This is a genomic window from Microvirga brassicacearum, assembly GCF_008757455.1.
GTDB classification, from domain to species: domain Bacteria; phylum Pseudomonadota; class Alphaproteobacteria; order Rhizobiales; family Beijerinckiaceae; genus Microvirga; species Microvirga brassicacearum.
Genome location: NZ_VCMV01000024.1, coordinates 40,782 through 96,467, shown reverse-complemented (window position 1 = coordinate 96,467; position 55,686 = coordinate 40,782). Strand labels below are relative to the sequence as shown.

General features: G+C 62.9%; 57 protein-coding genes and 1 tRNA gene (1 of these 58 cut by a window edge). 25 read left to right on the top strand and 33 right to left on the bottom strand.

Annotated features, from left to right (window positions below; genetic code table 11):
• Positions 1-52, bottom strand: partial view of a DUF917 domain-containing protein gene (locus FEZ63_RS15410; RefSeq protein ID WP_150946181.1) — the beginning only. Its footprint begins 1,028 nt before the window's first position; the window shows 52 of its 1,080 coding nt (coding positions 1-52); the start codon lies at positions 50-52; its stop codon lies beyond the left edge, outside the window.
• 294 nt (positions 53-346) lie between these two features.
• Here FEZ63_RS15410 and FEZ63_RS25685 point away from each other — a divergent pair, with 294 nt between their 5' ends.
• From FEZ63_RS25685 to FEZ63_RS15375, 7 genes are all read left to right on the top strand, one after another.
• Complete coding sequence (locus FEZ63_RS25685) at positions 347-1,288, top strand: AroM family protein (protein WP_150946026.1); 942 nt, start codon at positions 347-349, stop codon at positions 1,286-1,288.
• A gap of 102 nt (positions 1,289-1,390) precedes the next feature.
• Positions 1,391-2,065, top strand: a complete 675-nt coding sequence (locus FEZ63_RS15400) for an AroM family protein (protein WP_150946023.1) — start codon at positions 1,391-1,393, stop codon at positions 2,063-2,065.
• Positions 2,066-2,104: 39 nt separating this feature from the next.
• A complete protein-coding gene (locus FEZ63_RS15395) occupies positions 2,105-3,694 on the top strand; it encodes an ABC transporter substrate-binding protein (RefSeq protein ID WP_150946021.1) in 1,590 nt (529 codons plus the stop codon).
• Between the two features lie 118 nt (positions 3,695-3,812).
• Entirely contained in the window at positions 3,813-4,823 is a 1,011-nt protein-coding gene (locus FEZ63_RS15390) for an ABC transporter permease (protein ID WP_150946019.1), read from the top strand.
• Entirely contained in the window at positions 4,820-5,740 is a 921-nt protein-coding gene (locus FEZ63_RS15385; protein ID WP_150946017.1) for an ABC transporter permease, read from the top strand. The genes FEZ63_RS15390 and FEZ63_RS15385 overlap by 4 nt, the downstream gene beginning before the upstream one ends.
• On the top strand, positions 5,737-6,720 hold the full coding sequence (locus FEZ63_RS15380; RefSeq protein ID WP_150946015.1) for an ABC transporter ATP-binding protein: 984 nt from the start codon (positions 5,737-5,739) through the stop codon (positions 6,718-6,720). Before FEZ63_RS15385 ends, FEZ63_RS15380 begins: the two co-directional genes overlap by 4 nt.
• Complete coding sequence (locus tag FEZ63_RS15375) at positions 6,689-7,513, top strand: ATP-binding cassette domain-containing protein (protein ID WP_150946013.1); 825 nt, start codon at positions 6,689-6,691, stop codon at positions 7,511-7,513. The genes FEZ63_RS15380 and FEZ63_RS15375 overlap by 32 nt, the downstream gene beginning before the upstream one ends.
• Before the next feature lie 41 nt (positions 7,514-7,554).
• Here FEZ63_RS15375 and FEZ63_RS25950 read toward each other — a convergent pair whose 3' ends face one another.
• Entirely contained in the window at positions 7,555-7,680 is a 126-nt protein-coding gene (locus FEZ63_RS25950) for a hypothetical protein (protein WP_275552352.1), read from the bottom strand.
• A gap of 180 nt (positions 7,681-7,860) precedes the next feature.
• On the opposite strand from FEZ63_RS25950, the gene FEZ63_RS15370 reads away from it, so the two are divergent.
• A complete protein-coding gene (locus tag FEZ63_RS15370) occupies positions 7,861-9,873 on the top strand; it encodes a M10 family metallopeptidase C-terminal domain-containing protein (RefSeq protein WP_150946012.1) in 2,013 nt (670 codons plus the stop codon).
• A gap of 273 nt (positions 9,874-10,146) precedes the next feature.
• On the opposite strand, the gene FEZ63_RS15360 is transcribed toward FEZ63_RS15370, so the two are convergent.
• Positions 10,147-10,626 (bottom strand): DUF2938 domain-containing protein, encoded by a 480-nt coding sequence (locus tag FEZ63_RS15360; protein WP_150946008.1) that lies wholly within the window; start codon positions 10,624-10,626, stop codon positions 10,147-10,149.
• Between the two features lie 308 nt (positions 10,627-10,934).
• Between FEZ63_RS15360 and FEZ63_RS15355 the strand changes: the two genes are divergently transcribed.
• Positions 10,935-11,642, top strand: a complete 708-nt coding sequence (locus FEZ63_RS15355; RefSeq protein ID WP_150946006.1) for a carbonic anhydrase — start codon at positions 10,935-10,937, stop codon at positions 11,640-11,642.
• A gap of 141 nt (positions 11,643-11,783) precedes the next feature.
• Here the strand turns inward: FEZ63_RS15355 and FEZ63_RS15350 are convergent, their stop codons facing one another.
• The 6 genes from FEZ63_RS15350 to FEZ63_RS15325 all read right to left on the bottom strand — a co-directional run bounded on the left by FEZ63_RS15350 (position 11,784) and on the right by FEZ63_RS15325 (position 17,483).
• The gene (locus FEZ63_RS15350) at positions 11,784-12,170 is read right to left on the bottom strand and encodes a hypothetical protein (protein ID WP_150946004.1); all 387 of its coding nucleotides are present in this window, start codon (positions 12,168-12,170) and stop codon (positions 11,784-11,786) included.
• 170 nt (positions 12,171-12,340) lie between these two features.
• A complete protein-coding gene (locus tag FEZ63_RS15345) occupies positions 12,341-13,183 on the bottom strand; it encodes a metal ABC transporter permease (RefSeq protein WP_150946001.1) in 843 nt (280 codons plus the stop codon).
• Positions 13,180-14,040, bottom strand: a complete 861-nt coding sequence (locus tag FEZ63_RS15340) for a metal ABC transporter permease (protein WP_162419755.1) — start codon at positions 14,038-14,040, stop codon at positions 13,180-13,182. The genes FEZ63_RS15345 and FEZ63_RS15340 overlap by 4 nt, the downstream gene beginning before the upstream one ends.
• Complete coding sequence (locus tag FEZ63_RS15335) at positions 14,037-14,978, bottom strand: manganese/iron ABC transporter ATP-binding protein (RefSeq protein ID WP_150945999.1); 942 nt, start codon at positions 14,976-14,978, stop codon at positions 14,037-14,039. The genes FEZ63_RS15340 and FEZ63_RS15335 overlap by 4 nt, the downstream gene beginning before the upstream one ends.
• A complete protein-coding gene (locus tag FEZ63_RS15330) occupies positions 14,975-15,907 on the bottom strand; it encodes a metal ABC transporter substrate-binding protein (RefSeq protein ID WP_150945997.1) in 933 nt (310 codons plus the stop codon). Before FEZ63_RS15330 ends, FEZ63_RS15335 begins: the two co-directional genes overlap by 4 nt.
• Before the next feature lie 151 nt (positions 15,908-16,058).
• Positions 16,059-17,483, bottom strand: coding sequence for an aminotransferase-like domain-containing protein (locus FEZ63_RS15325; protein ID WP_150945995.1), 1,425 nt, complete (start codon positions 17,481-17,483; stop codon positions 16,059-16,061).
• A gap of 122 nt (positions 17,484-17,605) precedes the next feature.
• Here FEZ63_RS15325 and FEZ63_RS15320 point away from each other — a divergent pair, with 122 nt between their 5' ends.
• Complete coding sequence (locus tag FEZ63_RS15320) at positions 17,606-18,466, top strand: DMT family transporter (RefSeq protein WP_150945994.1); 861 nt, start codon at positions 17,606-17,608, stop codon at positions 18,464-18,466.
• Between the two features lie 229 nt (positions 18,467-18,695).
• Here the strand turns inward: FEZ63_RS15320 and FEZ63_RS15315 are convergent, their stop codons facing one another.
• From FEZ63_RS15315 to FEZ63_RS15305, 3 genes are all read right to left on the bottom strand, one after another.
• Positions 18,696-19,709, bottom strand: coding sequence for a magnesium and cobalt transport protein CorA (locus tag FEZ63_RS15315; protein WP_150945992.1), 1,014 nt, complete (start codon positions 19,707-19,709; stop codon positions 18,696-18,698).
• A gap of 125 nt (positions 19,710-19,834) precedes the next feature.
• On the bottom strand, positions 19,835-20,719 hold the full coding sequence (locus tag FEZ63_RS15310) for an alpha/beta hydrolase (protein ID WP_150945990.1): 885 nt from the start codon (positions 20,717-20,719) through the stop codon (positions 19,835-19,837).
• 50 nt (positions 20,720-20,769) lie between these two features.
• Positions 20,770-20,859 (bottom strand) — tRNA-Ser (locus tag FEZ63_RS15305).
• A gap of 720 nt (positions 20,860-21,579) precedes the next feature.
• On the opposite strand from FEZ63_RS15305, the gene FEZ63_RS15300 reads away from it, so the two are divergent.
• From FEZ63_RS15300 to FEZ63_RS15275, 6 genes are all read left to right on the top strand, one after another.
• A complete protein-coding gene (locus FEZ63_RS15300; RefSeq protein ID WP_150945988.1) occupies positions 21,580-22,602 on the top strand; it encodes a septal ring lytic transglycosylase RlpA family protein in 1,023 nt (340 codons plus the stop codon).
• Between the two features lie 169 nt (positions 22,603-22,771).
• Complete coding sequence (locus FEZ63_RS15295; protein ID WP_150945986.1) at positions 22,772-23,992, top strand: D-alanyl-D-alanine carboxypeptidase family protein; 1,221 nt, start codon at positions 22,772-22,774, stop codon at positions 23,990-23,992.
• Positions 23,992-24,666 (top strand): dTMP kinase, encoded by a 675-nt coding sequence (tmk, locus tag FEZ63_RS15290; protein WP_150945984.1) that lies wholly within the window; start codon positions 23,992-23,994, stop codon positions 24,664-24,666. The genes FEZ63_RS15295 and tmk overlap by 1 nt, the downstream gene beginning before the upstream one ends.
• A complete protein-coding gene (locus FEZ63_RS15285; RefSeq protein WP_150945982.1) occupies positions 24,656-25,717 on the top strand; it encodes a DNA polymerase III subunit delta' in 1,062 nt (353 codons plus the stop codon). The genes tmk and FEZ63_RS15285 overlap by 11 nt, the downstream gene beginning before the upstream one ends.
• A 43-nt stretch (positions 25,718-25,760) precedes the next feature.
• Positions 25,761-27,308, top strand: coding sequence for a methionine--tRNA ligase (gene metG, locus FEZ63_RS15280; protein ID WP_150945981.1), 1,548 nt, complete (start codon positions 25,761-25,763; stop codon positions 27,306-27,308).
• 45 nt (positions 27,309-27,353) lie between these two features.
• A complete protein-coding gene (locus tag FEZ63_RS15275; RefSeq protein WP_150945979.1) occupies positions 27,354-28,670 on the top strand; it encodes a family 1 glycosylhydrolase in 1,317 nt (438 codons plus the stop codon).
• 30 nt (positions 28,671-28,700) lie between these two features.
• Here the strand turns inward: FEZ63_RS15275 and FEZ63_RS15270 are convergent, their stop codons facing one another.
• Positions 28,701-29,174, bottom strand: coding sequence for an AAC(3)-I family aminoglycoside N-acetyltransferase (locus tag FEZ63_RS15270; RefSeq protein WP_150945976.1), 474 nt, complete (start codon positions 29,172-29,174; stop codon positions 28,701-28,703).
• 218 nt (positions 29,175-29,392) lie between these two features.
• Between FEZ63_RS15270 and FEZ63_RS15265 the strand changes: the two genes are divergently transcribed.
• A complete protein-coding gene (locus FEZ63_RS15265; RefSeq protein ID WP_150945974.1) occupies positions 29,393-30,202 on the top strand; it encodes a TatD family hydrolase in 810 nt (269 codons plus the stop codon).
• Positions 30,199-30,996: an MBL fold metallo-hydrolase gene (locus FEZ63_RS15260; protein WP_150945972.1), complete on the top strand. Its 798-nt coding sequence runs from the start codon at positions 30,199-30,201 to the stop codon at positions 30,994-30,996. Before FEZ63_RS15265 ends, FEZ63_RS15260 begins: the two co-directional genes overlap by 4 nt.
• Positions 30,997-31,000: 4 nt before the next feature.
• On the opposite strand, the gene FEZ63_RS15255 is transcribed toward FEZ63_RS15260, so the two are convergent.
• The 3 genes from FEZ63_RS15255 to FEZ63_RS15245 all read right to left on the bottom strand — a co-directional run bounded on the left by FEZ63_RS15255 (position 31,001) and on the right by FEZ63_RS15245 (position 32,750).
• Positions 31,001-31,333: a four-helix bundle copper-binding protein gene (locus tag FEZ63_RS15255; RefSeq protein WP_150945970.1), complete on the bottom strand. Its 333-nt coding sequence runs from the start codon at positions 31,331-31,333 to the stop codon at positions 31,001-31,003.
• Between the two features lie 333 nt (positions 31,334-31,666).
• Positions 31,667-32,179, bottom strand: coding sequence for an Hsp20/alpha crystallin family protein (locus FEZ63_RS15250; RefSeq protein ID WP_150945968.1), 513 nt, complete (start codon positions 32,177-32,179; stop codon positions 31,667-31,669).
• Between the two features lie 82 nt (positions 32,180-32,261).
• Complete coding sequence (locus FEZ63_RS15245) at positions 32,262-32,750, bottom strand: Hsp20 family protein (protein ID WP_150945966.1); 489 nt, start codon at positions 32,748-32,750, stop codon at positions 32,262-32,264.
• A 272-nt stretch (positions 32,751-33,022) separates the two neighbouring features.
• Between FEZ63_RS15245 and mazG the strand changes: the two genes are divergently transcribed.
• On the top strand, positions 33,023-33,850 hold the full coding sequence (gene mazG, locus FEZ63_RS15240) for a nucleoside triphosphate pyrophosphohydrolase (RefSeq protein WP_150945964.1): 828 nt from the start codon (positions 33,023-33,025) through the stop codon (positions 33,848-33,850).
• Between the two features lie 11 nt (positions 33,851-33,861).
• On the opposite strand, the gene hflX is transcribed toward mazG, so the two are convergent.
• From hflX to dusB, 7 genes are all read right to left on the bottom strand, one after another.
• The gene (gene hflX, locus FEZ63_RS15235) at positions 33,862-35,262 is read right to left on the bottom strand and encodes a GTPase HflX (protein ID WP_150945962.1); all 1,401 of its coding nucleotides are present in this window, start codon (positions 35,260-35,262) and stop codon (positions 33,862-33,864) included.
• A gap of 1 nt (position 35,263) precedes the next feature.
• The gene (gene hfq / locus FEZ63_RS15230; RefSeq protein ID WP_150945960.1) at positions 35,264-35,518 is read right to left on the bottom strand and encodes an RNA chaperone Hfq; all 255 of its coding nucleotides are present in this window, start codon (positions 35,516-35,518) and stop codon (positions 35,264-35,266) included.
• A gap of 173 nt (positions 35,519-35,691) precedes the next feature.
• Positions 35,692-37,062 carry a nitrogen assimilation response regulator NtrX gene (gene ntrX / locus FEZ63_RS15225; RefSeq protein ID WP_150945958.1) on the bottom strand — a complete coding sequence of 457 codons (1,371 nt, stop codon included), beginning with the start codon at positions 37,060-37,062 and terminating at the stop codon, positions 35,692-35,694.
• The gene (locus tag FEZ63_RS15220; RefSeq protein ID WP_244622818.1) at positions 37,059-39,308 is read right to left on the bottom strand and encodes a sensor histidine kinase NtrY-like; all 2,250 of its coding nucleotides are present in this window, start codon (positions 39,306-39,308) and stop codon (positions 37,059-37,061) included. Before FEZ63_RS15220 ends, ntrX begins: the two co-directional genes overlap by 4 nt.
• A 130-nt stretch (positions 39,309-39,438) precedes the next feature.
• Positions 39,439-40,893, bottom strand: a complete 1,455-nt coding sequence (ntrC, locus tag FEZ63_RS15215) for a nitrogen regulation protein NR(I) (protein WP_150945954.1) — start codon at positions 40,891-40,893, stop codon at positions 39,439-39,441.
• A gap of 10 nt (positions 40,894-40,903) precedes the next feature.
• Positions 40,904-42,004, bottom strand: coding sequence for a two-component system sensor histidine kinase NtrB (locus FEZ63_RS15210; protein WP_150945952.1), 1,101 nt, complete (start codon positions 42,002-42,004; stop codon positions 40,904-40,906).
• Positions 42,001-43,020 carry a tRNA dihydrouridine synthase DusB gene (gene dusB, locus FEZ63_RS15205; protein WP_150945950.1) on the bottom strand — a complete coding sequence of 340 codons (1,020 nt, stop codon included), beginning with the start codon at positions 43,018-43,020 and terminating at the stop codon, positions 42,001-42,003. Before dusB ends, FEZ63_RS15210 begins: the two co-directional genes overlap by 4 nt.
• 137 nt (positions 43,021-43,157) lie before the next feature.
• On the opposite strand from dusB, the gene FEZ63_RS15200 reads away from it, so the two are divergent.
• Positions 43,158-44,354: a bifunctional 2-C-methyl-D-erythritol 4-phosphate cytidylyltransferase/2-C-methyl-D-erythritol 2,4-cyclodiphosphate synthase gene (locus tag FEZ63_RS15200; protein ID WP_150945949.1), complete on the top strand. Its 1,197-nt coding sequence runs from the start codon at positions 43,158-43,160 to the stop codon at positions 44,352-44,354.
• Positions 44,351-44,842: a CinA family protein gene (locus tag FEZ63_RS15195; protein WP_150945947.1), complete on the top strand. Its 492-nt coding sequence runs from the start codon at positions 44,351-44,353 to the stop codon at positions 44,840-44,842. Before FEZ63_RS15200 ends, FEZ63_RS15195 begins: the two co-directional genes overlap by 4 nt.
• A 7-nt stretch (positions 44,843-44,849) precedes the next feature.
• Here the strand turns inward: FEZ63_RS15195 and FEZ63_RS15190 are convergent, their stop codons facing one another.
• The 7 genes from FEZ63_RS15190 to FEZ63_RS15160 all read right to left on the bottom strand — a co-directional run bounded on the left by FEZ63_RS15190 (position 44,850) and on the right by FEZ63_RS15160 (position 49,758).
• Complete coding sequence (locus FEZ63_RS15190) at positions 44,850-45,335, bottom strand: type II toxin-antitoxin system RatA family toxin (RefSeq protein WP_150945945.1); 486 nt, start codon at positions 45,333-45,335, stop codon at positions 44,850-44,852.
• A gap of 2 nt (positions 45,336-45,337) precedes the next feature.
• Positions 45,338-45,850 (bottom strand): AAA family ATPase, encoded by a 513-nt coding sequence (locus FEZ63_RS15185; RefSeq protein ID WP_150945943.1) that lies wholly within the window; start codon positions 45,848-45,850, stop codon positions 45,338-45,340.
• A gap of 15 nt (positions 45,851-45,865) precedes the next feature.
• Entirely contained in the window at positions 45,866-46,825 is a 960-nt protein-coding gene (gene lipA / locus FEZ63_RS15180) for a lipoyl synthase (RefSeq protein ID WP_150945941.1), read from the bottom strand.
• A 115-nt stretch (positions 46,826-46,940) separates the two neighbouring features.
• On the bottom strand, positions 46,941-47,903 hold the full coding sequence (argC, locus tag FEZ63_RS15175; RefSeq protein ID WP_150945939.1) for an N-acetyl-gamma-glutamyl-phosphate reductase: 963 nt from the start codon (positions 47,901-47,903) through the stop codon (positions 46,941-46,943).
• Positions 47,904-48,193: 290 nt separating this feature from the next.
• Positions 48,194-48,670: a 30S ribosomal protein S9 gene (gene rpsI / locus FEZ63_RS15170; RefSeq protein ID WP_150945937.1), complete on the bottom strand. Its 477-nt coding sequence runs from the start codon at positions 48,668-48,670 to the stop codon at positions 48,194-48,196.
• Positions 48,670-49,134: a 50S ribosomal protein L13 gene (gene rplM, locus FEZ63_RS15165; protein WP_150945935.1), complete on the bottom strand. Its 465-nt coding sequence runs from the start codon at positions 49,132-49,134 to the stop codon at positions 48,670-48,672. Before rplM ends, rpsI begins: the two co-directional genes overlap by 1 nt.
• A 174-nt stretch (positions 49,135-49,308) precedes the next feature.
• Complete coding sequence (locus FEZ63_RS15160; protein ID WP_150945933.1) at positions 49,309-49,758, bottom strand: PaaI family thioesterase; 450 nt, start codon at positions 49,756-49,758, stop codon at positions 49,309-49,311.
• A gap of 51 nt (positions 49,759-49,809) precedes the next feature.
• Between FEZ63_RS15160 and FEZ63_RS15155 the strand changes: the two genes are divergently transcribed.
• Positions 49,810-50,334: a CoA-binding protein gene (locus tag FEZ63_RS15155; protein ID WP_150945931.1), complete on the top strand. Its 525-nt coding sequence runs from the start codon at positions 49,810-49,812 to the stop codon at positions 50,332-50,334.
• A 187-nt stretch (positions 50,335-50,521) separates the two neighbouring features.
• Positions 50,522-51,805, top strand: a complete 1,284-nt coding sequence (locus FEZ63_RS15150; RefSeq protein WP_150945929.1) for an O-acetylhomoserine aminocarboxypropyltransferase — start codon at positions 50,522-50,524, stop codon at positions 51,803-51,805.
• 329 nt (positions 51,806-52,134) lie between these two features.
• Here the strand turns inward: FEZ63_RS15150 and FEZ63_RS15145 are convergent, their stop codons facing one another.
• Positions 52,135-52,806 carry a ParA family protein gene (locus FEZ63_RS15145; protein WP_150945927.1) on the bottom strand — a complete coding sequence of 224 codons (672 nt, stop codon included), beginning with the start codon at positions 52,804-52,806 and terminating at the stop codon, positions 52,135-52,137.
• A gap of 330 nt (positions 52,807-53,136) precedes the next feature.
• Here FEZ63_RS15145 and FEZ63_RS15140 point away from each other — a divergent pair, with 330 nt between their 5' ends.
• On the top strand, positions 53,137-53,553 hold the full coding sequence (locus tag FEZ63_RS15140) for a DUF1236 domain-containing protein (protein ID WP_150945925.1): 417 nt from the start codon (positions 53,137-53,139) through the stop codon (positions 53,551-53,553).
• Positions 53,554-53,622: 69 nt separating this feature from the next.
• Here the strand turns inward: FEZ63_RS15140 and FEZ63_RS15135 are convergent, their stop codons facing one another.
• The gene (locus FEZ63_RS15135; RefSeq protein ID WP_150945923.1) at positions 53,623-54,681 is read right to left on the bottom strand and encodes a COX15/CtaA family protein; all 1,059 of its coding nucleotides are present in this window, start codon (positions 54,679-54,681) and stop codon (positions 53,623-53,625) included.
• Between the two features lie 135 nt (positions 54,682-54,816).
• Here FEZ63_RS15135 and FEZ63_RS15130 point away from each other — a divergent pair, with 135 nt between their 5' ends.
• Complete coding sequence (locus FEZ63_RS15130; RefSeq protein ID WP_338042220.1) at positions 54,817-55,020, top strand: DUF2842 domain-containing protein; 204 nt, start codon at positions 54,817-54,819, stop codon at positions 55,018-55,020.
• Positions 55,021-55,062: 42 nt separating this feature from the next.
• On the opposite strand, the gene FEZ63_RS15125 is transcribed toward FEZ63_RS15130, so the two are convergent.
• Positions 55,063-55,428, bottom strand: coding sequence for a hypothetical protein (locus FEZ63_RS15125; protein ID WP_150945919.1), 366 nt, complete (start codon positions 55,426-55,428; stop codon positions 55,063-55,065).
• Between the last annotated feature and the right edge of the window lie 258 nt (positions 55,429-55,686).

Below are 55,686 nucleotides of genomic sequence, written 5' to 3'. Positions count from 1 at the left end.
AGGCTCCAATGGCAAGCGGGTCGATCTCGTCCGCCCCGAATTCACGGATCATCATATCACCTCCGGTAAGGGTTCGAACGGTAGCGCTTCGTTCGCCGTGTCGAAATAAGGGTCTGCCCCTAGAGCATTATGCCGAGAAACGCATGGCCGCTTGGGCTAGGATTTCGTGCTTCAACGCACCGAATTCGGTCAGTTTATCCCTGTGTAATTCCTCCGGAGGCGCCGTTTTCGAGCGACGGGGCGCTCCCCCCGTTTCGCGCCAATCGGGGAGGCGGCTTGTCCGCGCCCGCGCGCTCGCGCTACACATGCGCGAAGCGACGGAGCCCAAGACATTGAACGATGAGCGATGACGACAAGCATGGCCGCGCGGCCTGATCTCTTACGTGTCGCCTTCGTCGGCGTGGGGCAGACGCCGCGTCTGGATGTCGTGCCGGAAATTCTCGCGCAACTCGATCTCCCGATCGCCGCAACAGAGTTCGGTGCGCTCGATGGGCTGACGGACGCGGAGATCGCGGAGCTCGCGCCGCGTGTCGATGAGCATGCGCTGGTGACCCGCCTCGCCGACGGCACGGACGTGGTCATCTCGAAGCCGCGCGTCGGGGAACGTCTCGCGCGCATTCTCGCCGGCTTCGCCCCAAGCGATTTCGACCTGGTGGTCATCCTGTCGACAGGCCTGTTCCGGGAGTTCGAAAGCCGCTGTCTCACGGTGAACGCGCAGCGGGCGATGGAGTCCGGCGTGCTGGCGCTTGCCGCGCATGGCGGCGTGATCGGCCTCGTTCAGCCGCTCGCGCAGCAGGTCGCCGAGGTCAATGTGACAGCGCTTTCTCCCTATCGGATCGTGCTCAGCCACGCAGCGCCGGGTGACCGGGATGCACTTGCGCACGCGCTCATCGACCTCGCCGAGAGCGAGATTATCGTCCTGAATTCGGTGGGCTTCAATGAGGCGGACCGCGCGATGGTGGCGCGGGCGAGCGGCAAGCCGGTGGTGCTCGCGCGCCGAATCGTGGCCGGCGCCATGCGATTGCTCCTCGATGGGCGACGCGACCTGCACCGCTCCTACGAAACGGCGCCAATTCTCGCGGAGCGTCTGCAACGCCTGACGCCGAGAGAGCGGCAGGTGTTGTCGCTGGCGGCCGAAGGATTGTCCAACAAAGCCATCGGGCGTCAGCTCGGGATCAGTCCCAAGACTGTCGAAATCCATCGCTCCAAGGTCATGAGCAAGATGGAGGTCGCCTCGACCGGCGCTCTCATCCGGCTCGTCGTGTCGGCCGAGCACCCGGAATTGTGAGGCAATTGCTTAGTTGCTGGGCATGCCTGCCATAAGGGCAATCCCCTATAGCTCGATGGCGAATTCAACGTTTAGCCTGCGAACTTCAATACGCAGGGTCCCATGATGACGAAAAAGCTTCGCTTGGCCTTCGTGACGATCGGCCAGAGCCCGCGGGACGATATCGTCCCGGAGATGCTGGCCGATATTGGCGGTGACGTCGACGCGCATGAGTTCGGCGCTCTCGACGGCCGCTCCGACCAGGAGATCGCGGACCTCGCCCCGCGGGCGGGCGAAACGGCCTTTGCCACCCGTCTCAAAAACGGCAGTGAAGTCGCGATATCAAAAGAACGCGTGGAGGTGTGGCTCGAGGAGCTTCTCGAGCGCATCGACCTGCAGAAGTTCGATGCGGTGGTGTTGCTGTGCACCGGCACGCACGTGAAGCCGCTTCGCCACACCCTGATGATCGAAGCCCAGCGCATCGTCGATTCCATGGTCGAGTCGATGGCGGCGTCCGCGCAGCGCCTCGGTGTCATGCTGCCGCTCGAACGGCAGATCGCGGAATTTCCGCAACGCCACGTTTTCAATTCGGTTTCGACGCCCAAGCTTGTGGCGGCATCGCCTTATGCGGGCGACGATGTCGCGGCCAAAGCCGCGGAATTGGCGGATTGCGATCTCGTGATCATGCATTGTATGGGCTATTCGGAGGCGATGCGCGCTGAGGCCCGCACGGCGATTTCCGCCCCCGTCCTTCTTTCGCGCCGCATCGTGTCCGGCGCGATCCGGCAGATTATCTAGAAGACGCTATAATCAAAAATGGGAACAGGAGCTTCGGCAATGCGCAATTGGCTATTCGGCGTCGCAGCAGCGAGCCTTATCTTCGGGTTAGCTCAGGCCGACAAGGCGGCGGCCTTTGAACGGGTGGGAGACAGGAAAGTCGTCGTATTCGGGGGCCGGCAGCAGATCCCGGTCCTTGACCCTCACGTCCGCTACGATTGGTCGACACGGATGATGCAGCAGGCCGTCTATGACGCGCTTGTGAAGTACGAGGGCAACCCTGCGCAGATCAAGCCGTGGCTGGCGGAGCGTTGGGAGATGAGCGAGGACGGCAAGACCTGGACGTTCCACCTCGTCGACAACGCCAAGTTTCACAACGGCGATCCGGTCGATGCCGAAGCCATCCGTTATTCCTTCGAGCGCGGCCTGAAACTCAACAAGGGCGTTGCCTGGATGCTCAAGGATTTCCTTGATCCCGGCAGCATCGAAGTCGTCGATTCCAAGACCGTTCGCTTCAACCTCAAGACGCCGTATTCGGCATTCCTGTCGTTCCTGCCGTGGTGGTATGTCGTCAATCCCAAGGAAGTGAAGGCCAACGAGGTCGAGGGCGATTATGGTCAGAAATGGCTGACCGATCATGCCGCAGGTTCCGGCCCGTTCAAGCTCAAGCGCTGGGAACCGAACGTCCTCTATGAAGTCGAAGCGGTCGGCGATTACTGGAAAGGCTGGCCCCAGGGTGAAAAGAACCGGCCGGGCGGTGTCATCTACCGCATCATCCGCGAGCCTGCGGTCCAAAAGGCAGCCTTGATGCGGGGCGAGGCGGACATTGTCGAAGGCTTGACGCCCGACGATTACGTGCAGATCGCCAAGCAGAAGGGCATCGCGATCCAGGATCACCCTGGCATGACGACCTTCAGCATCAAGTTCAACACGCAACAGGGCCCGACCGCCGACAAGAATTTGCGCAAGGCCATTGCGTACGCGCTGGATTACAACGGCCTGCTGCAGATCTACAACGGCGCCGCCAAGCTGCAGACGAGCCCGTTCCCCGACGCGATCCGCGGCTACGTCAACATTCCGGGTATTCCGCGGCAGGATCTCGCCAAGGCCAAGGAATATCTGGCCAAGTCGCAATACCCGAACGGTGGCCTGACGCTCGAATATTACCATGTGGCGGGTCTCGAGGAGGCGCGCCGGATCGGTCTGCTTCTGCTCGACAACCTCGCGCCGCTCAACATCAAGGTCGACCTGCGTCCCGAGCAATGGCCCAACATGGTCGCCAAAGGTTCGAAGGTCGAGACTTCGCCGGCCATGACATCGGTCTACATCACGCCGATCTCAACCGATCCGGACGCGGTCGCCTACCAGTATCACCCGAACTCCTACGGCCAGTACTTCGCCATGTCGTTTTATAAGAACGACGCCGTGACGGCGAAGATCGACGAGGCTCGCCGCAGCAGCAACTGGGACGCGCGCGCAAAACTATATGCCGAGATCCAGTCGCAGATCGTCGAGGATCAGCCGGAGGTGATCGGCATGATGCAGGACCGTCGCTGGGCGATGCGCGATTATCTCAAGGGCTTTTCCTTCAGCCCGGTTCGGTTCACCGGAGAAGTCGACCTCTATCCGCTGTGGATCGACGCGAAGTAGTCCTCGTGCTGCGAGTCCCGGTTTCGATGCCGGGATTCGCAGATTTAAGCCGCCGGGGTGAGCGGATGCGCTTGCCCGGCGGCCTTATTCGATTTGATGAACGAAAGGAGGTAACGCCATGATTTCGTTTACCTTCCGCAAGGTCGCCGTGCTGATCGGCACGATGATCGGTCTTGCAGCCCTCACGTTCCTGATCACCAACGTTGCGCCGGGTGACCCGGCGCGATTGGTGGCCGGTCCTGATGCGACGAACGACATGGTGGAGACGATCCGTGTCGAATACGGGCTCGACCGCCCGCTGATCGAGCAATTCGCCATTTACATGGGCGACCTTTTCACCGGCAACCTTGGCCGCTCGATCGTTTCGACCCGCCCGGTTCTCGACGAGTTGGCGCGCTATGTTCCGGCGACGTTGGAACTCGTGCTGGTCGCCATGGCGCTCGGCATTCTTGTCGGCGTGCCGTTCGGGATGTTGTCGGCCGTCTACCGGGACCGTTGGCTCGACCAGATCACGCGTATTCTTTCGATCTCCGGCGTCGCCTTGCCGGCCTTCTGGTTCGGCATCCTGCTGCAGCTCTTCTTCGCCGTCCGTCTCGAATGGCTGCCGGTTTCGGGGCAATTGTCCCTCACGGCGCTGGCGCCTGAGCCCATTACTCACCTGCTGCTCGTCGACACCCTGCTGCGGGGCGATTTCGAGACCTTCCGCGAGGCGCTCTCCCACATCATCCTTCCCGCTGTCGTCCTGTCGTTCCCCTGTCTCGCGTCGATCCTGCGTGTCAACCGCGCCGAGATGATCGAGGTGCTGCAATCCGACCACGTGGTCGCGGCACGCGCCCACGGCATCAGCTCGACGCGGATCGTGACGATCTACGCGCTGAAGAATGCTCTCCTGCCGACGCTCGCGATCATCGGATTGCGGTTCGGCTGGATGCTGGGGTCCACGGTTCTGGTGGAGACCGTGTTCGATTGGCCCGGTATCGGCCTCTATGCCGTCTCCTCGGCGCTCGCGTCCGATTTCAAACCGGTCATCGGCGTCACCCTCGTGATCGGCTTCATGTTCATGGTCACCAACACCTTCGTTGACCTCGCCTATGCGTGGATCGACCCACGATTGAGGAGCGCCCAATGAGCTCCATCGACATGCCTGCCGTCGCGCCGGAAATCCCCGGCTTTCGCGAACGCCACGCCAGCACGATCCGGCAATGGCGTCTCTACGCCCATCTGTTCGCCGGAAGCTTCTCGTCCATGTTGGGATTGGGACTGGTGGTGCTGTTCTTGGTCCTGGCGATCTTCGGGCCCGTGCTCGCACCCTATCCCGAGGATACGTTGGGGGCGGTGAAGCTCGGCCAGCGCCTGCTCGGGCCGAGTTTCGCGCATCCTTTCGGCACCGACGAGATGGGCGCCGACATTCTCTCGCGCGTCATCGTGGGCGCGCGGACCTCCCTCTGGATCGGCCTCGTCATCACGGGGATCGGTGCCGCGGTCGGTGTGCCGCTCGGCATCATCGCGGGTTACAAGGACGGCATCGTCCGCGCCGTCATCATGCGGATCACGGACCTGTTTCTCTCGGTGCCGGGTCTGGCGCTGGCATTGTCGATCGTTGCAGCACTCGGCCCCGGCATCATGAATTGCGTCATCGCGCTTTCGATCGTGTGGTGGCCCGGCTATGTGCGTCTCGTCCAGGCCAAGACGCTCTCCGTGAAGGAAGAGCTTTACGTCGAATCCGCCCGCGCGCTGGGGGCCCGCACACCATGGATCCTCTGGCATCACATCCTGCCCAATTGCATGACGCCGATCGTCGTGAAGGCCAGCATGGATATGGGAATGGCGATCCTCTCCGCTGCCAGCCTGGGCTTTATCGGCCTCGGCGCCAAGCCGCCGCACCCGGAATGGGGGGCGATGATTTCCGTGGCGCGGACCTACATGCCGGATTGGTGGTGGTATTCGGCCTTTCCGGGGCTCGCGATCTTCCTCACGGTGCTGGGCTTCAACCTGCTCGGCGATGGCCTTCGCGATATCCTTGATCCCCGGAGCCGTGGCCGATGACCGCTCTTTTGACGATCCAGGACTACCGGCTGGACATCCCGACCTTCGACGGCGCGCTGAAGGTGCTCGACGGGATCGATCTCGCGCTCGACCAGGGCGAGACGCTCGGCATCGTCGGCGAAAGCGGTTGCGGCAAGACCGTGCTGGCACGGTCGATCCTCGGCATCGGGCCGGCGAAGGGCAAGCGCGTTTCCGGCAGCATGACGTTCGATTCCGTCGAACTCGACCATCTGGATGAGGCCGGGTGGCGGCGGATCCGCGGTGTGAAGATCTCGATGATCTTCCAGGACCCGATGACCTACCTCAACCCGCTCTTCACGATCGGCCGGCAATTGTCCGACGTGGTGGTGGCGCACAAGCGCGCCAAGGGCGAGCGCCTTCCGTCGCGCGCGGAACAGCGCAAACGTTGCCACGCCCTGCTCGATCAGGTTCAGATCCGCGACTTCGAGCGCGTCGTCGATAGCTATCCGCATCAGTTGTCCGGCGGAATGCGGCAGCGGGTGTTGATCGCGATGGCGCTGGCGGGCGAGCCTCAACTGCTCATCGCCGACGAGCCGACGACGGCGCTCGACGTGACGATTCAGGCGCAAATTCTCGATCTGCTGCGCGATTTGGTCGACCGGCTCGGCCTGACCGTGGTGATGATCAGCCACGACGTCGGGGCGATTGCCGCCATCGCCCGCCGCGTGGCGGTGATGTATGCGGGTGTGGTCGTCGAGCAGGGGATGACGAACGACATTCTCACGCAGCCGCGTCACCCCTATACACAAGGGCTGCTGGCGGCGCTGCCGGATATCGAGGGAGGGCACCAGGTTCTGGAATCGATCCCGGGGACGATTCCCAATCTCATCCACCCGCCATCCGGATGCCGCTTTCATCCGCGCTGTCCGCGTGCCACCGAAATCTGCACCGCTCAAAAACCCGTCGCGCGGAACATTGGAGCCGACCATGTTGTCGCCTGTCACCACGCTCTCGATTGACGCGGCCCGGCCGCCGCTTTTGTCCGTCACGGGCCTGACGAAGGATTTCAGCTCCGGCGGCAGATTGTTTCGTGCGGTCGACGACATCTCGCTTCAAATCCCGCAAGGCGGCGTGCTTGGCATCGTGGGGGAATCCGGCTCGGGCAAATCGACCGTGGCGCGCCTCGTGATGCGCTTGATCGAGCCGACCGCCGGCACGATCCTGTTGGATGGGGAGGACCTCTCGGCCAAATCCGGCGAGTCCTTGCGCCTCATCCGTCGCCACATGCAGATCGTGTTCCAGAACCCGCATTCCGCCCTAAACCCGCGCCATACCATTCACGATGCGATCGCCGAGCCGTTCCTCGTCCAGACGACGATACGCGGATTGGAACTGGAGCGGCGGGTCGAGGCGCTTCTCGACATCGTGAGTCTGCCGAAGGCCTTCAAATATCGTTACCCGCACGAACTGTCCGGAGGTCAGAAGCAACGCATCTGCATCGCCCGCGCAGTCGCCCTGGAGCCGCGCCTGCTGGTGCTGGACGAGCCGACATCCGCCCTCGATGTCTCGGTGCAGGCGCAGATCATTACCTTCCTGCAGGAATTGCGAGACCGGCTGAACCTGACCTACCTGTTCATCTCGCACAATCTTGCGGTGGTGCGGTATCTTTGCGATCGCGTCATCGTCATGAACCAGGGCAAGATGGTCGAGGAGGGAGTGACCGACGCGATCTTCGCCAACCCGTCGAACTCCTATACGCGCCAGCTCATCGACAGCATTCCGCGTCTGCCGCAGAGAAATTTGGTTTATTGAAGCGGCGCGTCGTCCGCGACGCGGACCGCAACAACGTCACATCAAAACCTGACGCGCACCGGGCAAATTCTCTGATCGCCGCTTTCGGGAATGCCGGCAATGGTTCGCAAGCGCGGGATCGCCCTGAAAATCAGCCGGTTCGTCGGCGCGTCGAGCGATTTGTTCACGCCTGCCTTCCCATCGCCAAGCCGGTCATATTGTCGCAAATGAGCCTGCGGTCACGAGAGGCGGCCGCCCAGAAAAGCTTTGTTTTGCGCTATCTGGCAATTATCGACCATTGACCTCATCGTTCTAGAGTACTCATAAAGAGGTATAGTTCTGCGTCAGCTCTAGAATCGGATGGATTCATGCCTGCTGTTGTGACTTACGCCCCGACTGGTAATGCTTATGTCGATGGAGTCCTGAGTGACTTAAAATGGGCGGCAAATAATCTTAGCTATAGTTTCCCATCCAGTGCCTCCTTTTACGGCAGCTCATACGCAAACGGTGAGCCTCTCGACAATTTCGCCGCGCTAAGCGCCACGCAACAGGCGGCGGCGCGCGCCGTCCTGCAACAATTCTCGGCTGTCGCCAATCTCAGCTTCACGGAGGTCGCCGAGACGGCGACCACGCATGGAACCTTGCGCTTAGCCGTGTCCGACATGCCCACGACCGCCTGGGCGTATTTCCCGTCCAACGATGCCGCCGGCGGCGACGTCTGGTTCAGCCAATCATCGGGATATTACGTCAGCCCGCAGAAGGGCAATTATGCCCACATGACATTCGTGCACGAGATCGGCCACGCACTCGGCCTCGAGCATGCGCACGAGCATTTCGTCATGCCGAAGGACCGCGACTCGATGGAGTACACCGCGATGAGCTATCGCTCATATATCGGTGCCTCCCTCACTGCCGGCTACACGAACGAGAACTGGGGCTACGCACAGTCCCCCATGATGTACGACATTGCCGCCCTGCAACACATGTACGGCGCCAATTTCGCCACCCAGAGCGGCAATACGACCTATTCCTGGAGTCCTACCACGGGCGAGATGTCCATCAATGGCGTCGGTCAGGGCGCGCCAGGTGCGAACCGGATCTTCCAGACGGTCTGGGATGGCGGCGGCGCCGATACCTATGACTTCGGCAATTACGCATCCAACCTGAAAATCAACCTCCAACCGGGCGAGTGGACGACGACATCGGACGCTCAACGGGCAAAGCTCCATTACGACGGCTCCAAAACCGCGATCGGTAATATCGCCAACGCCCTGATGCACAACAACGACGCCCGTTCGCTCGTTGAGAATGCCATCGGCGGGTTTGGCAACGACGTGCTGATCGGCAATCAGACGGCCAATTCGTTGAAGGGCGGAGCCGGTGCGGATTCCCTGACCGGTGGCGCGGGGAACGATGTTCTGGACGGCGGGATCGGGAGCGATATTGCCCTCTTCAGCGGACAGCGCTCGCAATATGCGATTGTGCAACTGTCGGATGGTTCGACCCAAATCACCGATCTACGATCAGGTGCCCCCGATGGCAGCGACATCCTGCGGGGCACCGAATGGTTCCAGTTCGTCGATCGATCCTGTTCGTTGGGCGAGCTTTTGACCGGCACTCCAACCACGATGGACAGTCTCATCACGCCCGACCTGCCGGGGATACGTTTGTCGGGTGGCGGCCGAGGCGACAGGCTGTATGGCGGCGACGGTAACGACAAGCTCTACGGCTTCGGCGGCGGTGACGTGCTGCATGGCGGCGCCGGCAGGGATCGCCTCAGTGGCGGCTCCGGCATCGACAGCGCCAGCTACGCATTTTCGGTGACGGGCGTGGTGGCCGATTTGCTGTCCGCCAGAGGCTCGCTGGGAGACGCGTTCGGCGACACCTATCTCAGCGTCGAAGGCCTTGTGGGCGGCGCGCTGAGCGACACGTTGCGCGGCAACAACGCTGCCAACACCCTCCGGGGTGCGGAAGGAAACGACAGACTCTCCGGCCGCAGTGGCAATGATGTGCTCGACGGCGGCCTCGGCAGCGACGTCCTGCATGGGGGAGGCGGACGGGATGTTCTTGCGGGCAGGGCAGGGCAGGATTCATTCGTCTTTCGGTCCGTGGCGGAATCGCGCGGCTCCGGCCGTGACACGATAACGGATTTCGTCCGCGGCGAGGATCGCATTGATTTGCACAGCATCGACGCGAATACGAAGGCAGGCGGCAACCAGGCGTTCAGCTTCATCGGCAAGGCGGCGTTCAGCGGCAAGGCCGGCCAACTGAGTTTTTCGGGGGGAGCGTTGTCGGCGGACGTTAACGGCGACAGGATCGCGGATTTTCACCTCAAGGTGTTGGGCCAGTCAGCACTCGCCAAGGGCGACTTCTTCCTCTGAACCGGGATGTGGAGGACGTCAGGATGAGCGACTGGGTTTCGTTCGACCGATGGTCGGAATGCCCGCGCCTCGAGCGGCCCGGGTTCGTTTTCGAGGTCTCGAATGAGGCGGGGCAGAGCCTGTTCACGGGTTGTACCGTTCCGCTTCAGCTGCCGCTCGATTGGACGTCGCCCCCCGTGCGGTTCCGCCTGGTTGCTGCTCCGGCGCCGCGACATTCAGCTCCCATGCCAACCCCATCGGATCGGCGCTGAGACACATAGCGAAAGCGGAGGCCTACGAGACCAGAAGCGCGCTTCCATACAATCCCAGGCCAAAGACGACGTGGCCGGCGATGTTCATCGCCCTGATCCGGTTGGCACGGGGACGCTTCGAGGCTGCGATGCCCGCACCCATGCCGGGCTGGAGCAGAAACCATCCGGCGCCGACGGTGACGATCCCGACGATCATGGCAGGCGCGAGGGTCGGGTGTGTTGCCCAACCGCTCGGTGCGACGGCCAGCAGGATCGCGGCGAAGACGATTCCAACGACGTAGTGGCCGATCCATCCCACCGCCAGTTCATAAGGAAATGCCGCGGCGCTCGAGATATCTTCGTGAAAGACCTTTCCGCGTGCGAGATGGCAGAACCAGCGCCCGACCGGTTGCCAGTTTGCGGGTGGGGTCGAGAAAATCCGGCTCATCAGGAGAACCCATAGATCAAGAATGGCGGTCGCCCCAATGCCGATCAGGACGGAACGGTATAAAAAATCAGCCACGGGCGTGGTCCTCGGGTGTACTGGATGACGTCGGACAACCTGGATAGCCAGGAACCTGCGACTAACCAAGAGCCTCAGCTGCATGAAGATCATGTTTGCGGGGATCCAGGGGGGACGAGGCGTCGCTCAGGGCGCCGTCGGCGGACTTGCTTGTCTTTGCGATCGTTTTTGGGGAATATTTCACCAGGGAAGGGGCTAATGTTCCTGCTGGGTGGTGATTCTCACGCCGCGCCTGCCGGCTTGTGCCGGGAGCTCCTTCTCGACGTCTGGTTAAGCAGCATTCTAGTGAAACCTGAGAGGACAACCTGATGTGTGACGATCATCGCTTGCACTTGTCGCGACGTGCCGTTCTCGCTGGCGGCGCGACGGCCTTTTTTGCCGGACCGCTCGCTTCTCCCGCCCTCGCGCAGGGAGCAACCGCCCCGAATGCCATCAAGCCGGACGACGCCCTGAAGCGCCTGATGGAAGGCAATGCGCGCTACGCGGCCAACACGTCGAGCAACAAGGATTTTTCCGCCGGCCGCGTTGCCCGCGTGTCGGCGCAATATCCGTTCGCGGCAATCCTCAGCTGCGCCGATTCCCGTGTTGCGCCCGAACTTGCCTTCGACGAAGGACCCGGAGAATTGTTCGTGGTGCGGGTCGCCGGAAATTTCGTCAACGACGATGGCCTCGCGAGCTTGGAATATGGCGTAAAATTCCTCGGCATTCCGCTGATCATGGTGCTCGGCCACACCAATTGCGGCGCGGTCGATGCAACCATCAAGGTGTTGAAAGACAACGCCAAACTGCCGGGTCACCTGCCGGGTCTCATCGACGCGATCAAGCCCGCAGTCGCCGCCGCGAAGAAGGCAAAACCGGAGAACCTGCTCGAGGAAGCGATCATCGAGAACGTACGTCACAACGTGACGCGGCTCACGAACGCCAAACCGATTGTGTCCCAAATGGTATCCGACGGAAAGGTGCGCGTGGTCGGCGGAGTGTATGATCTCGCCAGTGGTCGCGTGCGCGTGGTTTAGGAACGGGTCGATCTCTGCCCGATAATGATTCTTCTTCCGCACTCCAGTGCCTGCTTTACGCCCGGAAGGGACGATTGCGCCGATCAACGACGCCTGGGGCACCGGGGTGCGGTGGACGTTCGCTGGGTCCGAAACCCTCGCCTACCTCTTGCGAGCCAACGTCGCGCAGACTGTTCGCGGCGAGGAGCCAGCCTCCGAATAGCAATAATCAAGGGTGTTGTTGTCTATGAGATCAAACGAATAGAAGCCCTCTTCATCCGACGCCATCATGAGCCGTCCGTTCGGCGTGAAGGCTCCCCAGAGGTTCTCTTTGACATCCCCGGCTGGGTTTGTTCGATCGAGATACCCGGTGAACGTCCGACCCTTCTGCTCCGTCACGACCAGCGTCGCGTCGCCGGCGCGCCATCCATCGACCTTCGAAATGCGCTCGCGCGGACCTGTCCACGTGCCTACGAGTGAGAATGCTTCCTCGGCACGAGCCGAACTGGCCACAACAAGCGCGGCGACGGCGATGGCGTACATTTTCATGAGGGACCTACACCTACATGGTTGGCCTCGAGCGAAGCTAACACCGGACCCTAAGGGCCTCAAGCTCGAGCTTCAGCGAACAGATCCGCTGCCAACCGTTGCCCATTTGGGCGGGGAGCTCATTTCCGTAGTGAGCAGGTCAGCTTGAACGTCGGCGTTTTACCCGCGGCTCACGAGTTAGCCGCGACCGGATGCGGCCTCCATCGCGACCACAGCAACGCGAGCACGAAGACGAATGCCTGGACCACGACGATGGTGGGACCGGTCGCGGCATCGATATGGAAGCTGACGATCGTGCCGACCACGCTGGAACCGATCGCCGCGCCCGCCGCCAGGATGAGCATGAGATCGAAGCGTTTGGTGAGCAGGAACCCGATGGCGCCTGGAGCCAGCAGCATGGCGATGACAAGAATGATGCCGACCGCCTTGAGCGAGGCGACGATGGTCAGGGCCAAAAGCGTCAGCAGCCCAAAGTGCAGCCAACCCACAGGGAGCCCGATGGCGCGCGCATGAGCGGGATCGAAGCAGTAAAGCAGGAGGTCCCGCCGCTTGGCGATAACGATCAGGATCGCCGGAACGGCGATGAGCGCGGCTTCGAGCACGTCACGCCATTGCACGCCCAGCATGTTGCCGAACAGCACATGATTGAGATGCTGGTCCGTCTCGATCTTGACGAACATCACCAACCCGAGCGCGAACATGCCGGAGAAGACGATGCCCATGACGGCATCCTCCTTCACGCGGCTGTTCTGCTTGAGGTAACCCGTCGCGAGTGCGCAGCCGAGACCCGCCGCGAAGGCCCCGATGGCGAGCGGTATCTGGACCACATAGGCGAGGACGATGCCCGGCAGCACCGCATGCGAGACCGCGTCGCCCATCAGCGACCAGCCCTTGAGGACGAGGTAGCACGAGAGCAGCGCGCAGGCGGCGCCGACCAGAACGGCTACGACGAGTCCCCGCTGCATGAAGCCGTGGGCGAGCGGATCCGTGACAAAGGAAAAAATCGTCGTCATGGCGTCGCTTCAGCGGTCTTGCGTCCAGCACGGCGCGCGGCCAACCGCCCATGCTTCGGCGCGAACACGAAGGCCGCGAGAAACACGAGCGTCTGGAACACGACGATCAGCCCACCGGTCGCGCCGTCCAGGAAGTAGCTGACATAGGCGCCGAGCGCGCTCGTGACGGCGCCGATCGTCATTGCGAGCCAGATCATGACGCCGAACCGGTCGGTCAGCAGATAGGCGGTCGCGCCCGGCGTCACGACCATTGCGACCACCAGCACGGCGCCCACGGTCTGCAGCGCGGCAACCGCACAGGCGCTGAGGAGAACGAAGAACATGATGTACATCCGCCAGGGGTCGAGCCCGACGGTGCGCGCATGGCTTTCGTCGAAGAAGGTCAGCATCAGGTCTTTCCAGCGAAAGCCCAAGATCGCCAGGGAGGCCGCGGCGATGATGACGACCTGCGTGACATCTTCGTCCGAGATCGCCAGGATGTTGCCGAGGATGATCGACTGGACATTGACCGAAGTCGGATTGATCGAGACGATCAGCAGCCCCACCGCGAACAGCGTCGTGAAGACGAGGCCGATGACCGCATCCTCCCGCAACCGCGTGATCCGCCGCAGGCCGGTGATTCCGAGCGCCGCGACAAAACCTGCGGCGAAGGCCCCGATGGCATAGGGAAGCGCCAGCATATAGGCCAAGGCGACCCCGGGGACGACGGAATGCGCCAGCGCATCGCCCATCAACGCCCAACCCTTGAGGATCAGGTAGCAGGAGAGAAACGCACAGACTGCGCCCACGAGAGCGCTCACCCAGATGGCTTTCGTCATGTAGTTGTAGCCGAAGGGTTCGAACAGCAGGTCGATCAATCGGTTTCTCCCCGATCCGGCTTGACGAGCTTCTCGTGATCACGCTCGCCGTAGAGCACCAAAGGCCGCTCGTCATCGGTGAGGACGGTCACGCGGCGCCGGTCGGCGTCCGCATGCAGTTCGGCTCCGCCGAGATGCACATGACGAAGGACCCCGCCGAACGCCTCGGCCAGATTGGCTTCGGTGAAAGTGGTTTCGGTCGGCCCGTAAGCGAGCACCGTCTTGTTGATGATCACCACCTGGTCGCAAAAATCCGGAATGCTGCCGAGATTGTGGGTCGAGACCAGCATCAGCCGGCCGTCGTCGCGCAGTGATCGCAACAGATCCATGATCGCCGATTCCGTTTTGACATCGACGCCCGTGAAGGGCTCGTCGAGCAGGATGATCTCGCTGCCCTGCGCGAGGGCGCGGGCAAGAAAAACGCGCTTCTTCTGACCACCGCTCAATTCGCCGATCTGACTCTTGCGGAACTCGCTCATGCCGACGCGTTCCAAGGCCGCATCCACCGCCATGCGGTCGGCCTTGCCCGGTATCCGAAGAAAATTCATGTGGCCGTAGCGGCCCATCATGACCACGTCTCCAACCAGTACGGGAAAATTCCAGTCGACTTCCTCGCTTTGGGGCACATAGGCGACAAGCCCGCGCTTGAGCGCCTTGTCGACGGGACGTCCCGCGATCCGCACCTCTCCCATCAACGGGGTCAGGAAGCCCATCAGCGTCTTGAACAGCGTCGACTTGCCGGAACCGTTGACACCCACGAGTGCACAGATCGTCGACGCGCCGAGCGTGAACGACACGTCGCGGATGGCCGGCACACCATTGGCATAGCTCACGGTGATCCGGTCGACATTGATCGACGGCGAGACCCGCTGTTGCGCCGGCGCCGCAGCTCGTCCAGGGCTCACCGTGCTCGCGAGATCAAGCACCTGGCCGGTCATTTGCCGAAGCCTTTCACGATCGTCTCCACGGTCACTTCGAGAAGCTTGAGATATGTCGGGACCGGTCCGCGCGCGTCGGACAAAGAGTCGACATAGAGAACCCCGCCGTATTGTGCGCCGGTTTCGCTCGCCACCTGGCGAGCGGGCTTATCCGAGATCGTGCTCTCGCTGAAGACCACTGGCACCTTCTGCTTCCGCACCAGATCGATCACCTTCCGCACCTGCTGGGGTGTGCCCTGCTCATCGGCGTTGATCGGCCAGAGATAGGCCTCGCGCAGATTGAAATCGCGCGCCAGATAGCTGAACGCGCCTTCGCTCGTCACGAGCCAGCGTTGCCCTTCAGGAATTGCCGAGAGACGCTCGCGCAAGGGAGCCGCGATAGCTTTGATCTGCTCGGAATAGGCGGCCGCGTTCTTCCCATAAATCTCCGCATTCGCCGGATCGGCCTTCGCCAGGATCTTGCGGATGTTCTCGACATAAATCAGCGCCGCACTGGTCGACATCCAGGCATGCGGATTGGGCTTGTCGAGGTAGGGACCTTCCCTGATCGGCAGCGGCTCTACGCCCTCGGACACGACCGCACTCGGGACGTTCTTGACGTTCTCGAAGAATTTCTCGAACCAGCGCTCGAGGTTCATACCGTTCCACAGCACGAGATCGGCGGACTGCACCTTCACCACGTCGAGTGGCGTCGGCTGATAGTCATGGATCTCGGCGCCGGGCTTCGTCACGGATTCGACGATAGCCGCCGTGCCGGCCACGTTCTGCGCGATGTCCTGAATGATCGTGAAAGTCGTCACCACCCGAAGCGGCTTTTGGGGAGATTGCGCCGTCGCTGCGCCCGCCAGAGAGAGGGCTGCAAGGACAATGGCGAAGGAGCCACCCAGCAACCGGCCGATGAGGTGGGGACAGCTCGCAGAATGCTTCATGACGGCCTTTCGAGCTCGCGAGGTTGGGTTCCCAGCTAATGCGAACGATTTGCAACTGTCAATGCAATTGCGAACGATTTGCAGATTGCAATCGACACGTTTGGAGGAGAGCAACCACAAGGCTCGGTCACCGGAAAAGCGCTGATCGCGGTTACTTGCCGATCGCGAGGACTTTACCGGCATGCTGGGAGTTCATCGCCCGCGTGAGGACCGCCACGATGCGCGGGTCGCCCGACTGCGCCACGTTGAAGCGCAGGAATGCACCGGCCGTCTGCGAGACGCTGAACACGTTGCCCGGAGCCAGAACGATGTTCTCCTCCACGGCCATGCGGGCGAGGGCGGCGGAATCCTGGCCTGCCGGCAGGCGGCACCAGAGATAGAAGCCGCCGCGCGGCATGAGCCAGGGCCGGATGCCAAGGGGCTCCAGACAGGCCGCCATGTCGTGTCTGGCCCGGGCAAGGCGCTGGCGCAATTCCTCCATGTGCTTGCGGTAGCCGCCGCCCGCGAGAACATTGGCAATCAACGTGGTCGCAACCGGGCTCGGTCCGCCGAAGCAGGTGGCGACCTGCAAATCGACGAGACCTTCGATCCAGTCTGCCCGTCCGGCGATGAAGCCGCACCGTATCGAGGCGGACAGCGTCTTCGAAAAGCTGCCGATCCGAATGACGCGGTTGAGCCCATCGAGCGCGGCAAGGCGCGGCGAGGGATCTGGCTCAAAATCGGCAAAGATGTCGTCCTCGACGATCGTCAGATCGTGAGCCGAGGCTGCGCTCAAGAGCCTGTATGCCGTCTGCGGCGAGAGGGTGGCGCCGGTCGGGTTATGGAGCGCGGAGTTGGTGATGTAGAGGCGGGGTCGCTCCGCCGTCAGGGTTGACTCGAAAGCCGCCATATCGGGCCCGGAGGGCGTGTAAGGCACGCCGGTCATCCTGACTTGATGCGCCCGAAGCAGTGCCTGAAAGTTGAAATAGCATGGGTCGTCCACCAACACCGTGTCGCCAGGCCGCAGCAGGAAACGGCAGATCAGGTCGATCGCCTGCGTTCCCGAAGCCGTCAGCATGAGCTGGTCAGGTGAAGCCTCGATCCCCTCCTCGGCAAACCGTCCGAGCAGCAATCGGCGCAAGAGTGGCGAGCCGCGCGTGCTGCCGTAATCGGCGAGCACCGCATCATCGGCCCGTGCGAGTGTCCGCAAGGCGCGGCGAAGGGCGGGATTCGGCATCCAGTCCGCTGGCAGCCAGCCGCAGCCGGGCTTCATCACCGCGGGATCCGCGTCGAGCGACTGCCGCGAAACCCAGAATGGATCGACGGCCCGGTCGCGCGACGGCTCCGTTGCTGCAAGCGCCATCGCCGGCATGCCCGTGCCGGCGACGTAGAAGCCGGAACCGCGCCGGGCGCGGATCAGGCCCTCCGCCGCGAGACGATCATAGGCTTCAACCACGGTGGAGGGTGACACGCCCATGGTCGCGGCGAAGCGCCGGATCGAGGGCAGCCGGTCACCGGAGACGAGGGCACGGCTCGCCACCTTCATGCGAATGGCCGCCATCACCTCGCCCGTGCGAGTGAGTTCCCCGTCCTTCATTCGCGCTCCCGCTGATTGTGTGGCTTCTTATATCCATACAGTTTTATCAAATTGTATTGCATTGTCTCTGTCTCTGCCAGCCTCGAAACCCTAAGGGTCTCGTGTCCTGTCAGCGAGGGAACATGGATCGAACGACAGATGCGTGGGGCAGCGGCCTCTTGGGCGTCATTATCTTCAGCGGCTCGTTGCCGGCCACGCGGGTTGCTGTCGGCGACTTCTCGCCGTTGTTTCTGACCTCGGCCCGCGCAGTGATCGCCGCGCTTCTTGGGGCAGCCTTCCTCGTCCTCCTCCGGCAGGTGCGGCCTGGACGCAGCGATCTTGTCTCGCTTGCCGTGGTCGCGCTCGGCGTCGTGGTCGGCTTCCCGCTGCTGACGGCGCTTGCGCTCCAGCACATTACCTCGGCGCATTCCATTGTCTTCGTCGGCCTCCTGCCGCTTGCGACCGCCATCTTCGGCGTCCTGCGCGGCGGCGAGAGGCCGAAACCGGTCTTCTGGCTGTTCTCGGGCCTCGGTGCTGCAACGGTCGCGGGCTTTGCCCTCGTCAACAGCGGCGCAGGTTCGCTCACGGGCGATCTGCTGATGGTGGCCGCCATCGTTCTCTGCGGCCTCGGTTATGCCGAAGGAGCCACACTGTCCCGACGGCTCGGCGGCTGGCAGGTCATCTCATGGGCTCTGCTTTTGGCGCTGCCGATGATGGCGGCGCTCGCGCTGACTACGATGCCGCGATCCTGGAGCGGGATCGGCAGTCCGGCCTGGTTCGGGCTCGCCTATGTTTCGATCTTCAGCATGTTGATCGGCTTCGTCTTCTGGTATCGCGGCCTCGCACTTGGGGGCATTGCCGGCGTCGGGCAGCTGCAACTGCTCCAGCCCTTCTTCGGCCTGGCGCTGGCGGGTCTCCTGCTTCATGAGCCCGTCGCCTGGACGATGATCGCCGCGACAGGCCTTGTTATTCTCTGCGTTGCCGGCGCCAAGCGGTTCGCCTGAGGTCGAAAAGAGAACACGGATAACCCTTTCGCTTCGTCGGTGCCCGCCTTGGAAAGCTCCCCGGCATTTCCAGCAAAGGAAGGTCCGGACCTTGCACCAATCGGAGGTATAGCTATCGTCAGTTCGCGACGCCTAAGCGGGTTTGATCCACCACGGTCCACGGCCCGCTGATCGCTGACCGGAAAACAAGGACATCTTCGGTAGAACGGTTTGGATTAAGCTTGGCTGTTCAAAGCCATCGGTTTTGACGAAAGCGCCAGTACAGCCAACCGCAAACCGAGATGATGGCTGTCAGCACAAGCGCGTAACCATACCTCCATCGCAGCTCCGGGATGACCTCGAAGTTCATGCCGTAAATTCCCGCCACCGCAGTCGGAACCGCCAGGATTGCGGCCCACGCCGCAAGCTTGCGCGTGATCTCGGTTTGCTGCGCCTGTCCGGTCATCAGGCAGGTCTCGAATGCGAACGCCAGCACCTCGCGCAGAGACTCAATCTCCTCCTGAACCCTTCGGATGTGATCGGAGACATCGCGGAAGTGCGGGTACATGGAGGCATCGATACCGGGCAGTCCCGGTTGCTCAAGGCGCCGGCAGACCTCCACCAGCGGGACCGCTGCGTTGCGCAGGCGCAGGAGGTCACGGCGAAGCTGATAGAGCCGTCGCACATGAGTCTCGGTCGGGGCTTCGGTCAGAATGCTATCCTCGATCGGCTCCACCTCTGACTGGATCGCCTCGATCACCGGCATGTAGTTGTCGACGATGAAATCAAGAATCGCATAGAGGATGAAGTCTTCCCCGTCCGATAGCGCGGCCGGAGCCGCCTCGCAGCGCGCGCGCACCGGCGTGTATGAGGTCGATGCACCGTGGCGGACGGAGACCACATAGCCACGCCCGGCGAACAGATGCGTCTCGCCAAAGGCAATGCGCCTGTCCAGCATCTGGGCGGTTCGAGCAACGACGAACAAGGCATCGCCATATTGTTCGAGTTTGGGGCGCTGATGAGCTTTGAGCGCATCCTCGATGGCAAGGTCATGCAGGCCAAACTCAGCCTGGAGATGCCGCAGGAGATCCAGGCTGGGCTCGTGCACGCCGATCCAGACAACATGACCAGGTTTGCGCGACCAGTCGCCAGCCTCTTCTATGGGGATATCGGCCACGCGTCGGCCTCTCAGGTATACAGCCGACGCGACCACACCGGGAGTTCCGTTGGGCTGCGCCGAACGAAGCTTGAGCGAATTCGTCATGATCCACTAACGCACAGCGGGAACCCCCGTTGCACGGCTGGAGAGCAAACTGTCGGCGTTCCCTGGATAGGCATCGTGTTTTGACCCAGAGCCGACCGCAGTCGCGCCCCTGTCGGCTCGCACCCTCAGAGATACTGACGCATGAAGGCCCCAGCCTTGGCGAGAGCCCGACGGCCGGGCTCCAGATGCGCATTCCACAGCGGCCAAGCGTGAATCATGTACGGCCACACCTCGAGCGTGACGGCCACATCTGCGGCGCCCGCGGCGGTGACGAAACGCGTAGCGTCCTCGAGCAGCGTTTCATCCGACCCGACCTGGATCAGGGTCGGCGGCAGGCCCGCGAGATCGGCGTAGAGGGGGGAAACACGGGGGTCCCGTCGGTCGATGCCGCCGGGCAGGTAGGCATCGGCCAGTTCGTGGAGGTAGCCTCCGTGGATGATGGGATCAACGCTATCCTTCGTGGCGAGCGTGGAACCGGACATGGTCAGGTCCGTCCAAGGCGACAACAACCACGCACAGGCGGGAAGCTCCTCGCGATCCTTTTGCAGCCGGCCGATCAGGGCCAGCGTCAAACCTCCCCCCGCACTGTCGCCGCCGAGCGCGATGTGTCTCGCCTCGACGCCCTGCCGTCGCAAGAAGCGCCATGCCGCCAGGGCGTCGTCCACCGCTGCGGGAAACGGGTTCTCCGGTGCGAGGCGATAAGCAATTGCGAGAGTGCGGATTCCGGCTGCCCGGCCGGCCTCGGTCACCAGGCGGCGATGGCTGAGGATCGAGCCCGAGCAATAGCCGCCACCATGGAAGAACAGGAGAACGCGCGCGGCATCGCTCTCGGGAGCAATCGACCACTCTCCGGGCACGCCATCCACATCCACCTGTTCGAGCCTGATGTCCTCGGCAACAGGCCAAACCGATCCCACCTCGTCGAGCCGCTGGCGTCGTTCCGCCCATCCGACCGGCCGAGGTTTCGAACTCAGCAGCGCCCGAACAGCCTCGATTTCGCTCTGGTCCATGGCCCTGCCTCCGCTGGGGGAAGTGTCGGGGACGCTCACTTCATCAGATATGGCGGAAGGGGTGGGATTCGAACCCACGGTGGGCTTGCACCCACGGCGGTTTTCAAGACCGCTGCCTTAAACCACTCGGCCACCCTTCCTGCAGGTGAGAGGCCCGTCATGATACGGGCCGCCAGTCGCGCGGCTCCTGCTGTCTAAGGCCGCGGCGCGGTATCCGTCAACAGACAGCAGGCCGGGGAGGGGCGGGTGACGATATATGGGTCGGGTCCGGACCCGCAGGAATTGACGAACAGGCCGAATGGACACGCGTGATTAGTCTTCCGTTAACCATGCGCGCCCATGATGAAGACCGGGCAGCAATGATCAGTCGAGCCATTCCGCCCCTGAGTGATGTGACGCAAACGCATCACCGCGGGAAAAAGCAGGGGATTAGAGACCGCGATCTCGCGGATTCGGGCCATAAGGTTAACACCATTCCCGTCTCGGGAGCGAAGGGGTTGTGTCAGCTGCTCGGGTCGTTCGTGAAGAAGTAGAGCTAAGCCGTTACGTTTGATGAGTTTAAGATGCTTCGACAATATGGCGGTTTGTGCCAGTTTCGGCCGGACGATTGCGGGGGAAGCAAGGTCGCCCCGTTGAGCCGGAGGCTGTTTTTACTTGCCATCGACGTTGCGAAAAATCGCGCAACTCACTGAACATTTTCGCTTTATAACGTTTAGAAACAATGTTCTTACTATGCTAGCTTCTCCATTGACAACAGCCGGCATTTCACCTTCTTTTAGCCGCCGGACGGCCACGCCTGGGGCTTTTCGGGAATTGTGAAGCTGGCCGCGCCTCGGGCGGTCGAGGGAATGCAGATCGCGATGCAGTCAGATTGCGCCGAATCGAAAGTTGGACAGAACGGGGCGACAGCCTCGCGCCGGACTTTTCCACTTCTTCGCATTGCGGGCGTCACTGCCATCGCACTCACTGCGGCCAATTGCTCGTCGAATGTTCGCAGCGGCATCGATCCCAAATACGGCGTCGCAGCCAGCCCGCGCGTGGTGCGTGAGGGCGAGCCCGTGCCCAAGGGTGGTGGACGTGAGCATGTGGGCAAGCCCTACACCGTCGCCGGCCGCACTTATGTGCCGCGCGCGAATCCCGACTACAAGAATGAAGGCCTGGCCTCCTGGTACGGCTCGAACTTCCATGGCCGCCGGACAGCCAACGGCGAAGTGTTCGATCGCGGCTCGGTCGCCGCCGCTCACACCACTATGCCGCTCCCGAGCTATGCGCGGGTGACGAATACCCAGAACGGTCACTCGATGATCGTTCGCGTGAACGACCGCGGACCGTTCCACGGCAATCGCATCATCGACGTATCGGAGCGTGCCGCCCTCGCCCTCGGCTTCAAGCATCAGGGCACGGCACGGGTGCGCGTGGAATATGTGGGCCGCGCCTCGACCAATGGCAGCGACGACCGCATTCTGCTCGCGAGCCTGCGCACGGACGGGTCTGCGGCGACGATCAACGGCTCGCGTCCGACGATGCTCGCCGAGGTGACGCCTCGCCCGGCTCCCATGCGTGAGCAGGCGGTTGCACGCGCCTCGCAGCCCCTCGAGCCGGTTCAGACCTATGCGGCGCCTCGCGTGATGATGGCGGCTGCCGAGCCGGTCGGCATTCCGGTCGCAAGCGCTGTTCCGCTGCCGCCCGAACGGCCGTTTGATCTTGGCACGATCCCGAGCGCGACCACCCCAGTCAAGGTGAGCTCGCTTTCACCAGCGCTGGTGCAAGCACGTCCGGCCGCGGCGGGACTCTATTATGCAGCCAACGAAACATCGGCCGCCGGCTTCCAGAAGAACAGCGGCTTTGCTCCGCTGGATCGTTCGCTTTTCGTGACCCGGTAGTTCGGGTGTCGTCGCGGGCTGCGCCCGCGCGGCGTCCACCCGCCAACTGGTGCGACGGAACACCCGGTGTGTCTGTCGCGAGCACTCCGTGCGCCACTTGGAAAGAAGCGTGGCGTTGATTTGCTGCCGCCATGCTACAGATTCCAACTCTCCCAAGGGAAGAGTCGGCATGTCTGAGAAATTGTACCAAAAAACACCACATCGCAGCATAGTGATTGCCAGCGTTGTCAGTGCGTTGGCGTTGTTTTTTGTCACCGGACACGAAGCCGGCGCACAGTCGTTTCAGACCATTGCGCCCACCGCGATTCTGGTGGATTCGGACACCCGCGCCGTCCTGTTCGAAAAGAACGCCGACGAGCTCGTAGCTCCCGCAAGCATGGCCAAAATCATGACCGCGGAGGTCGTCTTCAACGAGTTGAAGAACGGCCGGCTAAGAATGGACAGCGAGTTCACGATCTCCGTCAATGCATGGAAGAAGGGCGGGGCGGGTTCCGGCGGATCGGCGATGTTCGCCAACGTCAATACCGCCATTCGCCTGGAGGACCTGCTCCGCGGCCTGATCGTCCAGTCGGGCAATGATGCGGCCATCGCGCTCGCGGAGGGGATCTCCGGCACCGAGGAAAACTTCGCCCGCCTGATGAACGACCGCGCGCGTCAGATCGGCCTGACGAAGTCGACCTTCCGCAACTCCACCGGCTATAGCGATCCCGAGCAGAAAGTGACGGTTCGCGAACTTGCGGCGCTCTCGCGTTTCGTGATCGAGGCCTACCCCGATCTCTACAAGATGTTTGGCGAGCGCGAGTTTACCTGGAACAAGATCCGTCAGCAGAACCGCAATCCGCTGCTGGCGATGGATATCGGCGCCGACGGTTTGAAGACCGGCAATGTGGATGAATCCGGCTACGGCCTGTCAGGCTCGGCGGTTCAGAACGGGCAGCGCCTGATCGTGGTGGTCAACGGCCTGAAGACCGCCCGCGACCGGGCCGCCGAATCCCGGAAGCTGCTCGAATGGGGTTTCCGCTCCTACGAGCCGCATCTGCTCTTCGAGGCCGGACAGGTGGTCGGGGATGCGCAGGTGTTTGGCGGGGACCGGCGCTCCCTGGCGCTTGTCTCCGAGCGGCCGGTTCGTGTACTCGTGCGTCGCGGGGAGGGCGAGCGGCTCTCGGCCCGCATCGTCTATCAAGGTCCGCTCAAGGCTCCGATCAGGAAAGGCGCTCAGGTTGCCCGTATCGAGGTGACCCGGGGCGATATGAAGGCCCTCGAAATGCCGCTCTATGCCAGCGAGGATGTTGAGGTCGGAACCTTGCCGCAGCGGGCCTTCGACGGCCTGCTCGAGGTCAGCACCGGCTGGGTTCGGCGCGCCATCTCGGATGCGTTCAGCGGTATTTGATGGCGGGCCGATTCATCACATTCGAGGGCGGGGAGGGGGCCGGCAAGTCGACCCAGATCGCAAGGCTGCGAGCGAGGCTCGAGTCCCTGGGCAAGACGGTGGTCGCCACGCGCGAACCCGGCGGGTCTCCTTATGCCGAAGAGATCCGCGCGTTCATTCTGGGCGGAAAGGCAAAACCGCTCGGCGCCTTCGCCGAGGCACTTTTATTCACGGCCGCCCGGATCGACCATATCGACCACATGATCGCGCCCGCGTTGCGCGAAGGGGTCCACGTCCTGTGCGATCGCTTCGCCGATTCGACCCGCGCCTACCAGGGCGCCTCCGGCAATGTCGATGCCAGCCTCATCAACGCGCTTGAGCGTGCGGCGCTGAACGGGCTCAAACCGGACCTCACGCTTATTCTGGACCTGCCGCCCGAGACCGGATTGCTGCGTGCCGGGGCTCGTCGCGAGACCAAAGGCGAGGGTGTCGATCGCTTCGAGGAGGAAGACATCGCGTTTCACAGCAAACTGCGCGAGACGTTTTTGGCGATCGCCAGAGCCGAACCCGAAAGATGCCTGGTGATCGCCGCCGATCGCACGCCCGACGAGGTCGAGGCCGCCATCTGGGACGCGGTGCAGACACGGCTGCCGAAACTGGTCGGCGCTCAAGTGAGGGCGACCGATGGCTCGTGAGACCAGCGAGACGGAGCTTGACGGATTCGAAGGCGCGCCGCACCCGCGCGAGCAATTCGCATTTTTTGGCCATTCCGAAGGGGAAAACGCCTTTCTCGAAGGGCTTCGCCAGGGCAGGCTGCATCACGCATGGTTGATCGGCGGACCGCAGGGGATCGGCAAGGCGACGCTGGCCTACCGCGTCGCCCGCGCGGTGCTCGATCCTGTCAGAAGCCATGATCGCTCCATCAACACGCTCGATTGCGCGCCGGATTCCCGCGTTGCGCGTCAGGTTGCGGTTCTGTCCCATCCCAACCTCGCGGTCCTGCGCCGCGCGCCGGCCACGGACAAGAAGGCCGCCTCCACGACCATTCCGGTCGAGGCGGTTCGCAAGACGCTGAACATGTTCGGCTCCACCGCGGCTGATGGCGGCTATCGGGTCTGCATCGTGGACAGCGCCGAAGACCTGACGGCATCGAGCGCGAACGCGCTGCTCAAGGTCGTCGAGGAGCCGCCGCCGCGGTCGATTTTCCTCATCGTCAGCCACGCCCCGCAGCGGGTGCTCCCAACCATCCGCTCCCGGTGTCGCCGCCTGCTGCTGCGGCCCCTTGCAGAGGCCGATGTGACGGCCGCCATCACATCGCTGGGCGCTCCATGGACCGATGTTCCACAGGACCTGCTCGCCCAGGCGCGGCGATTGGGGGAGGGCTCGGTCCGGCGCACGCTCGAATTGCTCGACGCCGAGAAGGTGGCGCTGGTCGCCCAGATCCATGCGGTTCTCGACAATCTCCCCCGCGCCGATCCGAAGCAGATTCTCGCGCTCAGCGAGGCCCTTGCGAGGCGGGATGCCGACGCGAGCTACGAATTGGCGCTGGAGACGGTCGAACGGTGGGTCTCGATGCGGCTTCATCAGGCGGAGAACGTTGGTGCTGCGCGCCTTGCGCCGCTTGTGGAGGTATGTGAGAAGATCGGCCGGCAGGCACGCGAGATCGACATCTACAATCTCGACCGCCGCCCGCTCGTTCTCGGCATGTTCGATGATCTGGCGGATGCCGTGCGCCGAACGGCGTGAAGGCTTAAAAAGCGTCTCTTCAGGAACTCGACGAAGGTTGCCCATGGCCGCGAAAGAACAATTCTACATCACCACGGCCATTTCCTACCCGAACGGCGCCCCGCATATCGGGCATGCGTATGAAATCATCGCGTCCGATGCCGTAGCGCGCTTCAAGCGCATCGATGGCTACGATGTGTTCTTCATGACCGGCACGGACGAACACGGGCTCAAGATCCAGCAGACGGCCGATCGGAGCGGGACGACCCCGAAAGCGCTCGTCGACGAGATGGCGGCGAAGTTCCAGGCCATGGCCGACCGGATGGGCGCCTCCTACGACCGTTTCATCCGCACCACGGATAAGGACCACTTGGCCTCGACGCAGGAACTTTGGCGCCGGATGGAGGAGAGGGGGGATATCTACCTCTCCAAGTATTCCGGCTGGTACTCGGTGCGCGACGAGGCCTATTACGACGAAAGCGAGCTGACGAAACAGCCGGACGGAAGCTGGCACGCGCCGACCGGAACACCGGTCGAATGGATCGAGGAGGAGAGCTATTTCTTCCGTCTCTCCGCTTATCAGGACCGGCTGCTCGATCTCTACCGGGACAACCCGGGCTTCGTCAGCCCCGAGACACGCCGCAACGAGATCGTCAGCTTCGTCCGCCGCGGCTTGCAGGATTTGTCGATCAGCCGCACCACGTTCAACTGGGGCCTGCCGGTCCCCGGCGACCCGAAGCACGTGATGTATGTTTGGGTCGATGCGCTGACGAACTACATCACCGGCTGCGGCTTCCCGGATGAAAATTCCGACCGGTGGCATTACTGGCCGGCCGACGTCCACATCATCGGCAAAGACATCGTTCGCTTCCACACGGTTTATTGGCCGGCTTTCCTGATGTCGGCGGGCCTGCCTTTGCCGAAGGGGGTTTTCGGGCACGGGTTCCTGTTCAACCGCGGCGAGAAGATGTCGAAATCGGTCGGCAACGTGATCGATCCGTTCTCGCTCGCCGACACCTACGGCGTCGATCAGCTGCGCTATTTCTTCCTGCGCGAAGTCCCCTTCGGCCAGGACGGCAATTATTCGCACGAGGCGATCGTCAACCGCATCAACGCGGATCTTGCCAACGATCTCGGCAACCTGGCGCAGCGTTCACTGTCGATGATCGCGAAGAACTGCGACTCGGCGGTGCCCCTGCCGGGCGAATTTTCTCAGGCCGACAAGGACATGCTGTGGCTCGCCGACGGCTTGCCGGCGAAGGCGAGGGCGGCCATGGCGGATTACGCCCTGCACACCACCTTGGCGGAAATCTGGGCCGTGGTGGCGGAAGCGAACCGCTATTTCGCCTCGCAGGAGCCATGGAAGCTGCGGAAGGACGATCCGGCCAGGATGGCGAGCGTGCTCTACGTCACGGCCGAGGTCCTGCGCGCGGTCGGCATTCTGGCTCAGCCCTTCGTGCCGGAGGCCGCCGCCCGGCTGCTGGATCTGCTCGGCGTCGCGCCGGAGGACCGGGCGCTGGCGCATGTCGGTCCCACGCACAGGCTCGTGGCCGGCCGGGCCCTGCCGCAACCTGCACCCATCTTCCCGCGTTACATCGAGGCGGAGGCCTGACGCTTCCGCTTGGCTGGGCCGTTCCGGCCTCCAGCGGGAGAAGACATGTTTACGACTTTCATGTTTGCGACCGGGATCGAGAACAGCATCCCGACGATCAATAATGGCCGCACCCGCATCGACGAGATGGAGAAATGCGGCCACTACAAGCACTGGCGGACGGATTTCTCGCTGCTGGCCGATCTCGACATCCAGGTCCTGAGATACGGCCCGCCGCTGCACACGACCTTCATCGGTCCCGGGCGCTATGACTGGTCGTTCGCCGACATGACCTTCGGCGAGCTCAAGCGCCTCAACGTCATCCCCATCGTCGATCTTTGCCATTTCGGCGTGCCCGACTGGCTCGGCAATTTCCAGAACCCGGATTTTCCCGAACTCTTCGCATCCTATGCCGAAGCCTTTGCTCGGCGGTTCCCCTGGGTTCAGCTCTACACGCCGATCAACGAGATGTTTGTGTGCGCACTCTTCTCGGCGTCCTATGGCTGGTGGAACGAGCAACTCACCACCGATCATGCGTTCGTCACCGCGTTGAAGCATCTGGTCAAGGCGAATGTGCTGGCGATGGCACGCATCCTGGAGGTGCGGCATGACGCGATCTTCATCCAGAGCGAGTCGTCCGAATACTTCCACGCCGAGAATCCGGCAGCGATCAAGCCCGCGGAGGTCATGAACGCCAAGCGCTTTCTCTCGCTCGATCTCAACTATGGGCGCCGCGTCGATTCCGAGATGTACGAATTCATCATGGATAACGGGATGACGCGGGAGGAATATCACTTCTTCCTCAATCGTTCCTCCCTGCGCCACCACTGCATCATGGGGAACGATTACTACGTCACCAACGAGCACCGTGTTCATGCGAATGGTTCGACGGTGTCTGCCGGGGATGTCTTCGGCTATGATGAGATCACGCGGCAATATTACGACCGCTTCATGCTGCCGGTGATGCACACCGAGACCAACCTCATGGAAGGTCCGAGAGGCGACGAGGCGGTCAACTGGCTGTGGAAGCAATGGGCGAACGTGCTTCGGGTGCGCAATACCGGCGTGCCGATTCTCGGCTTCACCTGGTATTCGCTGACGGATCAGATCGACTGGGACACGGCGCTTCGGGAAGAAAACGATCGGATTTCCCCGGTCGGGCTCTATGACCTCGACCGGAACATCAGAGCCGTGGGAACGTCCTACAAGCAGTTGATTGCGGATTGGTGCGATGTGCTGCCCGCCCAGAGCGTCTGCCTGACGTTGCCGCTGATGCCGCCGCAGGAATACGAGGAGGAGCAGCCGTTACTCAGGCATCGGGATCTCGTCATCCAGCGGCTGTGCAATGCCACCAAGGACGACATTCAACAGGCCTCGCAATAGGCCTTAGCTCCCGACCTTGGGTTGTCTCGCCTAACGACGCAATGGTTCAACCGCGATATCGAAATGCAGCACGTCCTCGCGAGCCCCAAGCTTCTCATAGAGCGCGATGGCCGGGTCGTCGCCGTAATCGGCCTGAACATAGACGACCCAGGCGCCGCGCCGAGCGGCGATTTCGCGCAGATGCTCGATGAGGGTGGTGGCGACGCGCTGTCGGCGATGCTCCTCGCTGACGGCAAGGTCATAGATATACAACTCTCGGCGCGCCCGCTCGAACTTGTCGAGTTCGTAGGCGACGAGTCCGCCCACGACCTGGTCGCCCCTCAGCGCCACGATGGAAATGATGTGGTCTTTCGCGAGCAGGCCCTCCAGGTAGGCGTCGCTCGGCGGCTCCGCTGCGTATGTCTCGCGGTCGGCGAACGCCTCGCCGAACAATGCGTTCAGCTTGCGAAGAAACGCGACGTCGCCGGGCTGGAGTCGGCGGAATGTCGTAGATGAAGCGGACATGGCCTCAGTGTAGCGCAGTCGCGCCGTCGCGTAACGCTGCCAATGCGGAAATCTGCTTTGATTCGAGAGCAGCAACGGTAACAGCCAAGTCGGCCTTGACCTTCGTGGGAGGGCTTTTCGGAAAAGCCGGATTCCACTTTTCCGGGCCATGCTCTAAGAAGGCGGATATCACGCCGGATCGGAACCCGGAATCGGTGGAGGAGGGGGCTCACCCGCACATGTTGGTCGATAGTCACTGCCACCTCGATTTTCCGGATCTTCAAAGCAGGCTGCCCGCGGTCCTCGACGCGGCGTCCGCCGCCGGCATCGGCCGCATGGTGACGATCTCGACCTTCGTGTCGCGCCATGACACCTACCGGGAATTGGCGGAGGCCCACGAGGCGGTGTTCTTCACCATTGGAACGCATCCGCACAACGCGGCGAGCGAGCCCGATGTGCCGGCCGAACGGCTCGTCGAACTGGCCCGCCACCCGCGATGCATCGCCATCGGCGAGGCGGGGCTCGATTATCACTACGACAAGAGCCCGCGCGACGTGCAGCGGCAGGTTTTCCGGACCCATATTGCGGCGGCGCGAAGCGCCCAATTGCCGTTGATCATCCACGCGCGCAACGCCGATGAGGACATGATCGAAATTCTCTCCGACGAAATGGGAAGAGGGCGCTTCGATGCCGTCCTCCATTGCTTCTCGTCAGGCGCGAAACTGGCGGCTGTGGGCGTGGAACTGGGCCTTTACGTCTCCTTCTCCGGCATCCTGACATTCAAGAATTCCGAGGACATTCGCGAGATCGCCGCATCGGTCCCGCGCGACCGGCTGCTCGTGGAAACCGACGCGCCGTATCTCGCGCCGATGCCTTATCGCGGCAAGACGAACGAGCCGGCTTATGTCGCGCAAACGGCGCGCGTTCTGGCGGAGGTGGTGGGCGTCGGCGAGGCGGACATCGCCCGCATCACGACCGACAATTTCTACCGGCTTTTCAGGAAGGCCAAGGCGGCCGATGCAGACCGCGGAACGGCTTTCGCCTCATGACCTATACGGTGACGATTCTCGGCTGCGGTTCATCCGGCGGCGTCCCACGGGTCGCGGCCGGGTGGGGCGCGTGCGACCCGCATAATCCCAAGAACCGCCGCCGGCGCTGCTCCGTGCTGGTCCAGACGACCAATGGTGGCGGCACGACCACGGTTCTGGTGGACACGTCGCCGGATCTGCGCGAGCAGCTTTTGGAAGCGCACGTGAAACGGCTGGATGCGGTGCTTTTTACCCATTCGCACGCCGACCACGTCCATGGAATCGATGATCTCAGGCCACTCGTCATCGCCATGCGTCGCAAGATCCCCATCTACGCCGACCGCATGACGAGCGAGCTTCTGCAGGCGCGGTTCGGCTATTGCTTCGAGGCGCCGGCGGGCAGCGGCTATCCGCCGATCCTGGTGGCCCACCATCTCGACCGGGAAGCGCCCACGGCGATTTCCGGCCCCGGGGGCGCGATCACAGCCACGCCGTTCAGGATGATCCACGGCGATATGGATGCCTACGGCTTCCGCTTCGGCGATATCGCCTACGCTCCGGATGTGAACCACATGCCGGCGGACAGCATGGAGGTCCTGCGGGGCCTCGACGTGCTGATCATCGACGCCCTGCGCTACACACCGCATCCCACGCATTTCTCGGTACGCGAGACCCTGGACCTGATCGCCGAGGTGAAGCCGCGGCGGGCGGTCCTCACCAACCTCCATTCGGACCTCGATTACGAGGAATTACGCCGGCAATTACCGGACCATGTGGAGCCGGCCTTCGACGGGATGACGTTCGGGCACGAGTGATTGATCAGCCTGCCATCTTGCGACATTCCGCGGCGCAATCGCGACAGGCGCTCACGCAGGCATCCATGTCGCCAATGCGTTCACAATCGTTCGCGCATTGCTCGCAGATCTCGGCACATTCCCGGCAGACATGGGTGTGGTGCTCGGAGTTCATCAGCATGAAATGGGCGCTCGTCCGGCAAATCTCCGAGCAGGCGATCATGAGCCTGAAATGCGCCGGCTCCGTGTGTTGGCCGCCGCTCTCCAGGCAATGGTTCATCGCCGTGCCAAAGCAGGCCTGGTAGCATTTCAGGCAGGCCTCAATACAACGCTGCATCTGCGGACTTGGATTTTGCATCTGGGCTCTCCGTTGCATGAACCGACGAGACGCGTGAGACGGCCGGGCCGGCGACGGAGACCCGGCATTCAGCCGTTCCGTCAGTTGCTGAAAACTCGCGGCGAGCCGTTGGGTTCACCAACGGACCGGTTTTGCGATCCGTGGATGGAGGAACGTTCCATAATATATCTTATGCGAATAAACCTGTAAGGGCGGACCACTCCTATTGATGCGTCCCTTCTTGAGACCTTTCGAGCATTTCAATCCACTTGGTCCTGTGGCAAGCGCCAGCAGGTCTCCAACACCGGATGAGCCGGGCCTCAAGGGGCAACCGGCTCATCCGTGCGACACCCATTAGTGCTTGGTCGTCTCCTCACGGTTGATCGGAATGCGGCGCACCTGCTCGGCGGCGCGCGGCGATTTTGGCAGTGCGATGGCGAGGACGCCGTTTCGGAACGAGGCCTGGATCTTGTCCTCCTCGACCTCCCACGGCAGCGGGATGCGACGTTCGAAGCGGCCATAGGAACGTTCGCTGAAGGAACGCGCCTTGTCTTCCACCTCGGATCTTTTTTCACCGCGAATCGTCAGGATGCCGTCGTTCATCAGCACCTCGATGTCCTTCTCGTCCATGCCAGGCAGTTCGGCCGAGACGTGCACGTCATTGTCCGTCTCCGTCACTTCGACACTCGGCCAGCCGCCCATGCGGCTGAGGCCGCCTACCAGCGGTGCGGCCTCGAAGCCGCGGAGCACGTTGTCGAAGAGCCGGTTCATCTCACGATGCAAGGTCATGAACGGGTCGCTCTCCTCGCGATAGCGTCCCGGAACCTGCTCGTTGCGATTCCAAGGGATAAGATCACGCATGTTCATGGTTCTCTCCTTTTCTGTTTCTCGTATTCCTCCCATTCCCACTGGAGCTTGCGGCGGCGATCGACCGACCGCCGCCTTGTTTTTATGCGGCCTTGCTCGGCGCCTCGGGCTGATGCTCGATAATTTGAGGCTGAGCCTCGGGGGCCGTGCCGGTCGATATCGCAATGCGCCGCGGTTTCAGCGCTTCCGGAATTTCCCGCTTGAGATCGATCGTCAGCAGGCCGTTCTCGAGGCTCGCACCCGTGACCTTCACGTGGTCCGCGAGATTGAAGGTCTGTTTGAAAGCGCGGGTCGCAATGCCCCGGTGCAGGACTTGCGTGTCCTCGGGCTCGGCGTGCTTCTGGCCGTTCACCGACAGCGCGCTTTCCTGCTGGACAAGTTCAATCTCATCGGGCGAGAAACCCGCGACCGCCATCGTAATGCGATATGCGTCGTCGCCGAACTTCTCGATGTTGTAAGGCGGCCAGTTCGTCATGGATTCGACGCGGGTCGCCTGATCGAGCATATCGACGAGCCGTTCGAAACCGACGGTCGAGCGATAAAGCGGGGACAGATCAAAAGCTGCTCTCATAGCTACATCCTCCATTGAGCAACGTAACCATAATCGCGCCGGACACCCGCCGGCGCCGGACTTGCCCAAGCCCTAAAAGGCCTTGGCGACTCTGAGTTATGAACGCCGGTCGGGCCTGTCAAGATCCGGAGTTCATTGGGAAAATTGCGTTTTTTGTCGCCTCCGGCCCGCCGTCGCCTGCCCTGCGGTGGGCTTCGCGACCCGCATCCATCAAGCCGCTGGCATTGCGCCTCCCCGACGGGCTATGAAGCCCTACCGATAAGGAGCACAACGTGACGCCTTCATCCGACATCTCCCGGCTTCTCGAGATCATGGCAGCGCTTCGGGCGCCCGGTAGCGGCTGTCCGTGGGATCTGGAACAGACCTTCGCGTCGATCACGCCGTACACGATCGAGGAAGCCTACGAGGTCGCGGACGCCATCCAGCGGGGCGACCTCGCCGATCTGCGGGACGAACTGGGAGACCTGCTGCTTCAGGTCATCTTTCATGCCCAGATGGCCAGCGAACAAGGCGCGTTCGGCTTCGGCGACGTGGTGGAAGCCATCACCACGAAGCTCGTCCGGCGCCACCCTCACGTCTTCGATGCGGCGCGGAACCTGTCGCCGGCCGAGGTCAAGCACCTGTGGGACGAGATCAAGCTGGCAGAGAAGCGCGAGCGACGGGAAGCCCGCGTGAAAATGGGAATGCCGGCGGAACCGGACGAGGGCTTTCTCGGGGGCATTCCGGCAGCCCTGCCCGCCCTGACGCGGGCGCAAAAGCTCACCGCCAAGGCTGCCAAAGTCGGGTTCGATTGGCCGAACGCCGCGCAGGTCGTTGACAAGATCCACGAGGAACTGGACGAGGTCAGCGAGGCGGCGGCGTCCGGCGATCGCGACCGGATCGAGGATGAAATCGGCGACCTCCTGTTTGCCGCCGCCAATCTCGCCCGCCACTACGGCATCGACCCGGAGACCGCGTTGCGACGCACCAATGCGAAGTTCGAACGGCGATTCGGAGCCGTCGAGAAGGCTCTCGCGCTGCAGGGCAGGACCCTCACCGATGCGAGCCTCGAGGCAATGGAAGAGCTCTGGGTTGCGGCCAAGAACGCCGAACGCGCGTGACCCTTCGGTCTCTATAGAGTCTGGGCGCCGGGAAACCGGTTGAGAAAGCGTGGTTCCTTGCCGGTCATCACGCGCACGCGCAGGATCGAATGCCCGTCCTCGGTCGTCTCCCGGTCGAGAATTTCTGTGTTCTCGTGCAGCCATGCGAGCCCCTGCCCATCCTCGGGCAGCACGTCGACCTGGTAACTCACGCGACCCTTGGACAGGTGCTCCTCGATGGTCGAGAGGAGTTCGGGAATGCCCTCCCCGGTCAGCGCCGAGATGAGAACCGGACGGCGTTCCTCATCGGTGCGGCTTGATTTTGCCGCCAGCTTGGTGCGGTCCTCAGGCGATATGAGGTCGGCCTTGTTCCAGACCTCGACGATGCGCTTCGTATCATCCGGATCGATGCCGAGCTCCCGTAGGACCACTGCCACGTCGCCGGCCTGCGCGTCGGATTCCCCGTGCGAGACGTCGCGGACATGCAGCAGCACGTCGGCTTCTACGACGTCCTCCAGCGTTGCGCGGAACGCCGCTACCAGCATGGTCGGGAGATCGGAGATGAACCCCACGGTATCCGACAAGATCGCTTTCTCGCCGTGCGGAAGATCGATCGCGCGCGAGGTGGGATCCAGCGTCGCGAACAGCATGTTCTCGGCCAGAACCTCGGCCTCCGTCATGCGGTTGAACAGTGTCGACTTGCCGGCATTGGTGTAACCGACGAGGGCGATGATCGGGTAAGGCACCCTCCTCCGGCTTTTGCGATGCAGCGAACGGGTTTTCACCACCGTCTCGAGCTCACGCTCGATGCGCGTCATGCGTTCCTGAATCATCCGCCGGTCGGCTTCGATCTGGGTCTCGCCCGGACCGCCGAGGAAGCCGAAGCCGCCTCTCTGGCGCTCCAGGTGCGTCCACGAACGGACAAGGCGGCCCTTCTGGTAGGACAGGTGTGCGAGTTCGACCTGCAGCGTGCCTTCCTTGGTGCGCGCACGCCGGCCGAAAATCTCGAGAATCAGCCCTGTGCGGTCGATGACCTTGGCGCCCCATTCCTTTTCCAGATTGCGCTGCTGGACCGGGCTGAGGGCGCAATCCATCACCACCAGACCGATCTCCTCGGCGCGAACCAGCCCGGCGATCTCTTCGACCTTGCCGCTGCCGATATAGGTCGCCGGCCGCGGTGCGCTCAATGGCGCGATCAGTGTGTGGACGATGTGGAGATCGATGGCTGCGGCAAGGCCTGCCGCCTCGTCGAGACGCGCTTCCGCCGGCCGGGGATTGGCGCCCTCGCCCTCCGGCTGGCGGGGTCCGCCGAGCCGCCATTTGCGAATAAGATAGGGGCCGACAACGAGCGTGTTGGTACCGGCCGCGACCTCTTTCTCAGGCTCGGCCAGTTGCAAGAGGCGCTCTTCTCCTGGCGTGCGCGGTTCCGTCACTTCAGGCCTTTTCGCCCACCTCGTCGACCGGGTCGAACAACTGCACCGGCTGACCGGGCATGATTGTGGAAATGGCGTGCTTGTAGACCAACTGAGAATGGCCGTCCCTGCGAAGCAGGACGCAGAAATTGTCGAACCAGGTCACGACACCCTGTAATTTGACGCCATTCACCAGAAAGATCGTCAGAGGAATTTTTTGTTTCCGGACATAATTGAGAAAAGTGTCCTGGAGATTTTGCGCGCGATCGCCCGCCATGAAAGTTGCCTCGCCAGCCCATCGCCGCCGGTCTTGGCTATGGGGCCGCTTATATGGTTGTCCGCTTTCGTGCGGTCGGTGACCGGCCTTCTTATTACAGGGCGAACCCTGCCGTTAGGCAAGAGGCCTTCGCCCCTAAATTGCCGTCATGGCACATTTTTCGCTGGGTGGATCTAGTTGCCGATGCCCAGCGATTTCAGTTTTCGATGGAGCGCCGAGCGTTCCATACCGACGAATTCCGCCGTGCGCGAGATGTTTCCGCTGAAGCGGGCGATCTGTGCCAGCAGATATTCCCGTTCGAAGATCTCGCGGGCCTCGCGCAGCGGCAGGCTCATCAATTTCTCGCCCCCTGCCCCGCCCGGCGTCGATGGCACCAACGCACCGATCTCGGTCGGCAGCATGTCGGTGGTGATCGGCGCGTCAGGTTCGCCGGAGGTGAGAATCATCAGGCGCTCGACGTTGTTGCGGAGCTGGCGGACGTTGCCCGGCCAGTCATGCGACTGCAGGACCGCCATCGCGTCCTCGCCGATTCGGCGCTTCGGCAGGCCCGTCGTCGCCGAGATCTGGTCCATGAAGAACTCGATCAGTTCCGGAACGTCTTCCCGTCTCTCGGACAAGGACGGCACGCGGATCGGGACGACGCCGAGACGGTGGAAGAGATCCTCGCGAAGGCGCCCGGCAGCGATCTCCGCCGGCAGGTCGCGGCTCGACGAGGAGATGATCCGCACATCCACATGGACGCGCGTCGTGCCCCCGAGCCGCTGGAAATTCTGATCGACCAGCACGCGCAGGATCCGGCCCTGAGTCTCGCGCGGCATGTCGGCGATTTCGTCGAGATAGAGCGTGCCGCCATGGGCTTCCTCGAGCGCGCCGACGCGCCGACCTTTGCCGTCCTCGCCCTCCATGCCGAACAATTCGGCTTCCATGTTGTCCGGCGTGATCGTTGCAGCCGACACCACCACGAAGGGGCCGTTGGCGCGGCCGGACAGGCCGTGAATCGTCCGTGCGGTCAGTTCCTTGCCGGAGCCCGGAGCCCCGGTCACGAGGATGCGCGCATTCGTCGGCGACGCGCGCTCCACGGCCTGACGCAACTGGTTGATGGTCACCGACTTGCCGGCAATGCGGGTTGCCTGGACTGAGCGGGCCCGCAGGTCGCGGACTTCACGTTTCAGCCGCGAGGCTTCCAGCGCACGCTCCGCCACGAGCACGAGGCGGTCGGCCTTGAACGGCTTCTCGATGAAGTCGTAAGCCCCAGACTTGATTGCCGAAACTGCCGTCTCCACATTGCCGTGACCCGAAATCATGACAACCGGCAGATCCGGATGGTCGGCCTTCACCAACTCGAGCACCTGCAACCCATCGAGACGGCTGCCCTGCAGCCAGATGTCGAGAAACACCAGATGCGGCCGGCGCGCTTCGATCGAGGCAAGCGCCTCGTCGGAAGAACCGGCGGTGCGTGTGCGGTGACCTTCGTCTTCCAGAATACCCGCGACCAGATCCCGAATATCGGCTTCGTCGTCGACGACCAGAATATCAGCGCTCATAGGGCAACCCCGCGTGTATCGGTATCAGCAGGGCCGGCCGACGCCTCATCAAATGCAACATGCTTCGTCTTTGGTAGCCACATGCGAACCTGTCCACCCCGTCCGTTGGGGTTATCGACAAGCTCCATGCCCCCGCCATGCTCTTCGAGAATTTTTGCGACGATCGGAAGTCCGAGGCCCGTGCCTCCTTCGCGCGTCGTCATATAGGGCTCCAGCAACCGTTGCCTCCCCTCGATCGGAAATCCTTTGCCATTATCCGTCACGGCAAGAACGAAATAGTCGGGATGGGTCGTGTCGAGAACGACGGAAATCATCCCCTCGCCCCGCTCATCCTCGGGCACCGCCGAGATCGCCTCAGTGGCGTTCTTGACGATGTTCTGCACGGCCTGTGACAACAGCCGGCGATCGAATGGCGCAATCACCGGCCCGTCCGGCAACGTGTCGGCAATCGTGATCTCCGGATGTGCGATTCGCATCAGGAAAACCACCTGCTTGACCATTTCGCCGAGATCGTCCTCACCGATAGTCGGCTTCGGCATCCGCGCGAAAGACGAGAATTCATCGACCATGCGCTTGATGTCGTCCACCTGCCGCACGATCGTGTCCGTGCATTGGTCGAACACTTCGCGGTCGGTGGTGATGACCTTGCCGTATTTGCGCCGGATGCGCTCGGCCGCGAGTTGAATCGGCGTCAGCGGGTTCTTGATCTCGTGCGCGATGCGCCTTGCCACGTCGGCCCACGCGGAGGTTCGCTGTGCCGACACCAGATCGGTGATGTCATCGAGCGTGATGACGAGATCGCGTTCATCGCTGCGCGCCTGTTCGCTCGTCACGCGAACGTCGATCGTGCGCTCCTTGCCCCGTCGCGAAATCAGGATCTGCTGCTGCATGAGGCGGTGTCGTCCCTGCCGCATTTCCTCCACGAGATCAGCCACCTCGGGAAGAACCACCGTGATCGGCGCGCCGAGCAAATTGTCGAGCGAGGTTGAAAGCAGCGCCTCGGTGGAGGGGTTGGCGATGGTGATCACGCCCTTCGCGTTGATACCGATCACACCCGCAGAGACGCCGGCGAGGACCGCCTCGGTGAACCGGCGGCGGCGGTCCATGAGGTCGCTTGCGGCGGTCAGCCCGTCGTGCTGGTGACGCAACTCCGACGTCATCTTGTTGAATGTCTCGCCCAGATGCGCGAGATCGCCCTCCCCGCGCCGGACCGGAACCTGAACGTAAAAATTCCCCGTCGCCACCTGATCGGTCGCGTGGATCAGTCGGCGAATGGGCGCGACCAGCCGATTGGCGAAATTCAGCCCGAACCAGATCGCCGACAGCAGCACGATCAGGGCGATGAGGGCGAACATCGACGCGAACGCCACCTGGATGCCGGCCTTCTTCTGTTCGAGCGCCTCATACAAAGCGACACCGGCCTCGGCCACAGGCGGAAACTCCACGGCGCGCGGATCGACCTCTCGTGCGACGAACAGGATTCGACCGCCATGGGACGACAGCTTCAGCACTGACCGGAAAATGTTTCCCTCGCGGGGGAAGAGGCACAGGGCCTCCTCCGCATTGGCCTCGGCAAGGTCTTCGGCGGATGGCGGCGGAATGCCCTCCACCTTCTTGGGCTCGATCCGCTCGACCACGGTTCCATCCGGCTCGAGGATCATCGTGAGCGGAAAGCCCAGGAACACCGAGCGCGAATTCATGAAGTCGCGAAAGACGTTTCGGTCGGCGTCGTAGAGCACCTTGGCCCGGTTGAGGTCCGCGGCCATGAGCTGGGTCTCACGCGCAAGCGTGGTGCATTGCAGCTCCCGGTAGGATCGGGCGATCGAAACGGTGTTGCCCATCAGCTCCTTGATCGAGCCGGTGAACCAGGGATCAAGCCCGCGCTCCAGCGTCACCGTTGCCACCATCGCAACCAAAATTGCAGGAAACACCGCCACAAGACTGAAAAGTCCGACGATTCTCACGTGCAATCCGGCCGCCGCAGCTCCGGCCCGTTGCTCCCGTACAAGTCTCCTGGTCTGCCAGGCGACGATGCCCAGAAGCAGCAGAATAAGCGCGCCGTTGAGGATGAACACGCCGATGACGACGAAATGGGTCGGCAGAATCGGGGTCAGTCCCGCCAGCACGAGGAAGGTCGCGAGTGCTGAACCAAGTGCCGCCAGAACGGCGATCGGCCCGAGCCAGCCGAATCCGAGACGGTTCGCGTCGTGCCCGTGTCGGTGTGGGTGGGCGGCCTGCTGAATCAAAGAACTTTGCCCCGTTGCCGGCGCCGTTGGAGGTCGCCTCATTCTTGTGGTGATGCACCAACACAACACTGTGGTCAAATGACCACATTAAGGCAGCGGGGTGCGGCCTTCTGCCGGAATTGCCGGCGGGCTATCGGCTCGTGCGCACAACCTGCAACTCCAGATCGCGGACCTTCTTGCGCAAAGTATTGCGGTTGACGCCGAGAAGCTCCGCCGCCCTGATCTGGTTGCCGCGCGTGGCGGCGAGCGCTGCGCCGATCAGCGGGCCTTCGATCTCGCGCAGGATGCGGTGATAAAGACCGGGCGGCGGCAGGTTGTCCTTGAACCCGGAGAAATAATCCACGAGATGCCGCTCGACCGCATCCGAAAGGCCCTCGGAGGCGTCCAAGCTGTCCGCTCGTCCCGAGGCGAGAGGCATCGCGATCGGCTGCGCGTCCAGTTCCGAATCGATGATCGCCCCGCTGATCACGTCCTGCGGGTAGAGAGCGGCCAGGCGCCGGACAAGGTTCTCCAACTCCCGCACATTCCCCGGCCAGCGATAGCGCTTCATGCGGTCCATCGCTTCCGAATCGAGCTGCTTGCGCGACAGACCTTCCTTTTCCACCAGAGCGAAGAAATGGCGAGCGAGATCCGGGATGTCCTCCACCCGCTCCCGCAGGGGCGGCAGCCGCAACGGCACGACGTTGAGCCGGAAGAACAGGTCCTCGCGGAACAACCCTTGCTGGATCAGGATCCGCAGGTCCTTGTTGGTGGCAGCGACGATCCGCACATTGGTCTTGATCGGAATGCGCCCGCCGACCGTGGTGTATTCGCCTTGCTGGAGCACGCGCAGCAACCGCGTCTGCGCTTCCATCGGCATATCGCCGATCTCGTCGAGAAACAGCGTACCACCCTCGGCCTGTTCGAAGCGGCCGGTATTGCGCGCGGTTGCTCCGGTGAAGGCGCCCTTCTCGTGGCCGAACAGATCAGACTCGATCAGCTCGCGCGGAATCGCCGCCATGTTGACGGCGACGAAGGGTCCCTGACGGCGCTTGCCGTAATCGTGCAGGGCCTTGGCCACGAGTTCCTTGCCGGTGCCGGACTCGCCGGTGATCATCACGGTGAGGTCGGTCGGCATCAGGCGGGCGAGCGAGCGATAGATGTCCTGCATGGCCTGCGAGCGGCCGACGAGCGGGATCTCTTCCTGATCCGCCTGCGGTGGGGCAATCGACGCCGCGCGTGGGCGCGACAGGGCCCTGCCCACCACCGCCACCAGTTCCTTGAGATCGAAAGGCTTCGGCAGATATTCGTAGGCGCCGCGCTCGGATGCCTTGATGGCGGTCATGAAGGTGTTCTGCGCGCTCATGACGATGACAGGCAGATCGGGGCGCAGTTTCTTGATGCGAGGCAGAAGGTCAAAAGCGTTCTCGTCCGGCATCACCACATCGGTGATGATCAGGTCGCCCTCCCCCTGTGCGACCCAGCGCCAGAGGGTGGCGGCGTTGCTGGTGGAGCGCACCTCGTAGCCGGCCCGCGACAGGGCCTGATTGAGCACCGTGCGGATCGCGGCGTCATCGTCGGCGAGAAGGATCTGTCCACTCGGCATGGGGCAAGTCTCACAATTCGGACGCGCGACCGTCATCGGCGCGGTGCATGGGCAGCAGGATGCGAAATGAGGTGCGGCGCGGAGCGGGATCGCATTCGACGATGCCGCCATGATCGCCCACGATCTTTGCCACGAGGGCAAGGCCGAGGCCGCTCCCTTGCGCTTTCGTGGTCACGAAGGGATCGAACAGATCGCTCACCAGGTCGGCGGGAACGCCGGGGCCGTTATCGCGGATGCTAAGTTCGATCGGCAGGGAGACGCGCTCGGCGGCGCCCGGCATCTGCAGGCGCACCCCGGTGCGAAAAGCAGTCGACAGGACGATCTCGCCATCCGACGCGTCGATTCCAACCGCTTCGGCGGCGTTCTTCACCAGGTTGAGCACGACCTGGATCAACTGGTCGCGGTTGCCGAGGACCGGCGGAAGGGACGGGTCGTAGTTTTCGACGAAGCGGATGTGGCGGGCAAAGCCCGACTGGGCGAGGCGCTTCACGTGGTCGAGCACCCCATGGACATTGATCGGCCCCCGCTCCGAGGGGCGTTCTTCGCCAAAGAGCTCCATGCGCTCGACGAGCTTCACGATCCGGTCGGTCTCGTCGCAGATCAGGCGCGTGAGCTGGCGGTCCTCGTCATTTGCGGATTGCTCGAGGAGTTGCGCCGCACCGCGGATCCCTGAGAGCGGGTTCTTGATCTCATGCGCCAGCATCGCGCCCAAAGCGGTGATCGACCGGGCGGCACCGCGATGGGTCAGTTGCCGGTCCATCTTGTCGGCGATGGTGCGCTCCTGCAGCATCACGATCACGTCCTCGCCCACATCCCCCAGCGGGGTCGCGAACACATCGACGATGCGCTCAGCTCCGATGCGTGGCGATCCGATATCGATCCGGTGCTCGCTGACGCTCGATCCGCGCTGGCGCACGTCGTCGATCAGTGCCATCACGGGCGAGCCGAAGGGAATGAAATCGCTGAGCTTCTGGCGCTGCATGACCCGGAGGCTCATGTCGAAAAAGGCTTCGGCGGCGGCATTGGCGTGTGTCACCGCGCCTGATGCGCCGATGGTCAGAACCGGCAGGGGCAGCGCATTCATGACACGATCATTGACGCCGACGGTCATGCGGCCTCCCGCACCCGATCGGCATAGAGCGACCGCAGCAATCCGAACACGACCTTCGACTCCTCGGTCGTCACCAGTTTCATGCGCGAGGCGGCGTCGAACGCGAAACCCGCGGCGATCGCCACGTCCGCATAAGCCGCCAGGTGCTTCCGGGCGTGGCGGATGGCGACCTTTTCGCCATAAAGGGCGATGAGGCCCTCATAATGTCCGACCGCAATCTCGGTCATCGCCTCCGGCGTCGGGTCGGCGATGTGGCGGCCCTTCAGGCCTGCGCCGATCTGGCCGACGAGCCAGGGACGGCCGACCGCGCAACGCCCGACCATGACGGCAGCGGCTTGGGATTCAGACAGGCAGCGCCGCGCATCCTCAAGCGAGCCGATATCGCCATTGGCGATCACCGGGATGGTAACGGCAGCCACGACAGCCGCGATGGCCTTCCAGTCCGCCTCGCCCTTGTAGAATTGCTGGCGCGTGCGACCGTGAACGGTGATCGCCTTGACCCCAAGGGCCTCCGCACGGCGGGCGAGTTCGGGCGCGTTGATCGTCTTCTCGTCCCAGCCGAGGCGCATCTTCACCGTCACCGGAACACTCGCCACGGCGACGCTCGCCTCGATCAGCCGGCAGGCATGATCGAGATCCCGCATGAGAGCCGAGCCGGCATAGCCGCCGATCACGCGCTTTGCCGGACAGCCCATGTTGATGTCGACGATACGCGCGCCCGCGGCCTCGGCAATCCTAACCCCTTCGGCCATCGAACGCGGATCGCAGCCGGCCAGCTGCACCACGTGCGGCTCGATGCCGGAGCCCTCGGCGCGAAGCTGCGCTTCGGCATAGCCCTTCACCAATTCGTCGGAAACGACCATCTCGGACACGACGAGACCGGCGCCGAGCCCCTGCGCCGCACGGCGGAACGCCACATCGGTCACGCCGGACAGCGGCGCGAGAATGGCCGGCGTCCTGATCGGCAGGTCTCCGATGGAGAAATCCGATACGCCTATTTTTTGATCAGTTCCCATTGTGCCCAATGAATAGCCAATTGCGCGCGTTGCGCAAGTCCCTGCGGGTATCGGGTACCCTGTGCCACATGCATGCGGCGATTGCGTTAGACGTGTTCGCCCCTTAGGAGAACGGATCCTTCGGAGTGCCAGACAGCATGTCAGTCGCCGCCCTCATTGTCGCCGCCGGCCGCGGTTTCCGAGCGGGCAATGGCTTGCCGAAGCAGTACCGCTCGCTCGCCGGCCGGACAATCCTCGCACGGACGCTCGACGCGTTTTTGACGCATCCCGGAATTGACGTCGTGCAGGTGGTTATTCATCCGGACGATGAAGCCCTCTATCGCCAAAGCGTGTCGGAACTCGCGCCCCATACAGCCGCCCACTTGTCGCCGCCTGCCTATGGGGGCGAAACCCGGCAGAATTCAGTACTGAACGGCCTCGAAGCCCTGGGACATTCGGCCGTGGACCTCGTCCTCATCCATGATGCGGCGCGGCCCTTCGCCGAACCCGCATTGATCGACCGCGCCATCGCGGCCGGCCGTGCCTTCCGGGCGGCGGTGCCGGGTTCCGCGGTCACCGACACGATCAAGGTCGTGGATGGCGAAGGCAGAGCCGTCTCGACCCTCGATCGCGCAACTTTGCGCGCCGTCCAGACACCGCAAGCCTTTTCCTTCAACGTCCTGCTGGCGGCACACCGCAAAGCTGCCGCCGCGGGCTTGCACGCCTTCACCGATGACGGCGCCTTAGCGGAATGGGCCGGCCTGACCGTCCATGTTTTCGATGGCGACGCGGGCAATCTGAAGCTGACCGGCGCGGCGGATTTTCAAGCGGCCGAGCAACGCCTGAAAGGACGCGCCATGGCCTACCTCACGCGGTTCGGGACCGGCTTCGATGTTCATGCCTTTGTTGACGGGGATCATGTATGGCTCGGCGGCATCAAGATCGCACACGACCGGGGCGTGGTGGCGCATTCGGACGGCGACGTGATCCTGCACGCCCTGACCGACGCCGTGCTGGGCGCGCTCGCAGACGGCGACATCGGCACGCACTTCCCGCCGAGTGATCCGCAATGGCGCGGCGCCTCATCGGACCGGTTTCTCGCCTATGCGGTCGCCCTGGTGCGCGAAAGGGGCGGCATCGTCGATCATCTGGACGCGACGCTGCTCTGCGAGCGGCCCAAGCTCGGCCCGCACCGCGAGGCGATCCGGGCGCGGATCGCCGCAATCGCAAACCTTGAGATCGACCAGGTCTCGGTGAAGGCGACGACGACCGAGAAACTGGGCTTCACCGGCCGCGGCGAGGGCATTGCGGCGCAAGCCGCGGCGACAATTCGCTTGCCGGAGAAACGCCCATGACCCCGGAATTGAAGGACCGTGCCGCGGCGCTTCTGCGCGGCTGCAAGTCCCGGGGCTGGAAACTTGCCACGGCGGAATCCTGCACCGGCGGTCTGGTGGCGGCTCTCCTGACCGAGATTCCCGGTTCATCGGCGGTGGTCGAGCGCGGCTTCGTGACCTATTCCAACGAGGCAAAGACTGAGATGCTGGGCGTCCCCTCAACCCTTCTCGCCGCCCATGGAGCGGTGAGCGAAGAGATTGCGCGGGCGATGGCGGATGGCGCGCTGACGCGTTCCCGCGCCGACATTGCCGTATCGATTACCGGCGTTGCTGGCCCGGGTGGCGGCAGCGAAGCAAAGCCGGTCGGCCTTGTTCACTTCGCGCTCGCGCATCGCGGCCGTGAAACGCAGGTTCTGGTCCGTCGTTATGGGGATCTCGGCCGCCAGATCGTTCGCCTGCGAGCAGTCGAGGAGGCGATGCGGCTTCTGGAAAGCACGCTCTCCGCCTAGCCAGACGTCAGGCCCGCGAGGACCCTACGCGCCCTGACCGCGAATCGGCTGAATAGATCAAATCGGCCCGTTCTTCAAAGGCTTCGGCGAATTTCCTGAACGCCTTGTCGAAGACTGCGCCCATCAGCACGCCGAGCGCGAAGCTCTTGAATTCATAATTGATGTAGAAGCCGACCTCGCTTCCCGTCGGCAAATCGCGGAAGGTCCAGCGGTTTTCCAGAAACTTGAACGGCCCATCCACGTATTCCACGTCGATGCGAAGCCGCGGATGATCGAGTTCGACCCGGCTCGTGAAGCTCTCGCGGATGGCCTTGTAGCCGACGCTCATCGCCGCCACGACGGTTTCGATCCCCTCGCCGCTTTGCGCTCGGCGGACGACGCGCAGGCTCTCGCAGAGGGGCACGAATTCCGGATAGCTTTCCACATCGGCCACGAGAGCGAACATCTCGGCGGCGCTGTGCTTCACCTGACGCATGGAGCGGAATGTGGGCATCGTCAGGCAGCCTCCAGTCGGGATTCGAGCGCCGCGAAATCGGCGCGCGAGCGCACGATGAAGACTTGCTGATCCGGACGCAGTTTCTTGAGCATTCGGGCGGTCTTGATGCCCATTTGCGCCGGATAGTTCCAGACCCAGCGCATGAAGGAGAAATCGAAACGCTCCGAGCAGCCCGGCCCGAGGTCGGGCCGCACCTGGCCGTAATGGCGCAGGACGCGCCAGGTTACCCGGAGCAGGCACTTCCAACGCGGGACATCGAGCCAGATGATGGTGGTCGCGCGAGGCACGCGGAGATCGAATGTGCTGGCATAATTGCCGTCCATGACCCATGCGGGCCGGGCCGCCAGTTCCGAGACACGCCCGCGCCATTCCTCCCGCGCGGGCATCGTCCATCCGGGGCCGAAATATTCCCGGTCGAGATGAATGAGCGGAAGGTGAAGCCTCGCCGCGAGGCTCCGTGCCAGCGTGCTTTTGCCGGCACCGGGGCTGCCGAGCACGAGAATGCGCTGCATCGACGGGCCGCCCATTCAGGCAAGTTTCGACAGACGAGCGGCCTTGAGCTTCGCGAAATCCTCGCCCGCATGGTGCGATGAACGGGTCAGCGGCGTTGCGGAGACGAGATGGAAGCCTTTGGCATAGGCCGTCGTCTCGAATGCCTTGAACTCGTCGGGCGTCACGAACCGGATCACCGGGTGATGCTTTTTTGTGGGCTGCAGATATTGCCCGATGGTCATGAAATCCACGTCGGCCGACCGCAGATCGTCCATCAGCTGAATGACCTCGTTCCGCTCCTCGCCGAGGCCAACCATGATGCCCGATTTGGTGAAGATGGTGGGGTCGATTTCCTTCACGCGCTGAAGCAGGCGGATCGAGTGGAAGTAGCGTGCGCCAGGGCGGACCTTGAGGTATTTCGACGGCACCGTCTCGAGATTGTGGTTGAAGACGTCGGGTTTGGCCGCGACGACGATCTCCAGCGCCCCCGGCTTCCTCAGGAAGTCCGGGGTCAGGATCTCGACCGTGGTCCGGGGCGAGCGGGAGCGAATGGCGTGGATCACATCGGCGAAGTGCTGCGCGCCGCCATCATCGAGATCGTCGCGATCGACCGACGTGATGACCACGTGTTCGAGACCGAGCTTCTGGACCGCGATGGCGACGTTTTCAGGCTCGTTGGGATCGAGCGCCTGCGGCATGCCGGTCTTCACGTTGCAGAAGGCGCAGGCCCTGGTGCAGGTGTCGCCCATGATCATGAAGGTGGCGTGCTTTTTCTCCCAGCACTCGCCGATATTCGGGCAGCCGGCCTCTTCGCAGACCGTGACGAGGTTGTTCTCTTTGACGATCCGGTTGGTCTCGGCCCATTTGGGCGAGCCTGGCGCTTTCACGCGGATCCAGTCGGGTTTTCGCTGCTGAACGGGCTGATCCGGCCGGTGGGCCTTTTCCGGATGGCGGGGACGGCTATCCCGGTTCAGAAGGTCGAGAACGACGGCCATGAACGTGAGTTCCTTGAGCGAAAATTACGCGCAATGCGTAATGCCATGACTTAAGGGTTTCGGGAGCCATTCGCAAATCGGGAATGACGCATGCCTGCCCGGCACCCGGGGCGCGTCAGATCAACCCCAGCATCAGCCGGATGTTCTGGACCGCGGCGCCGGACGCGCCCTTGCCGAGGTTATCCAGGCGCGCAACCAGCACGGCATGGCCATAATCGGGTTTGCTGAAAACCCGCAATTCCATGCGATCGGTGTCGTTGAGGGCTTCAGGTTCGATGCGTCCGCCGCCTCTCTCGTCGACCGGCACGACGCTGACCAGATCGCTACCCTCATACCATGCAGCCAAGGCCGCCTCGAGTTCGGAAGCGGTAGGTTTGCCAGGCAGCAGGTCGAGGTGGAGCGGGATGCTGACGAGCATGCCCTGACGGAAATTCCCCACCGACGGGATGAAGATGGGACGCCGAAGGAGGCCGCTATATTTCTGCAGTTCCGGCACATGCTTGTGCTCGAAGCCGAGGCCGTAAAGTTCGAAAGCGGGCGCGGTGCCGGCCTCGTAGGCCTCGATCATGGACCTGCCGCCGCCGCTATAGCCGCTGACCGCATTGACGCTGACCGGGTAATCGGCAGGCAGCAACCCGCCATCGATGAGCGGCCGCAGAAGCGCGATCGCTCCCGTGGGGTAGCAGCCGGGATTGGCCACCCGATCCGCTCCCGCGACCGCCTGCCTTTGCGTCGCGGAAAGCTCGGCGAAGCCATAGGCCCAACCAGGACTGACCCGATGGGCCGTGCTGGCGTCGAGGATCTTCGGCCTCCTGCCGGACAGGCCTTCCACGAGCGCGACGGTTTCGCGCGCGGCGCCATCGTGCAGGCACAGCACCACCAGATCGACCGCGCCGAGAATCTCCCGCTTGGCCGAAGGGTCCTTGCGCAGGTCGGGCGCGATGCTCCGGATCGCGATGCCCGGAACTCCTCTCAGACGTTCGCGAATACCAAGACCGGTCGTGCCCGCTTCGCCGTCGATGAACACGGTTGCCAGCCTCTGGTCCTGATCGGATGCGCTCTTGGTGATGGTCGACATCGCTGGTCCTATCGTCTGTTGGTTTCTCGTTCGCCGCGCGGTGATGAGATCAATATGGGGACAAAAACAAAAAAGCCGCGCTCCGGGCGCGGCTTGCGATCAGGCCCGAACAGCCGTCATCGCGCTCGCGCAGCGGGAGCGTTCAGTTGGCGTCGAAGGGCGAGCACGAGATTTTTCATGAGCGGTTTTATGTGATCGAATCCGACGCCTGTCAATTGCCGCCTGCCGGTCACGCCACCAACAAAAAAGGCGACCCGAAGGCCGCCTTTTGAGACTGATTTGGAAACGTCTTAGCGCTTCGAGAACTGGAAGCTGCGGCGGGCTTTCTTCTTGCCGTACTTCTTGCGTTCGACGACGCGCGAGTCGCGGGTCAGGAAGCCACCCTTCTTGAGCGGGCCGCGAAGCTCCGGCTCGTAATAGGTGAGCGCCTTGGAGACGCCGTGACGAACGGCGCCGGCCTGGCCCGACAATCCGCCGCCCTTGACGGTGACGGTGATGTCGTACTGCTCGTCGCGGTTCACGACGCCGAGCGGCTGCTTGAGGATCATGCGCAGAACGGGACGCGCGAAGTAGACTTCGAGCGCACGGCCGTTGACGACGATCTTGCCGGAGCCGGGCTTGATCCAGACGCGGGCGACCGCGTCCTTACGCTTGCCGGTGGCATAAGCACGGCCTTGGGCATCGACCTTCTTGACGTGCTTCGGAGCTTCCGGAGCGACGGTTTCGGCCTTCTGGCCGAGATCGGAGAGTGACTGAAGGGTCGCCATTACTTAGCTCCCACGTTCTTGCGGTTGAGGATGCCGACATCCAGCGCTTCTGGCTGTTGCGCGGTATGCGGATGCTCGGCGCCCTTGTAGACGCGGAGGTTGCCAAGGATCTGGCGGAAAAGCGGGCCGCGGGGGAGCATGCGCTCCACGGCCTTCTCGACGATGCGCTCAGGGAAGCGGCCTTCGAGAATGAACTTCGCCGACCGCTCCTTGATGCCGCCTGCGTAGCCGGTGTGGTGGTAATACACCTTCTGCTCGCGCTTGCGGCCGGTGAACACCACCTTGTCGGCGTTGATGACAATGACGTTATCGCCGCAATCGACGTGGGGAGTGTAGCTAGCCTTGTGCTTGCCGCGCAAACGCATGGCGACAACCGAAGCGAGACGGCCTACGACAAGGCCCTTCGCATCGATAACAACCCACTTCTTCTCGACCTCGGCGGGCTTCAGCGAAGTAGTCTTCATCGCGCTGTATCCCATTGGAGCGTTTTACGGCTCAGGTTCTGAAACAAGAAACCGCCGCGATATGCGACGGTCGGTGAGCCGGGGTGTAATGAAGCCCAGGTGTGATGTCAATCAATTTCATAGCGCCCAAAGCCCTGCAAGGCCAGCAATCATAGGCCTTTCAGACGCGCGGTATTACGATACCGTAGTTTGGAGTGCCGGGATCGAATAGGTGCCGGTGGCGTGGCAGACCAAGGCCGCCTCCCCTTCCGACATCATCGAAACCTCACCGACAGCCAGACGCTTGCCGAGCTTGAGAAGCCGGCATTCGGCAATCAGCGCGCGTTGGGCGGGCTTGCGCAGGAAGTTGAAGCTCAGATTGGTCGTGACCGCGAGCGCAACCGGCCCGAGCTGACCGAGAATCGCCGCATAGAGGGCGAGATCCGCCAGCGCCATCATCGACGGACCGGAAATGGTCCCGCCCGGCCGCAAATGCCGTTCGTGATAATCCATGCGCACGCGCGCCGAGAGCGGCCCCACGGCCTCCAGGTGATACGTCCGTCCGCCGAAGTGGATTTGCGGAAACTCGGCGTCGAGGAAGGCGCGCAATTCCTCGAGGCCCATGATGGGATAAGACAAAGTCATCCGGCCCTCATTGTCATTGAACTGCCCTCACCTCTCCAATACGGTTTGCCCATGAACCACGACAATTACCCGAATGACTACATCCGCGAGATTCTCAAGAGCGTGAAGACCATCGCGCTCGTGGGCGCATCCCAGAACCCGGCCCGTCCGAGCTGGATCGTGACCAAATACCTACTCGAGCGCGATTACGACGTGATCCCGGTCAATCCGGGGCTCGCCGGCGGCGAATTGCTGGGGCGCAAGGTTTACGGGACGTTGGCGGACATTCCCGTTCCCATCGACATGGTCGAGATCTTTCGCAATTCGGCGGCCGCCGGCCCCCTCACCGATGAGGCGCTGGCCCTCGATCCGCTGCCCAAGGTCATCTGGATGCAACTCTCGGTCCGCAACGACGAGGCGGCTGCGCGCGCGGAAGCAAAGGGCATCAAGGTGGTGATGGACCGTTGCCCGAAGATCGAGTTCGGGCGTCTCTCAGGGGAAATTTCCTGGCAGGGCGTCAATTCCCGCATGCTCAGCGCCAAGAGGCCGGTCCTGTCCGGCAAGGGTTTTCAGAAGCTCAGCCTCAACCGGCCTTGATCGGTGCGTGCTTCGAGACGCTTCGCTCCTCAGCATGAGGAACGTTTAGATTGTTCCAATCAACAGCGACCTCATGCTGAGGAGGCCGCCAGGCCGTCTCGAAGCACGCACTCCCTTGACTGAAGAACGATGCGTTCTTTATAAAGAACAATGCCAGTCCACTCCGCTTCCTGAAGGAATGCCCGCCATGACCGACCGTTTGCCCGGTTTCGACACCCTTGCCATCCATGCGGGGGCCGCCCCGGACGCGGCGACGGGGGCCCGGGCGACACCGATCTACCAGACCACCTCGTTCGTCTTCGACGATGTCGACCATGCGGCCTCCCTGTTCGGTCTGCAGGCTTTCGGCAATATCTATTCGCGTATCGGCAATCCAACCTGCGCCGTCCTCGAGGAGCGGGTCGCGGCGCTGGAGGGCGGCACGGCCGCCCTTGCGGTCGCGTCCGGTCACGCCGCACAGGTTCTGGTGTTCAACGCGCTGATGCAGCCCGGCGACGAGTTCGTTGCCGGCAACAAGCTCTATGGCGGCTCGATCAACCAGTTCACCCACACCTTCAAGAATTTTGGCTGGAATGTCGCCTGGGCCGACCCCGATGAGCCCGCCTCCTTCGAGGCGGCGATTACGCCGCGGACCAAGGCCATCTTCATCGAGTCGATCGCCAATCCCGGCGGCGTGATCGTCGACATCAAGGCGATCGCCGCCATTGCCAAAAAGCACCGCCTCCCGCTCATCGTCGATAACACGATGGCGTCGCCTTACCTCATTCGGCCGTTCGAGCACGGCGCCGACATCATCGTTCATTCGGCCACCAAATTCCTCGGCGGCCACGGCAATTCCATCGGCGGCTTGATCGTCGATGGCGGGTCGTTCAATTTTGCCGGTGACGATCGCTATCCGGCCCTGTCGAAGCCCCGCCCGGAATATGGCGGCATGGTACTGGGCGAGACCTTCGGCAATTTCGGCTTCGCCATCGCCTGCCGCGTGCTCGGGTTGCGGGATCTCGGGCCCGCGCTGTCGCCGTTCAATGCTTTCATGATCCTGACCGGAATCGAGACCCTGCCGCTTCGCATGCAACGCCACTCGGACAATGCGCTCGCGGTGGCGACGCATCTTGCGGCGCACCACAAGGTGTCATGGGTCAGCTATCCCGGCCTGCCATCCGATCGCTATTACCAACTCGCCAAGGAATATTGCCCCAAGGGCGCCGGCGCAGTGTTCACGTTCGGCCTCAAGGGTGGCTACGAGGCCGGCATCAAGCTGGTGTCGAACCTGAAGCTGTTCTCACATCTGGCCAATATCGGCGATACGCGCTCGCTCGTCATCCATCCCGCATCCACCACCCACCGGCAGCTCACCGACGCGCAAAAGACGCAGGCCGGGGCCGGACCGGAGGTCGTGCGCCTGTCCATCGGCATCGAGGACAAAGCCGACCTGATCGACGATCTCGACCAGGCGCTGGACGCTGCCTGATCGGTGATTGAAAAAGCACGCTGGGAGCATCCATGCGCGTCTTCCCTCCCTCGCGGGGAGGGTCAGGGTGGGGGTCGGAAAGTCAGCGTGCGGCTTGCATTCTTAGAGCTGCGGCGTTGATACCGCACTTTCCGACATGGGCCCTACCCAGTCGGTCCACCCCCATCTCCAGCTCCTCTCCGCATGGGGGAGGAGAGTTTGGGCGGCATTCCGTAAGTTCGCTGGAGGCCCGCGGTTTTCCGCGTATGCGCTGCGCTCGGTAAAAAGCGTCGCGATCGCCGCAGGCGCATTCCAAGCGCGCCCGCTCGAAAAGACCTTCTCGCCGCATCTCAGGCTGCGCTCCGCGCTCCCCGCGCATAGGCGCTGTGGACGGCTTTCATCGAGCGATCGATGGCGGTCCAGAGGCGTTCCATCTCCTCCGCCGCATGGGAACCGGGCTCGAATTCGCCTGCGCCCTCGCCTTCGGTCAGAGCCTGCGAGAAATCGGCCCGATGGGTGACCTGGCCGGCCCAGACCGGGATCTTGAGCGCGTTGAGCGCGCCGCGGGCATCGGCGACGATAGGCGCTTCATGATCGCCCCGTTTCGGAGGCGCGCCGTTGATCACCGCCGCGTAGGGCTTGCGCAACTCACGCGCGACCTCGACCGTATCCTGGACCGCCGCGATGTCGAAAACACCCGGCCGCATGGGAATGATCACCAGCGTGGCCAGTTTGATCGCCTCGACCACCGTGGCCGACTTGTCCGGCGGGGTATCGATCAACACCCACTCATAACCGTCGCGTTTCGCGGCCTTGACGGCATCCGCGAGGTTTCGGCCGCCATGTCGGAGAGCAGGGTTCTCGTTGCCGCGGATCTTGTGCCAGAACGACAGCGAGCCTTGCGGATCGGCATCGATGAGGAGAGTGCGGCGCGTGGGGCTGGCGATATAGGTCGCGAGATGTGCGGCGAGTGTGCTCTTTCCAGAACCGCCCTTCCGTGAAGCAAAGACCAGCACGTTCATGCCTTACTCCTGATAATGCCCGTTCATGACGCCCGGTTCGGTTAAGCCGAGCAGGTTCCGATACAATATCTATTTAACAGGAGAAGTCGCGGCTGCCCAAGCTGGAAGGGCAAATTGTCTCTGGACAATTCACCGGAAGCTTCGCCGCGCGGCCTTTAGGCGCCTCCCATGGAACGCGGCCGCAGCTTGGCTGCAAAGATATTGTTTTGGTGCCAAGCGCGCAGCAAAGCAACGATTCGGGAGGTTCGGCCGCTTCCGGAGCTTTTTCATTCGGAACCACAGAATAACTTCACCGTTAGCCTCTCGATTTAGAGAAAAGGAGTTCAGCACATGTCCAAACAGATCCTTCTTGCTGGCGCAGTTCTGGCCATGCTCGCCCCGGCGACTGCTTTCGCCCAGAGCAATGCTCAAGGTGGCGCTGCCGCCGGCGCGGCGACGGGTGCGGTTGGTGGTGCGATCGTGGGCGGCCCGGTCGGCGCGGCGGTTGGCGGTGTGACGGGCGCCATCGTGGGCGGAATTGCCGGCGATCAACAGCCCAGGTTCCGCCAATACGTCGTAACCCAGCGCCCGCCGTCATTCAGGTACGAGTCGGAAGTGGCCGTCGGCGCGGTTCTGCCGCCGTCAGGCGTCACGTATTATGAGGTGCCGCCGGAATACAACGTGCGCGGCTATCGCTACACCGTCGTCAACGACACGCCGGTGCTGGTCGATCCCGGCACGCGTCGGGTGGTGCAGGTCATCCGCTAGGCGGGTTTCAGTCGGCCTAGCGCCGGCTTGAATCGGAAAGGGCGGCCAACCGGCCGCTCTTTTCGTTGGTCAGGTCAGGCGCAGGTGGACGACAGCCATCGCGAGCAACAGCATGGCGAGGACCTGATGGGCGAGGCCCGCCCAGAGCGGCACGACGAGAAGCAGGGTCGCGATGCCGAGAACCATCTGCGCCAGCGTCAGCCCCGCAAGAGCGGTCGCCCGTCGAGCCGTCTTGGACCCTGCGTATCGCCGCCTCATGTGGACGGCATGCCAGACCGCTAAGGCGACGACGAGATACGCGAGCAGGCGGTGGTTCAGCTGAACCAGCGCGAGGTTGTCGACGAAGTTCTCGATCAGTGGCGTGACGCTGAACAGCACGGAAGCGGGCGGGACAAAAGCCCCGTCCATCAATGGCCACGTATTGTAGGTGAACCCTGCCTTCGAGCCGGCCACGAGACCGCCGAGCACGATCTGCAAAAGGATCAAGCCGAGCAGCAAACCGGGCGCGACCGGTTTCGAAGGTGTCCTGAGCGCGGCGCCGGCCGAGGGCCGCAAGCCTGCGGCGATCGAGACCAGCAGCGCGAGGATGATGCCCGCCACCGTCAGGTGGAGAGCAAGCTTGATCGGCGCCACTGCCGTCATGCCCGGCTCCAGGCCCGACGCCACCATGATCCAGCCGATTCCCGCCTGCAGGCCGCCCAACGCCCCTACTCCCAAGAGCGCAAGCGCCAGCCGCCCCGTGATGGCGCCACGGAGCCAGAACCAGACCAGGGGCAGAAAGAATACCAGGCCGATCAGGCGTCCAAGCTGGCGATGCCCCCACTCCCAGGCGTAGATGAACTTGAACTCGGCAACGGTCATGCCCTTGTTCAGAAGCTCATACTGCGAGATCTGCCGATATTTCTCGAATTCCGCCAACCATGCGCCGTCCGACAGCGGCGGGATCGCCCCGGTGACGGGTTTCCACTCCGTGATCGACAGGCCAGAACCGGTCAGACGGGTGGCGCCGCCGACCGCGATCATCAGAATCACCAGCCCGGCGAGGCAATACAGCCACGTTTTCACAGCGGATATGCGGGCGGCGGAGCCGACCAGCGGCAGGTTTTCGGTGGCGGCTGCGACAGCCATGCGCATTCTCACGGTCGATTTAGGGTTGAACCCGGGATGGCGCCTGTCACATAGAGGCAGCATCGCTTCGACGCAATCAATGCCAATGCCGCACCACGCACGGTGGACGGCCGATGGGGATCCTGAAACATGCGCATGCGCACGCGAAAACTGGTCGGCACCATCGTGATGCTGGTCTTCATCGGGTTCTACGTGCTGTTTGCCATGGCGGCGGCTGAGGGAACCATCACGCGCGCGCCCAAATTGCTCCAAACCGTCTTCTACATCGTGCTTGGGCTGGTGTGGATCTTGCCCCTGCTGCCGCTCATCCGGTGGATGGGGAAACCCGACAAAACCTAGCGTTTCGATAAGAAAAAGGCCCGCATCGAGCGGGCCCTTTCGTCAGCGGCAGACGGTCCGACGGCTCGGCTGCCAGCCCCATCCCGGGACCCACTCGCTGAATCGCTCGGTAAAGCAACGGCGATAAACCGGCCGAGGTGCGTAATAGACCGGCTCGCCATAAACCGGGCCGGATTCCACATAAACCGGCGGTGGCGGTGGCGGCGGCGCGTAATAAACCGGCGCGCCATAGGCCGGACTCTGCGAGGCGGCGATGGCACCGCCGACGGCCAATCCACCCAGAACGCCGAGCGCCGCAGCCGCGCCGGGCGAGAAACGGTCCCGGGCGGCCGCAGGTTCCGCAGCGGCGAGACCGCCGACAAGGGCCAGCGCCGCAACCGTGCCTGAGACAACTTGCAAGACTTTCATCAGCGTCACCTTCAGTAAACGAGAGGCATTCGTCAGCCTCTCCTCGTGCTCCGGTATAGCCCTTCGAACCTCACTGGAAGCTGAACAAATCAAGGCGACGATGCGTCGAAGAGGCCATTTCGCGGCTTGGTAACGGATTGGTAAAAAATCGCCTTCTCAGAACCGGGTCGGCCACTTGCCGGTGGCGACTGAGGTGTGTCTGCGTCTCACCTTATCTTGGATGCGCGAAGCGGCGTCTCGAAGTGGGTCCTCCAGTGG

Coding starts and splice junctions, on each gene's coding strand:
- FEZ63_RS15260 (WP_150945972.1), top strand. CDS start 30,199: ATGACCTATACGGTGACGATTCTCGGCTGCGGTTCATCCGGCGGCGTC.
- FEZ63_RS15245 (WP_150945966.1), bottom strand. CDS start 32,750: ATGAGAGCAGCTTTTGATCTGTCCCCGCTTTATCGCTCGACCGTCGGT.
- FEZ63_RS15380 (WP_150946015.1), top strand. CDS start 5,737: ATGACCGCTCTTTTGACGATCCAGGACTACCGGCTGGACATCCCGACC.
- FEZ63_RS15285 (WP_150945982.1), top strand. CDS start 24,656: ATGGCTCGTGAGACCAGCGAGACGGAGCTTGACGGATTCGAAGGCGCG.
- FEZ63_RS15265 (WP_150945974.1), top strand. CDS start 29,393: ATGTTGGTCGATAGTCACTGCCACCTCGATTTTCCGGATCTTCAAAGC.
- FEZ63_RS15135 (WP_150945923.1), bottom strand. CDS start 54,681: ATGGCTGTCGCAGCCGCCACCGAAAACCTGCCGCTGGTCGGCTCCGCC.
- FEZ63_RS15160 (WP_150945933.1), bottom strand. CDS start 49,758: ATGACTTTGTCTTATCCCATCATGGGCCTCGAGGAATTGCGCGCCTTC.
- FEZ63_RS15155 (WP_150945931.1), top strand. CDS start 49,810: ATGAACCACGACAATTACCCGAATGACTACATCCGCGAGATTCTCAAG.
- FEZ63_RS15255 (WP_150945970.1), bottom strand. CDS start 31,333: ATGCAAAATCCAAGTCCGCAGATGCAGCGTTGTATTGAGGCCTGCCTG.
- FEZ63_RS15185 (WP_150945943.1), bottom strand. CDS start 45,850: ATGCAGCGCATTCTCGTGCTCGGCAGCCCCGGTGCCGGCAAAAGCACG.
- rplM (WP_150945935.1), bottom strand. CDS start 49,134: ATGAAGACTACTTCGCTGAAGCCCGCCGAGGTCGAGAAGAAGTGGGTT.
- FEZ63_RS15385 (WP_150946017.1), top strand. CDS start 4,820: ATGAGCTCCATCGACATGCCTGCCGTCGCGCCGGAAATCCCCGGCTTT.
- FEZ63_RS15400 (WP_150946023.1), top strand. CDS start 1,391: ATGATGACGAAAAAGCTTCGCTTGGCCTTCGTGACGATCGGCCAGAGC.
- dusB (WP_150945950.1), bottom strand. CDS start 43,020: ATGGGAACTGATCAAAAAATAGGCGTATCGGATTTCTCCATCGGAGAC.
- FEZ63_RS15315 (WP_150945992.1), bottom strand. CDS start 19,709: ATGACGAATTCGCTCAAGCTTCGTTCGGCGCAGCCCAACGGAACTCCC.
- ntrC (WP_150945954.1), bottom strand. CDS start 40,893: ATGCCGAGTGGACAGATCCTTCTCGCCGACGATGACGCCGCGATCCGC.
- FEZ63_RS15140 (WP_150945925.1), top strand. CDS start 53,137: ATGTCCAAACAGATCCTTCTTGCTGGCGCAGTTCTGGCCATGCTCGCC.
- FEZ63_RS15300 (WP_150945988.1), top strand. CDS start 21,580: ATGCAGTCAGATTGCGCCGAATCGAAAGTTGGACAGAACGGGGCGACA.
- FEZ63_RS15320 (WP_150945994.1), top strand. CDS start 17,606: ATGGATCGAACGACAGATGCGTGGGGCAGCGGCCTCTTGGGCGTCATT.
- FEZ63_RS15330 (WP_150945997.1), bottom strand. CDS start 15,907: ATGAAGCATTCTGCGAGCTGTCCCCACCTCATCGGCCGGTTGCTGGGT.
- lipA (WP_150945941.1), bottom strand. CDS start 46,825: ATGGCCGTCGTTCTCGACCTTCTGAACCGGGATAGCCGTCCCCGCCAT.
- FEZ63_RS15190 (WP_150945945.1), bottom strand. CDS start 45,335: ATGCCCACATTCCGCTCCATGCGTCAGGTGAAGCACAGCGCCGCCGAG.
- FEZ63_RS15150 (WP_150945929.1), top strand. CDS start 50,522: ATGACCGACCGTTTGCCCGGTTTCGACACCCTTGCCATCCATGCGGGG.
- argC (WP_150945939.1), bottom strand. CDS start 47,903: ATGTCGACCATCACCAAGAGCGCATCCGATCAGGACCAGAGGCTGGCA.
- FEZ63_RS15325 (WP_150945995.1), bottom strand. CDS start 17,483: ATGAAGGACGGGGAACTCACTCGCACGGGCGAGGTGATGGCGGCCATT.
- FEZ63_RS15125 (WP_150945919.1), bottom strand. CDS start 55,428: ATGAAAGTCTTGCAAGTTGTCTCAGGCACGGTTGCGGCGCTGGCCCTT.
- FEZ63_RS15310 (WP_150945990.1), bottom strand. CDS start 20,719: ATGGACCAGAGCGAAATCGAGGCTGTTCGGGCGCTGCTGAGTTCGAAA.
- FEZ63_RS15195 (WP_150945947.1), top strand. CDS start 44,351: ATGACCCCGGAATTGAAGGACCGTGCCGCGGCGCTTCTGCGCGGCTGC.
- tmk (WP_150945984.1), top strand. CDS start 23,992: ATGGCGGGCCGATTCATCACATTCGAGGGCGGGGAGGGGGCCGGCAAG.
- hfq (WP_150945960.1), bottom strand. CDS start 35,518: ATGGCGGGCGATCGCGCGCAAAATCTCCAGGACACTTTTCTCAATTAT.
- FEZ63_RS15395 (WP_150946021.1), top strand. CDS start 2,105: ATGCGCAATTGGCTATTCGGCGTCGCAGCAGCGAGCCTTATCTTCGGG.
- FEZ63_RS15275 (WP_150945979.1), top strand. CDS start 27,354: ATGTTTACGACTTTCATGTTTGCGACCGGGATCGAGAACAGCATCCCG.
- FEZ63_RS15145 (WP_150945927.1), bottom strand. CDS start 52,806: ATGAACGTGCTGGTCTTTGCTTCACGGAAGGGCGGTTCTGGAAAGAGC.
- ntrX (WP_150945958.1), bottom strand. CDS start 37,062: ATGAGCGCTGATATTCTGGTCGTCGACGACGAAGCCGATATTCGGGAT.
- metG (WP_150945981.1), top strand. CDS start 25,761: ATGGCCGCGAAAGAACAATTCTACATCACCACGGCCATTTCCTACCCG.
- FEZ63_RS15335 (WP_150945999.1), bottom strand. CDS start 14,978: ATGACCGGCCAGGTGCTTGATCTCGCGAGCACGGTGAGCCCTGGACGA.
- FEZ63_RS15390 (WP_150946019.1), top strand. CDS start 3,813: ATGATTTCGTTTACCTTCCGCAAGGTCGCCGTGCTGATCGGCACGATG.
- FEZ63_RS15250 (WP_150945968.1), bottom strand. CDS start 32,179: ATGAACATGCGTGATCTTATCCCTTGGAATCGCAACGAGCAGGTTCCG.
- FEZ63_RS25685 (WP_150946026.1), top strand. CDS start 347: ATGACGACAAGCATGGCCGCGCGGCCTGATCTCTTACGTGTCGCCTTC.
- FEZ63_RS15355 (WP_150946006.1), top strand. CDS start 10,935: ATGTGTGACGATCATCGCTTGCACTTGTCGCGACGTGCCGTTCTCGCT.
- FEZ63_RS15210 (WP_150945952.1), bottom strand. CDS start 42,004: ATGACCGTCGGCGTCAATGATCGTGTCATGAATGCGCTGCCCCTGCCG.
- rpsI (WP_150945937.1), bottom strand. CDS start 48,670: ATGGCGACCCTTCAGTCACTCTCCGATCTCGGCCAGAAGGCCGAAACC.
- FEZ63_RS15370 (WP_150946012.1), top strand. CDS start 7,861: ATGCCTGCTGTTGTGACTTACGCCCCGACTGGTAATGCTTATGTCGAT.
- FEZ63_RS15270 (WP_150945976.1), bottom strand. CDS start 29,174: ATGTCCGCTTCATCTACGACATTCCGCCGACTCCAGCCCGGCGACGTC.
- FEZ63_RS15130 (WP_338042220.1), top strand. CDS start 54,817: ATGCGCACGCGAAAACTGGTCGGCACCATCGTGATGCTGGTCTTCATC.
- FEZ63_RS15345 (WP_150946001.1), bottom strand. CDS start 13,183: ATGACGACGATTTTTTCCTTTGTCACGGATCCGCTCGCCCACGGCTTC.
- FEZ63_RS15350 (WP_150946004.1), bottom strand. CDS start 12,170: ATGAAAATGTACGCCATCGCCGTCGCCGCGCTTGTTGTGGCCAGTTCG.
- FEZ63_RS15375 (WP_150946013.1), top strand. CDS start 6,689: ATGTTGTCGCCTGTCACCACGCTCTCGATTGACGCGGCCCGGCCGCCG.
- FEZ63_RS15295 (WP_150945986.1), top strand. CDS start 22,772: ATGTCTGAGAAATTGTACCAAAAAACACCACATCGCAGCATAGTGATT.
- FEZ63_RS15200 (WP_150945949.1), top strand. CDS start 43,158: ATGTCAGTCGCCGCCCTCATTGTCGCCGCCGGCCGCGGTTTCCGAGCG.